Source organism: Citreicella sp. C3M06 (assembly GCF_018860705.1).
Lineage (GTDB): Bacteria > Pseudomonadota > Alphaproteobacteria > Rhodobacterales > Rhodobacteraceae > Salipiger.
Map to the genome: position 1 here is coordinate 1 of NZ_JAHKQA010000048.1, position 56,308 is coordinate 56,308.

Sequence of the window (56,308 nt, forward strand, 5' to 3'; positions counted from 1 at the left end):
CTCCGGCGCCGCCAGCCCCGTTCCCCCCTCCCAAGCGCCGGGCCTGCCCGGCGAGATCCGCAACCGCGCCGATGTCGAAACCGCGCTCGACCGGATCATCGCATTTTACGAGCGCACCGAACCGTCCAGCCCGCTGCCGCATCTGGCCCGGCGGATGCGGCGGATGGTGATGATGGATTTCCTCGAACTGATGGAAGAGGTGGCGCCGTCGGGGCTCAAGGAGTTTCGCAGCGTCGCCGGGGTCGAGGACGGCAAAAAGAAATAGCGAACAGGAAAGGGAGTTGAATGGCCGACAGCAAGCAGAAGGTGATCGAACGCAACCGCGCACCGCGGGTCCAGATCGCCTATGACGTCGAACATTACGGATCGGAAACCACCATCGAATTGCCCTTTGTCATGGGCGTGATGGCCGATCTTTCCGGCGCTTCGGAAACCCCGGAGGCGTCCAAGCCGATCCCCGACCGCAGCTTCGTGGAAACCGACGCGGGCAGGTTCGGCAAGTTCATGGAGGCGCTCGCCCCGAGGGTAAAGGCCCGCGTGCCCAATACCTTGCCCGCCGTCGAGGGGGCGGAAAAGGACGAAGAACTCTTCGTCGATCTCAGCTTCAAGAGCATGTCCGATTTCGCCCCCGACAAGATCGCCGCGCAGGTGCCAGCGCTCTCCGAGCTGCTGAAGATGCGCAGCCAGCTGGTCGAGTTGCTGGGCTACATGGACGGCAAGGTCGACGCGGAAAAGCGCATTGCGCAGCTGCTGGGCAACGAGCCGCTGCTGGCGCAGGCCGCCGAGGCCGCGATGGCCGCCGGCAAGGAGGATTGATCCATGGCAGAAGAACTCAAATCCGACACCGGCGCGGCCGAGGCCGAAGCGCTTGATCTGGGCGAATTCTCGGCGCTGCTGGAAAAGGATTTCCGCGTCAAGGACGAGGCTTCCGACCGGCTCAAGGGTCTTGTCGCCAACCTTGCGCTGGCGGCGCAGGAAAAGGCCGGATCGGCGACGATTTCCGGCAATGCGGTCAAGTCGATCAAGTCTCTGATCGGCGGTATCGACCAAATCCTGACGGAGCAGATGAACGAGATCCTGCACGCCCCCGAGCTGCGCGAGATCGAAGGCACATGGCGCGGATTGCATTATCTGGTCAACAACACCGAGACCGATCAGAAGCTGAAGATCCGGGTGATGAACATCCGCAAGGACGATCTGGCCGATCATCTCGAGGATTACGAAGGCCAGATGTGGGACCAGTCGGCGGTCTTCAAGAAGATCTATTCCGACGAATATTCGATGTTTGGCGGCGAGCCGTTCGGCGCCATCATCGGGGCCTATGAATTCAGCCACAAGCCCAAGGACGTGAGCATGTTGCGCAACCTGTCCGGGATTTGCGCATCGGCCCATGCCCCCTTTATCGCCGCCGCCGCGCCGCAGCTCTACCGGATGGAAAGCTGGCAGGAACTGCCCAACCCGCAGGATCTGCAACAGGTGATGTCCTCGCCCGAATATGCCAGCTGGAATTCTCTGCGCGAGTCCGAGGATGCGCGCTATATCGGCCTGACCATGCCGCGGGTGCTGGGGCGGCTGCCGTACGGCGCCGAGACGGTGCCGGTGAAGGGTTTCGATTTCGAAGAGCAGATCGACGGTAAGCACGATCATTACGTTTGGATGAACGCGGCCTTTGCCATGGGCGTCAACATCAACCGCAGCCACAAGATCAGCGGTTGGGGCACCCAGATCCGCGGCGTTGAATCGGGCGGCACGGTGATGAACCTGCCGGTACACACCTTCCCGACCGATGATGGCTCTGTGGCGATGAAATGCCCCACCGAGATCGCCATCGACGATCGCCGCGAGGCCGAGCTTGCCAAGCTGGGGATGATGCCGATCCTGCATCGCAAGAACACCGATCTTGCGGCTTTTATCGGGGCGCATTCGCTTCAGGATGACGAGACCCGCGCCGGCAAGCTGGTCGACCCGGACGCGCAGGCCAACGAGCGGCTGTCGGCCAATCTTCCCTATCTTTTCCCCGTGTGCCGCTTTGCACATTACCTGAAGGCGATCGCGCGGGACAAGGTCGGCACGTTCAAGGAACGCGCCGACATGCAGGTTTGGCTTGGCGAGTGGATCAACCGCTATGTCCTCGCCAATCCGGCCATGGCTGATGAAAAGGCCAAGGCCAAACGGCCACTTGCCGCCGCAGAGGTGCAGGTGGACAGCGTCGAGGGACGCCCCGGCTATTACAACGCCCGGTTCTACCTTCGGCCGCATTACCAACTGGAAGGCATCAACGCGAGCCTGCGGCTCGTGTCCGAGCTGCCCTCTGTCAAATCATGACTTTTGAAGACAATGGAGAGATAAAATGGCATTTACCGGCTATCTGAAAATCCCCGATATCGACGGCGAAAGCCAGCGCGCCGATCACGAGGATGAAATCGACATCACCGACATCATGTGGTCGATCGAGCAGGCGGCCACCGCGCAGACCGGCCGTGGCCGCGCCCGTGCGCGCGCCGATGTCAGCTCGCTGGTCTGCAGAAAGGTCTATGATGCCTCCTCGCCCTATATCGCGCTGGCCGCGATGCAGGCGAAAAGCTTCAAGGATGTGATCGTGACCGTGCGCCGTGACAGCGGCGAAGCGCATCTTGATTACCTGACCATCACCATGACCAACACCATCATCTCGCACTACGAGATCGACGGTGTCGGGCGCATCACCGACTCTGAACGGGTGGAGCGCGAAGGTCAGGAGTTGCAGGAGCGGATCGGTTTCGCCTTCGAGAACATCAAGGTCAAGTACGTGGTGCAGGAAGAGGATCACTCTGCCGGCGACGAGCACGAGATCGAGTTCGACATCGCGGCAGGCGTGTGAGCGGTCTGACCAGGGGACCGGTTCATGTCTGACGATCGCCTGACACAGGCGGTATCCCGGCAGGATGCCGTTCAGCCGTCCCTCTGGGACAGGCTGGTCGATGACCTGCCGGGTCTTAGCGCCGAAGCGGCCGCGCTTGGCCGCGATCTTGCCCGGGCCATGGGCGCGCCCGAGGCCGCCGAGACGCTTATGGCCGCCGGGCCGCGCGGCATCGAGGCCCGCGACGATATCGCGCCCGAAACCCGCCAGTTGGCCCATCGGCTGCTGGCCCTGCGCGCCCGCAAGCGCCGTCTCGAAGAGGCGGGCATCGTGGTGACCTCGGACATTCTGCGCGAGGCGGTGCGGCGCGACATTGAAATGCTGTTCAACACAGAGCGGATGGAGGCAGATTTCCTGTTGACCCCGCGCGAGGCGCTGGCCCATCAAAGCCCGCGCGACCTGCTCGCCGATTATCCCGAGGTGCGGCGCAGCGTGCTCAATTACGGGGTGCCGTCGTTTTCGGGGCGCAACGGCGCTGACATCGACGCCGACGCGCTGGCGCGCGAGCTGAAGCGGGTGCTCAACACCTTCGAGCCGCGCCTTGCGCCGGGCAGTGTCAAGGTGACGGTGTCGCGCTCGGACAAGGCCGGGCTGGTGATCGCGGTGGATGGCACGCTGTTGCTCTCGCCGGTCCCCGAGCGGCTGCGGCTGTCGACGTCGATCGATCTCGACAACGGCAACGCCCGAACCACGCTGGAGGAGCGCTAATGGACGCGGCCTTCCTTGATTACTACGAAGAAGAGCTTGGCGCGATCCGCGGACTTGCGCAGGATTTCGCGGCGCTGCATCCCAACGTGGCGCGCAATCTGGCGCTGGACGCGGTGCCATGCCCCGATCCCTATGTCGAGCGGCTGCTTGAAGGCGTGGCGTTTCTGGCGGCACGCACCCGGCTCAAGGTCGATGCCGAGGCGTCGCGCTATGTGCGCAACCTGCTCGACATGCTGTATCCCGATCTGGCGGGGCCGTCTCCGGCGATGAGCATGGCGCAGATGGTGCCCGGCCCGCAGACGCTGCGGATGACCTCGGGCTATACCATGAAGCGTGGCACCCGGCTGGTGGCCGGGCTGCGCGAGGGGTTGGCGACGCGCGCGACCTATACCACCGCGCAGCCGGTGGCGCTGTGGCCGATCCGTCTGGCATCGGTGCGCTACCTGCCCGATCGCGGCGCGCTGGCGCAGGCCGGGGTGTCGGCGCAGCTGTCGCGCGAGGCCTCGGCGGGGCTGCACATCACGCTCGAGCGGCTGGAAGGTGGGCCGCTGTCGGAGCTGCCGCTGGACCGGCTGGAAATATACCTTGGCGCGGGCGCGCGGGGGGGGGCGCTGCTGGATGCCTGTTTCGGGGGCTGCGCCGGCATCGCGGCGCGCCCCGCCGATGGGCGCACGCCGTTTCGCCCCCTGCCTCTCCCGCGCCTTGTTGGCATCGACGGCGACGAGGCGCTTTTGCCCCGTGCGCGCCCCTCGTTCGAAGGCTACCGGCTGCTGCGCGAATATTTCCTGATGCCCGAGCGGTTTCATTACCTCGGGCTATCGGGGCTGGGGCCGGTGGTGCAATCTTGCAGCGACAGCACGCTCGACGTGGTGGTGCTGCTCTGCGAGGAACGCCCGGCGCTGGCGCAGACCAGCGCGCAGGACATGACGCTGTTCGTGACGCCGGTGCTCAACCTGTTCGAACATGAATGCAATCTGGTCGAGCTGCGCGCCAACCGCTCGGCGCATATCGTTCAAGCCGACCGCACCCGCCCCAAGGATTACGAGATCTACCGCCTGCTGCGGGTCGAGGATGCCGAAAGCGATGGCCCGCAAGCCCGCCTGCGTCCGCTGTTCGGGGTCGAGGCGGGGATGGACAGCGGTCATGTCTATTCCTTCGAACGCCGCCCGAGGCTGCCCGATACCGAAGACGTGCGGCGCGGCCAGACCCGGTCGAGCTATTCGGGCGACGATCTGTACCTGTCGACCGGCCGCCCGGCGGGGCGCGCATCGGACAGGGCGCTGCGTCGGCTCGACGTGCGGGCGCTGTGCACCAACCGCGATCTGCCGATCCTCGACGACATGCCCAAGCTGACGCTGGAAACCGGCGATCCGGTGTCCGAGGTGCGCCTGCTGCGCAACATGCGCCGCCCGCATCCGTCGCTGCGATCAAGCTTGCCGCAGGGCACCGGGGGCGAGGCGCGGATGGATCACCTGTCGTGGCGCTGGATCTCGCAGTTGGGGCTGAACCACCTGTCGCTGGCGGAAACCGGCGCCGATGCCGAACCGCTGCGCGCGCTGGTCCAGCTTTATGCCGACCGGGGCGATCCGGCGCTGCGCCGCCATGGCCGGGCGCTGGAAAAGGTATCGTCGCGCCGGGTGATCGAGCGGCTCGGTCTGCCGGGGCCGATGTGCTTTGGCCATGGCACCGAGATCACGCTGCACATCGACGATCAGCTGCTGTCGGGCGGCAGCGATCTGTTGCTGTCGGCCTTGTTGGCGCAGTTGTTCGCGCGCCACGCCGGCGTCAATTCCTTTGTCCGCACCCGCACGCGGCTGACCCATCAGCAAAGAGAGGTGACATGGCCGATGACTCCCGGCACCCGCGCGCTGATCTGAGCGCTGAGGCGATTGCCGAAATGGATGTGTTCGAACTGCTGCGGCGGCTTGAAACCGATGCGGCGCGCTTTGGCCGGTCTGGCCCCGATCCGGCGCGGCTGGGTCAGCTTGCCCGGCAAAGCTTTGCAACCTCGGATGTCGCCAGCCTGACGCCAGCCAGCGCCGAGCGCCCGGCGCAGGTGGCGATCAATGTGCTGGGGCTGATCGGGCCCGAAGGTCCGCTGCCGCTGCATATGACGCGCTGGATCATCCAGCGCCTGTCGAACCGCTGGTTCGACGGGGCCGGGCAGGGGGCCCGCGCCGACACCGCCTTTCTTGATTTCGCCAACCTGCTGCAACACCGGCTGATCGCGCTGTACTGGCGGGCCTGGGCCGATGCGCGCCCCGAAATCCACATCGCCCATGGCGATGGCGAGCGCATCACCGCGATGCTGCGCGCGCTGGCCGGCATCGGCCTGCCCGGAGAAACGACCGGCGATGCCCGGCTGGACAGCGCGAAACTGCACCACGCCACCTCGCTCGCACAAGAGGTGCGCGGGCCGCAGCGGCTGACGCGGTTTCTTGAAACCGTGCTGGGGCTGCCGGTGGATGTGGTCGAATGGGCAGGCCATTGGACGGCGCTGCCAGAGCGGCTTCAGACCCGGCTTGGCGGGCAGCATTGCGGGCTTGGCAGCGGTGCGGTGGCGGGGGCGCGGATCTTTGATCGCCAGTCGCGCGCCGAGCTGCGGCTGGGGCCACTGACGCTGGCACAGTTCCACGATTTTCTGAACGACCCCGAGGCATGGGCGCGGCTGCGCCACGCGGTGCTTTCGGCCATGGGGCGCGAGATCGCCTTTGATCTGCGCCTTGTGCTGCGCGCCGAAGACGTGCCTCCGGCGCAACTTGGCGGCTGCCAGCTGGGGCGCACGGCTTGGCTGTCGCCGCTGCCGGGGCGCGACGCAGACGATCTGTGCTTTGCCGCCATAACCGAGGAAAGGCAGGCCGCATGAAGCTGGTGCTGGAACACAGCCCGAGGCCGCAGGCGCGCACCGAGATGGTGTTCGAGGGCAATCGCCTGAGCATCGGGCGCAGCGAGGATTGCGACTGGCAGCTGGACGATCCTGAGATGTTCATCTCGCGCCGCCACCTGATCCTGTCCGAACAGGGCGGGCAGGTGATGGTGACCGATGCCTCCTCGGGCGGGCTCTATATCGACAACGCGGCAAACCCGCTGGGGCCGGGGAACTCCGTGCCTGTGGAGCCGGGGATGAAGCTGCGCCTCGGCGATTTCACCCTGCGCATCGAGGCCATGCCCGACACGCCGCGCCAGACCATCGCCCCGGCGGTGACCCCCGCCGCGCCGCCACGTCCGGGCGGCTTTGACTTCGGCGCGCGTGAGGCGGCGCCGCCCCCCCCCGAACGCCCCGCCACGCTGCCCGATCCCTTCGGGCTGAAAGACAGCGGGGCGGCGCTCAACTGGCAAAAGGAGCCGCCCGCGCCGCCGCGCCCGCTCGATCAGGGTGATCCGTTCGAGCTCGATCTTCAGGGCAGCCCCGGCGAGACCGCGCCGCGCGCCCGCAGTATGGAACGCACCGGGGGCGATGCGTTCTTTGGCAGCGCGCCCGAGCCTGCCGCTCCCGATCGGGCCACCCCCGATGACCCCCCGGCCAAGCCCGATCTGTTCGCCGGTCTCTCGGCCAGTTTCGAGCCAGAGCCCGCCCCCGAGGTCACACCGCCCGCGCCAGACCCGGAGGAACAGCCGATCCTGTCGGCGTCCTTTGGCTTTGGCGCGCCGCCAGAGACTGTGCCAGAGCCTGTGCCAGAGCCGCCCGCAGAGCCCGCACCAGAGCCGACACCAGCGCCGCCACCGGCCGCCAATCCCGTTGCGCCCCGCGCCGCCCCGTCCGAAAACGATCCCATCGAGGCGCTCTATCGCGGCCTCGGCGTGCAGGGCAGTGCCAGCCCCGAACAGCTTGAACAGATCGGCCGCTCGATGCGGGCGCTGACCGAAGGGCTGATGATCCTGCTGCGCCACCGCGCGCAGGAACGCGCGCGGGTGCGGGTGGCGCAAACCGTCATCGCCAGCCAGAACGTCAACCCGCTGAAATTCCTCGCCTCGACCGAAGAGGGGCTTGAATCGCTGATGGCCCCGCGCGGGCGCGGCTATCTTGATCCAGATCCGGCGCTGGCCGAAGCCTTTCGCGATCTGCACGACCACCAGATGCGCACATGGGCGGCGATGCAGACCGCGCTGCGCCGGATGCTGGGCAAGTTCGATCCCGCCGAAATCGCCCGCGAGATGGAGGATGTCGGGCGGCTTGAAAGCCTGCTGGCGGGCGGGCGCAGCGCCAAGCTCTGGCAACTTTACGAGGAACGCTTTCGCGAGATCGCCCGCGCCGCCGAAGAGCAGTTCCTTGGCGAGGTCGGGGTGGATTTCCGCGATGCCTATGAGAACCGAAAGGAGTGACGTGATGACCCATTCAAGACGCTTCATCCTTGCCGCGGGGGCCAGCGCGCTGGCGCTTGGCGCCTGCCAAGAGGCCGCCGCCCCGGTGCTGAGCCTGCGCGCCGATGCCAGCCCCGGCATGAACCCCGGCCCCGATGGCGCCGACCGGCCGGTCACGGTCACGGTGCTTCAGATGAGCGGGGCCTCGAATTTCGACAGCGCCGATGTCTTCGCGTTGCAAAATGCCTCGGCAGCGGTGGGGGCAGAACTGGTCAAGGCCGATCAGATCGTGTTGGCCCCCGGCGTCAGCGTATCGCGCGACATCGCCATCGCGCCCGGCACCACGGTGATCGGCGTGACGGCGGGCTTTCGCGACCCGGCAGGCAAGGTGCTGCGCCGCAAGGTGCCCGCGCCGGGGGCAGACAGCGGGCTGGTGATCTCGGTCGGGCCGGGCGGCATTTCGCTCGTGATGACCTGAACGGAAAGGACAACATGACCGACAGCAACAGGGTGGTCTGGTCCGAAGGGTTGTTCCTTCGGACCCAGCATTTCCAGCAACAGGACCGCTTTGCCGCATGGCAGGCGCGACAGGCGCTTGGCGCGATGCCGCTTCAGGGCTACGGCTTTAGCCAGCTTGGGCTCGATAAGGTGGCGCTGGACGCGGGCCAGATCGCGCTTGAGGGCGCGCGCGGCGTGATGCCCGACGGCACCTTCTTCAGCCTTGATGCCTGCGCGCCGCTGGCGCCCGCCACGGTGGGGCCGAAAACCGGCGCGGGGCTGGTGCTGCTGGCGATCCCGGCGACCGGCAGCGGCGCACAGATCGATCCGGCCCATGCCGACCCGTCAGGCGCGCGTTATGTTGGCGAAACCCTCACCCTTGGCGACGAGATCCGCGGCGGCGCCGAGCCGGTCGAGATCGAGATCGCCCGCCTTGCGCCCAAGCTGCTGCTGCCCGGCGACGAGCCGCGCGGCTATACCGTGCTGCCGGTGGCGCGGCTCGAAGGGCTGGGCGCCGAGGGCGCGGCGCTGCTGGATGCGGGGTTCCTGCCGCCAGCGCTGAACATCGGGGCGGTGCCATGGTATGCGCAGTTGCTCAAGGAGCTGGTGACCGGCATCGGGCGCATCGCCGAGGCGCATGGCGGCATGGTGCTGGCGGGCACCGGCGCGTCGATGGAAAACCTGCTGATCCTCGAGGCGGCCAACAGCGCCCGCGCCCGGCTGACCCATCTGCTGGCGCAGAACGATGTGCACCCGTCGATGCTCTATATGGAACTGGCGGGTATCGCCGGGCGCTTTGCCACCTATGGTGCCTCGGCGCGTCGGCTGGGCGAGATGCCGCCCTATGATCACACCGATCCGCAGATGCCTTTTGGCGAGCTGGCCGACACGCTGCGCTCACTGGTGCTGTCTTTGCGCCATGTCGAACCCAAAAGCCGCGCCATGCGGGTGGCGCGCCATTCCGACAACATCTGGACCGTGCGCATCGACAATGCCGACATCATCCGCAGCTCGCGCATCGTGCTGCGGGTGGGGGGCGATCTGTCCGAGGCGCTGCTGCGCAAGATGTTCGTCGATCAGGCCACGGTGGGCGCGGCCGATGATTTCGAGGCGCTGTGGAAATCGCGCCTCACCGGTATCGCGCTGAAACCGCTGGGCTCGCAACCGCGCGAGATCCCCTATGACGGCGAACGCCTGTGCCTTGAGCTGGACCGCAGCTCGCCGCATTGGGCGGCGTTGGCCGAGGCGCCGGGCTTTGTCGTCGGGGTGGCGGGCAATCTGGAACGAGAGCCGGAAATCGACTGCTACGCGGTGAGCCGGTGAAGGAAACGCGATGACCAAGGACGATCCCTTTGGGCTGGAAAGCGACGCCGCCCGCACCCGCATCCGCCCGCGCCCGCAGCTGCGATCGGCGCAGCCTGCGCCGGATGCGCCGGTGCGGTTGCGCGGGGGGCGGGCGTCGGGGAACCCTCTGGTCAACGCCTATGCCGCCCTGCTGGGCTTTGCGCCCGAGCTGGAAAAGGCCACCGCCCCCGAAAGCCCCGACATGCTGCGCACGCGGCTGCACGAAAACCTGACCCACGCGCGCGACGCCGCAGTGACGGCGGGCGTCACGCTGACCCGCGCCGATCAGGGGGCGTGGTTCGTGGCGGCGCTGCTCGATGACATCGCGCTCAACACGCCATGGGGCGGGGCCAGCGGCTGGCCGCGCAACCCGCTGGTGGTGCAGATGTACGGCGATATCGACGCGGGCGAGCGGTTTTTTGCACTGGCCGACGGGCTGGCGCAATACCCCGAGCGTGACCCTGAACTGCTGGAGCTGGCCTTCCTGTGCCTGTCGCTTGGCTTTCGCGGCAAGCATCGGATCGAGGGCGCGGCGGGCGAGGCAAAGCTGTCGGCGCTGCGTGGCAAGATTGCCCGCATCCTGCGCGACCGCGATGCGCGCGATGCGCCGCTCTCGCCGCATTGGCGCGGGGTTGCGGCGGCGGACGAAGAGCGCCGATTCATCGTGCCGCTTTGGGCCATCGCGCTGATCGGCATCGCGCTGCTCACTGGGATCTACATGGCGCTGGGGCTGCGCCTGTCGGGGCGCAGCGAACAGCTGTTCTCGCTGGCGGGGTTGCTGCCGCCCTCCGAGCGGGCCGAGATCTTTCGCCCGGTGATCGAAACCACCGAAGTGCCGCAGTTCCGCGCCGATCCGGTGTTGCTGGAACTGCTGCCGCTGTTCGCGCAGGCCGCCCCCGCGGCCACCGGCAAGGCGCTGAGCGGGCGCGAGGATGTCAGCCTTGCCATCCTTGTGGTGCAGGGCACCGCGCCCGAATTGTTCCGCAGCGCCAAGGCCGACATCAACGCCGAATACACCGCGCTGGTCGGTTCGATCGCGCAGGTGATCCGCGACAACGCCGAGTTTATCGGCGCGGTCAAGGTGGTGGGCCATACTGACAGCGTGCCGGTGCAGACCTCCAACCCGTTCCGCTCCAATCAGGGCCTGTCCGAGGCCCGCGCCAGCACCATCGCCGATCTGCTGCGCGCGGGGGGCGTCGATGCCGCGCTGATCAGCTCTGAAGGGCGGGCGGCGGCAGAACCCATCGGTGACAATGCCACGCGGGAAGGGCGCGCCCGTAACCGGCGCGTCGAAATCATCCTGCAAAAGAAGGTCTAGGTGATGACCGTTCTGCGCATCCTGTTTCGCACCCTGTTGTCCCGCACGCTGTGGACCTTCATCGGCCTTGCGCTGCTGTGCGTGCTGATCTGGCTGTATGGCCCGCTGGTCAGCATCGGTGCGGCGCAACCGATGGCATCAGACCTGACGCGGGTGATCGTCATCGGGGTCATCGCGATCCTGTGGCTGGTCTCGCTGCTGCTGCGCCAGATCCGCGCCGCGCGCGCCAACCGCGCCTTTGTCACCGATCTGGCCGCGCCGCCGCCCGCCGCCCCCGAGGACGAGAGCATCGCCGCCGTGAACGCCAAGTTTCAGGGCGTGCTCGACCAGATGAAACGCAGCAAGCTGGGGCGCAAGAAGTTCCTGCGCGACATGCCGTGGTATGTGTTCATCGGCCCGCCCGGCACTGGCAAGACCACCGCGCTGCGCCAGTCGGGGCTGCATTTTCCCATCGACCTTGGCGATGATCTGAAGGGCATGGGCGGAACGCGCAACTGCGACTGGTTCTTCACCGAAGACGCGGTGCTGATCGACACCGCCGGGCGTTATGTGCAGCAGGCGTCGGACCCGCAGGTCGATGCCGCCGAATGGACAGGCTTTCTGCGCCTGCTGGTCAAACACCGGGGGCGGCGGGCGCTCAACGGGGTTATCCTGACGTTGTCGGTACAGGAACTGGCGGGCGACGATGCCTCGATCCGCGATCATGGCCGCGAGATCCGCAAGCGGCTGGCCGAGCTGCGCGAGGTGACGGGGCTGAAGCTGCCGGTCTATCTGATGATCACCAAGGCCGATCTGATCCCCGGTTTCGAGACGTTTTTCGCCGATCTGTCGACCCAGCAGCGCGAACAGGTCTGGGGCGCCAGCCTTGGCACCACCGAGCGCATCGACGACACCGCCATCCTGCGCGAGATGCGCCTGTTGCAAGAGGCGCTCGAGGCGCGGCTGGGCGCGCGCATCGCCGATGATCTGCCGCTGGCCGAGCGGGCCGAGATATTCCGCTTTCCCGCCCAGCTTGAGGCGCTGATGCGTCCGCTGACCATCCTCACCGAGGCGGTGTTCGGCGACAGCCGCTACGAGGAAAGCCCGTGGTTGCGTGGGGTCTATTTCAGCTCTGCCACGCAGGAAGGCTCTCCCATCGACCGGCTGGTGGCGGCCACGGCGGCCTCGTTGGGGATGCGCGCGCCATGGGTCGAGCCGCGCAAACATGGCGCCACCCGCAGCTATTTCCTGCGCGGCCTGCTGAGCGATCTGGTGTTCCCCGAGGCCGGGCTGGGCCGCTTCGATCCGCGCGCCGAGGATCGTCGGCGGTGGGCGTGGCGCGGCGCGCTGGCGGGCACGGCGCTGGTGGTGGCGTTGCTTGGCGCGGTGTTCCTGTACAGCTTCCTGCGCTACGACGGCGCGCTGGCCGATCAGGAACGCCAGCTGGCAACGCTGTCGGCGCGGCTGGCCAATGTCGCGGCGCGGCAGGCACCGACCGATCCGCTTGACCTCGATCTGGCGCTGGATGCCGCGACCCAGACCCTGCAAGCTGCGACGGTGCTGCGGCCCGCGCCGCTGACGGCGCTAGGCCCCAGCGCCGCGCCGGAACTGGCCCGCGCCGGACAGATCGCTTATGAGCGCATCCTGCGCAACGTGCTGGAACCGCGCATGGTTGCCACGCTTGAAGCGACCATGTGGCGCCATGCCCGCGATCCCGAATTCCTGCTGGGCGGGCTCAAGGCCTATCAGATGCTGACCGGGCAGGCGCCCTATGATGGCGCGTTCCTGTCGATCTGGTGGCAAAGCGTGCTGCCAAGCTTTGCCCCCATCGATATTTTCCCCACCGAGGAGAGCATCGACCATCAGCTTGCCGCGCTGGCCCGCATGGCGACCGAGGAAACCAAGATCGCGCCCGATCCGCAGCTTGTCGGGGTGGCGCTGGAAAGCATCTGTACCATTCCGCTGGCGGTGCGCGCCTATAACGCGTTGATGAGCGATCCTGATGTCGCCACCCTTCCGGGCTTTGTACCCGCCGAGGTGGCGGGACCCAACGGCAACCGGGTGCTGACGCGATTGTCGGAAACCTCGCTGCGGGTCGGGCTGCCGGGGGCGTTTACCTTTGATGGCTTTCACAACGTCATCCTGTCGCTGGTGCCCGAGGTCGCCGCGCAAGCCCAGCTTGACCGCGCGGTGTTCGCCGGCGGGTGCAACGAAAGCGCGCAGGCCTCGGTCGATACGCTCGAGGACGATGTGCTGAAGCTGTATTACGACGATTTCATCGCGCAATGGGATGGGCTGCTGCGCGACATCCGGCTGACGCCGATCGGCGATCTGGATCAGGCGCGGCTGAACCTCAAGGATCTGTCCTCGGCCGATTCCGCGCTCAAGCGCCTGCTCGAAGCGGTGGTGCGCGAGACCCATCTGGCCCGCCCCGAGGATCCCGGCATCGAAGACAACGCCGCCGCGCAGAAGGCCGGGCAGAAGGCGCTGCTCAAGCTTGGCAAGATCGGCAAGCTGGCCAAGACCGGGCTGAAGATCGCCGCCGCCCAGCCCGGCGGCGCCGAACCCGCGCCGCCCGGCACGCCGGTATCGGATCATTTCGCCCCGATCCGCGCCACCGTCGAAGAGGTCGACGGTCAGCCGCCGCTGCTGAACGATGCTATCACCGCGCTGACAGCGCTGTCGAATGAGCTGCAAACTGTGGCGGCCAGCCCCGATCCACGCGGGGCGCTGCTGGCGCGGGGTGGCTTGCCCTCGCTGACCGGGGCCATCGCCAACGAGGCAGGTGCGCTGCCCGATCCCATCGACGACTGGATCGCGGGCATCGCGGGCGATGCCATCGCGGTGACGCGCGATGCGGTGGTGGCGCAGCTCAATGCGCGCTGGCGGGCGGATGTGCTGCCGTTTTGCACCTCGGCCACGGCGGGGCGCTATCCGTTCGATCAGGCCTCGGCCATCGACGTCAACACGTTGGATTTCGCCCGGCTGTTCGGCAAGGACGGGCTGATCGACAGCTATATCAACGACCATCTTCTGGCCTATGTCGACACCTCGGTGCGGCCATGGCGCTGGCGGGCGGATTTCGGGTTGAACGACGCGCTGCTGGCGCCCTTTGCCAAGGCGCGATCGATCCGCGATGCGTTGTTCCCCGGCGGCGCGGGGCCGATCATGGCCTTCAACCTTGAACCGCGCGATCTGTCGCCCAACGCCTCGCGCGTGACGCTGAATGTCGATGGGCAAGTGCTGAGCTATTTCAACGCCGCCGCCCGCCCGGTGCCGATGACATGGCCGGGGCCGGACCAGACCAACATGATCACCCTCAGCTTTGCGCCCGTCGATGGCACCGGCGAGGTCATCACCTCGCAAACCGGGTCATGGGCGTTCTTGCGGCTGATCCGGGGCGGCGCGCTTCAGGCCACGGCCTTGCCCGAGGTGTTCGGGCTGCGCCTTGGCGCGCGCGGCTTCAGCGCCAGTTTCAACCTGCGCGCCAATTCGGTCGAGAACCCGTTCGATCTTCGCATGTTTTCGGGTTTTTCCTGCCCGCGCGGGTTCTGAATGGCGGGTGTCTTTGGCAAGCTGCCAACGCAGGGGGATTTCGTGGCGCGGGGCCTGCCGCCGGGGGTGCAGGGCGCGCTTGATGACTGGGTGACGCGACATTTGCTGCCCATCGACGCCGAGCGCTGGCCCCAAAGCGGAATCCTTGCGGCGCTGCCAGAGGCGCTGATCCTTGCGGTGCCAAGCTGCGATGCGGTGGGGCGGGCGTTTGCGCTTTGCGCGGTGACGCATTCGCAGGTGGATCAGCCCGGCGCGGATGGCTGGGCGGCGATGACGCTGCCATATCTCGATGCCGGGCTCAGCGGCGCGCTGGATCTGGCCGCGCTGGCGCAGGCGCTGGCGCCGCTGACGCCGCCGCGCAGCGCCGCGCCCTTGCGCGCGCCGCTGGTCTGGGCGCCGGGCAACGCGCCCGCCAGCCCCGAGGCGCTGGCCCGGCTCAGTTCATCTTGACCTTGGCGCCCTTGATGGTGACATCGCTGGAGGCATTGGCATCGATCTTGCCCGAGCCTTTGAGCGTGATGTCCTTGCCCTCGATGGAGATGGTGCCGTCTTTCTTCATCACGATCTTGGCCTTGCCGCATTTCAGCGTCAGGCTGTCTTCGGCGGTGATGGTGAAATCCTTGCCGATCTCCATGCCGCCGGATTTGCCGATGCTCATGGTGAAATTCTCGCCCACCGACACCGAACTGTCCTTGCCCACCGACAGGCTGCGGTTCTCGCCAACCGAAACGCTTTGATCCTTGCCCACCGTCAGCGCCTGATCCTGCCCCACCGAGGTGCTGTCGGAATTGCCGATGTCATGGCTTTGATCGACGCCCACCGCGACCGAGCGCGTCAGGCCGATGGTGTTGGCCTGCGCCATGCCCACGCTGCGGGTTTCATTCATTGCCACCACGTCGATGCGGTTGGCCTTGACCGTGACGGTCTGGTTGGCGCCGACCGTCTGGGTGTGGTTCGCGCCGATGGTTTCGGTCGAATTGACCCCGATGGCGATGGTTTCGTTCACCCCCACGGTGAGGGCGCGGTTGTTGCCCACGGTTTCGGTGTCGTCATGGTCGATGTTGACCGTGCGGTCGACCTTGACATGGGTGGTCTTGCAATTGTCGACCGTCTCATCGCGGTTGTGGCCGACCCATTGGGTGGCGTCATGCACCACGTCTTCGGACCAGTCATTGCCGATGTGGCGGGTCTCGTTGTTCTTGACCAGCTCGTCATGGTCTTTTTCGGCTTGAAAATAGACCAGCTCGCTGCCCTTCATGTCTTCGAACATCAGCTCGTTCCAGCCACCGCCACCTTTGGAGCTGTTGGATTTCCAGCCCGATTTCGTTGCCTCGGCGGGCAGCTCGTAGGGTGGCATCTGTTCGGCATTGTAAACGCGGCCAGTGATGATCGGCTGGTCGGGATCGCCCTCGAGGAAATCGACGATCACCTCCTGCCCGATGCGGGGGATCTGGATGAAGCCCCAGCCGGACCCGGCCCATGCTGCGCTGACCCGCACCCAGCACGAGGCATTTTCATCGCGCTGGCCTTCTCGGTCCCAGTGGAACTGCACCTTCACGCGGCTGTAGGCGTCGGTGTAGATCTCTTCGCCGGCAGGCCCGACCACCTGCGCCGTTTGCGGGCCGCGCATCACCGGGCGCGGCGCGCGCAGCCTCGGGCGCCACTGGCTGTGTTCGGGCACCAGCCGCCAGCTGGCGACAAAGCCGGTCTCGTCGCGATCCATGCGCCCCGAGGCATATTGATCGTCCCACAGCGCATAGTCGGCGCGCAGCAGCACATAAAGCCCGTTTTCGGGCATCCTCGGGTGATCGAACAGGGTGATGGTATGCCCCGCCGCCGGAAGGCTGGCCGAGCTTTCTGCAAGCGCCAGATGGCTGTCGCGCTGGCCTTCCTGCCAGCGCAGGTCGGTAAGCGCATCGCCGCGCCCGGTCTTCAGGTAATGGCCGGGGTAATCATAGCGCTCGAACCCGTCGTTCGGGTGCCCTGCGCGGGCATCGTGGCGCGCCATCAGATCCGCCGAGGGCTTTTCGAAATCATAGTCGGTCTGGGTCATGATGCCGGGCCGCACCGAGGTCACGCCCTGCCATTTGGTGATCACGCCTTCGCCGCGCAGCTGCGCCGCCGCATTCGGTTCAAATCGAATATCCGAAACATCCGAATGCGGTTCCAGCGCGCCCAGATCGTCACACAGGATCAGCTTGTGCGCCAGATCGTCGAATTCGTGGAAATAGAAGATGCCCTCGTGTTCCAGCAGCCGCTGAATGAAATTCAGCGTGGTTTCGCCATATTGCACGCAATAGACCCGCGGCTCGTAGCTGCCGCTCAGGCGCAGCTCGTAATTGGTGATGCCATGCTGGTCGAGCAGCGCGCTGACGATGTCCGGCACCGACATTTCCTGAAAGATCCGGTTGTCGCGGGTCTTGTCCAGCAACGCCAGCGCCGGGCGCAGCACCAGCGTATAGCGGAACTGCTCGTCCTCGTCGTTGCCGTCAAAGCTCAGGCTGTCGCAGATGCCGCTGAAATAGCGGATCTGCCCGTCATCTTCTTCGTTGGTGAGCGCCGTGACGCAGCATTCCCGGCCAAGAATGTCGGGCGCAAGCACAAGATCGTCCTGACACAGCGCGCTGACGCGGAATTCGAAACAGCGGCTGATCTCGTCAAATCCGCTGAGCGCGGCGAATTTCAGGCTGTCTTCGGGGAGGGCAATCGGCGTTTCAAGCGTGGCAATTCGGGCGGGCATCTGTCCTGTCCCTTTCTCCGGACGGGTCCGGGATCAAATATGCACTGTATAATTGATCCCGACTATACAGGGATTCCCGCCCTTGCGGCAGGTAATTTACAGCTTTGGCGGGCAGACTAGGCCGCTTAGCACCGGGCGGACCGAGACAGGGTTCAGCGCCTCGGCAAAGCCCAGCTCCAGAAACACCCGCCCTTGCGCATTGCGCAGATCGAGCAGGGCGCGCGCGCCATCGTCGCGCAGCCGCAGCCGCGTGCCGTCGATGAGCCGCAGCAGGCCCCACGGGCCGGGCTCTGTCAGCCGCGCCGCATCGGCGTTGTCGCGAAAGGAAATTTCGATACCGGCGGCGGGCTCGGGGCCGGGCCAGCGCAGGGTTGCGGGCGCTCCGCTGGCGCGCACCGGGGCGGCAACGGTGCCGATGGCGACAAGGGTCTGGCCGCGCTCTGCCAGCGCCGCGAATGTGATCGCATGATCCAGCGCGCCGCCCGCAAACAGGCCCTGCGACACCAGCATCGCCGTTTCCAGAAACGCCGCACTGTCGTTTTCAAGCCCGGCAAACCGTGCTTCTGGTTTCCAGCGCCACGGGCTTTGCGAGCTGTCGAGCAGCGGCTGCGCGCTGCCTTGCACGAAGCGCGGCACAAGCCCATCCGGCCCCAGCAGCGCGGCCAGCGCGGCAGGGTCGGCATCGGGGCCGTCGGCAAAGGGATAGCGCCCGGCCAGCGCGGCGCGGCAGGCGGCAAACATCTGCGTCTGCCAGCCGCGCGACAGCGGATTGCCCGAGGTATCGGCGGCCTCGGGCTGGGCAGCCCCGGCAAGCACGTCTTCGGCGATCTGCACCACGATGCGCGGCGCGCTTTTCAGCGCGGCGATGCTGCGCGCCTTGTCCTGAAACGTCATCAGCCGCCGGGTGGCGCGTCTGGCGTCGATGTCCACCGCGCCAAGCGCCACGTTCAGCCCCGAGAACAGCCGCGAGAGTTCGGCCATGCGCCCCTGTTCGACATATTGGATCATCGGGCCCAACTGGCGGGCCAGCAGCAGTTGCTGAGCATGGCTGCGGCTGCGATCAAGCCCGCCCGCCTGCAGCCAGACCTGCGAGAGCAGCCGACTGAGCGGATTGTCCGCCAGCGACAGGTGCCCCGAAACGATGATCGCGGTTTCGCGGTCGGCAAAGGGGCGCACCCGCAGATCGGCGAGCCAGCCGGTCCAGCGCTCCAGCGTCTCGCGGTTCAGCCGGTCGGCCAGCAGGTCGGGCGAGCGGTTTTCGGCGGCGAGCTGGACGCCAGTGATGGGGCGGGCCTGCGCGCGGGCGGTCTGCACCGCCAGCCCGACGCCGGTGCGCAGCGCGGCCTCCCAGCCGCCTGCGGTGAACAGCCCCGGCATCGGCGTTGCCAGATCCATCCCCGAGCGGCGCAGCAGCACATCGCCCAGCCCCGGCACCGCTCGCGTCGGCACCCAGCCGGGCAGGGCGCGCATGTCATCGCTGCGCAGCAATTCCAGCCACGCGCGGTCCGGTTCGGGCACCTCGGCGGCGAAGGTGCGTGCCTGATCCATCACCACCGTATCGGTGGGCACGACATTGGCGGGCCCCTGCAACGGCGCAGCATGGCGCGCCAGCCCGCCCAGCCCGTGATCTTCGAGCCAGCCCGCCAGATAGCCCGGCTGCCAATCGGCCTCGCCGGTCAGTACCGCCCATGCCCGCAGCGTATCATACAGCGCCAGCCCGTCGCCGGTGCTTGCCAGCCGCTGTTCCAGCGTCTTGGCCAGGGCGGGGGGAAGCTGGCGGCGGGCGGCCTCGGCATAGCTGGCCTCGGCCAAGGTTTCGCTGTCGCCGGGCAGGCGGATCAGCCGGCGCAGCGGCGCATGGCGCGCGGTCTCGGCCACCCGGTCTGCGGCGGCGCGCAGGGCATCAAGGCGCGAGGTCAGCTCGGCACCCTCCTGCGGGCGGTCAAGCCCGATCAACAGCGCCTCTTGCCGGAAATCCGCTGCAATCTGGCGGTGATAGCGCCATTCCAGCGCCCCGGCATAGCCTGCCAGCCCCAGCCCCAGCAGCAGCGCAAAACCCAGCGCGTACCAGCCCCAGCCGCTGACCCTGCGCCGATGGCCATGGCGCAGCCCGTCAAGGCGTGCCTGCACATCCCCCAGCAGCGCGTCGAGCTCGGCCAGCCCTTCGGCCTGCGCGGTGCGGCGAAAATCGGCCAGCCGGGCGGGCGGCATGTCGCGCCCTTCGAACAGCGTGCGGGCGGCGATCACCGACCATGTCGACAGCTTGAGCCCCGGCATCGCCCGCACCCGCTGATCGAGCAGCATCGCCAGCGCGTAGCGCGCGGGCTTGATCGACACCGGGGGGGCACCAGTCTGCGCCGCGGCGGTTTCGAACTGCGCCAGCATCCGGGCGGCCTCGGCGGCGATGGCGCGCGCGCCGTCCTTGGGGCTGAGGCTGTCAATGAATCCCAGCACCGGCTCGGCAGCGCGAACAAGGCTCATAGCAGGCCCATCGCCTGCCACTTTCGCAGGGTCTCGACGCCGACTTCGAAATGCATGGAATCCTCGCGCCGATAGCCTGCGCCCCAATACCAGCCTTCGTCGTTGAACAGTTCGGCCAGCAGCAACAGGCCGAACTGGGTGCCACCATCGCCAAAGCCGTCCAGCTGGCCCTGAAGCTTGAGGTCGATCGCCGTGCCCCAGCTGTGGTTCGAGATCGACGAGCTGGAGCCCCGGATCAGCCGGGCGCAGATCGCCCCGGCGGTGCCAAGCGCGGCATAGATGTCGGGCTCGTCCTGTTGCAGCCGATCGAGGATGCGTTGCAGGCTGTCGAGCGCCGGTTTCACCATGGTCACCCGGATCGGCCCGATCTGGCGGGTTTCCATCAGCGCCCTGAGCCGGGGCTGGGTGACTGGCTGGCAGGTGGTGGAATAGCTCGACCGGGGCTGGCCCAGCACCTCGAGCATGACGCGGTTGCCCGGCTGGGTGATGCCCCTGTTGAACCGCGCCTTGGCGGTCAGCATTTCCTCGGTCATGGCTTCGGTGCCGGGGATGTCCTCGGCGGCGCCGATGATCTCGGGCAGGGCGGCCTGCGGCAGCGGCTCCAGCGGCGCGGGGGCGGTGGCAAGCGCGATCTCTTCGCCAAGGCGTTCGATCTCGGCTTCAGCGTCGCGCAGTTCGGATCGCAGCGTGTCTATGCCGCTGCGCAGCCGGGCCAGTTCAGCCTCGCTCCGTTCCAGCCGCAGCTCGGTGCGCCCGTCGGCGGTTTGCAGCAGCGCGCCGACCACGGCAAAGCAGACCGCCGCGACCACAAGGCCGATGGCGATGATGATCGGTCCGATCAGGGCGCCTTCGCGCATGGTTCAGCCCTCCACGCCGACCACGATGACCGAGACATTGTCGGGCGCGCCCGCCTCCAGCGCGGCGCGCAGCAGGTCGGTGCAGGCCTCACGCGGATCGCCCGCAGCGCCGATCAGATCGGCGATGCGGCTGTCGGGCAGGCAGGTGGTCAGCCCGTCGCTGCACAACAGCAGCCGGTCGCCCGGCACCAGCGGCGCCGAGACATGGTCGATTTCTAGCGCCGGGTCCGCGCCCACGGCGCGGGTCACCACATGGCGCTGCGGGTGGCGTTCGCGGTTCTCGTCGCTCAGCAAGCCTTCGTCGATCATCTCTTGCACCACGGTGTGATCGCGGCTCAGCAGCCGCAGATGCCCGGCCCGCAGCAGGTAGGCGCGGCAATCCCCGGCCCATGCCAGATGGGCGACGCAGGACTGGATCAGCGCCACCACCGCCGTTGCGCCGATCTGGCCAAGGTTCTGCTGCGCGGCCAGATCAAGGATCGCCGCGTTCGCCGCCAGCAGCGCCGCGCGCAGTGTCGGCGCTGCTGGCGCATGATCGTCAAGCTTTGCCACATGGTCGATGACGATGTCCGAAGCCATCGCGCCATGCCCTTGCCCGCCCATGCCATCGGCCACCGCCCAGAGCAGCCCGGCGGGATCGGTCAGGATGCTGTCTTCGTTCTCGTCGCGCACCCGCCCGACATGGGTCAACCCGGCACCTTGCAGGCGCGGCGCCATGGGGGCAGGGTTGCGGGTCGTTGGGGGGATCATGCGGGGCGCTCCGCCGCCCGGGGCCGGCATCTGCCGAATGATTGCGGCCTCTGGTCGGGTATACCTGACATGGGCGGCCCTCGAAAAAAGCTGATCTGAAACGCTGTCCATGCTACCTTCTTTCGTGCATCCCACCAACTTTTTTCGCTGAAAGGGCTTCTGATGTTTTCCCGAGCCGTTCGTGTTTCCGTTTTCGCGTTGATCGCCATGGGTTTGCCCGCCCTTGCCCCGGCACAATCCGTGGATGAGTTGTCGGTGGAAGAGCTGAAGCGACTCTTTCAGGCGCAAAAGCAGGTGTTCAAAGAGGCCGAGGCCGGCAATCTTGGCGCAACGCGCGGCCTGCGTCTGGTGACGGTCGACGATGTGCAGGCCGAAAGCGCCGCGCCGCAGCTGGCCACCACCGCGCCGCAGCTGAGCGCGCCGTCCCCGGACACGGGCGTGTCGATCGCCGCCACCGCCGCGCCGGGCGCGCGCCCGGTCGATCCCAACAAGCCGCTGCTGGCGGCGGCCACCGACGCCCCCGTGGTGTTCGGAGAACTGGCCCCCGAATTGCAGGTCAACCTGCACATCGCCTTTGGCTTTGACAGCGCCGCCATCGCCGACGATCAGGCCCCCAAGCTCGCCGCCATGTGTCAGGCCCTGTCCGAGGCGGATCTGTCGATGGTGCGCATCGTTGGGCACACCGACAGTTCGGGCACCGACGCTTATAATCAGCGGCTGTCGGTGCTGCGCGCCAAGGAGGTCGCCCGCCATCTGATCGAGGAATGCGGCATTCCCGCCACCAAGCTGCAAACCGTTGGCATGGGCGAGAAATTCCCCTTCAACAAGGCCAACCCTCGCGCCGACGAGAACCGCCGGGTGGAGTTTCAGGCGCTCAGCTGATCAGCAGCAATCGTCACGGATGCTGCCGCGCAGCCCCGCACCGGCGCCGCGCCGGATCCAGCGCGACAGCGCGTCGATGCCCGCCGTCATCAGCCCGGTGGCGATCAGCAGAACCAGCGCCCGGTCAAGCCGCAGCTCGGCAAGGGCGCTGTCGATATAGAACCCCAGCGTGGCGATGCCGAGCAGGCCCATCACCGCGGTCTCGCGCAGGATGATCTCCCAGCGATACAGGCAAAGCGCAAGAAACGGCCCGAACAGGCGCGGCACCAGTTCCCAGCCCCAAAGGGTCAGCCCGCGCGGCGCGTCGCGGCGCAGCTTGGGCACAAGGCTTTCGCCCTCGCGCCCGGTCAGATGGGCAATGATCGCGGCATTGTGCAGCGCCAGTGCCAGCACCGCGGGCAGCATCGACGGGCCGAGGATCTGCAGGAACAGGTAGGCCAGCATGTATTCGGGAAAGCTGCGCAGGATCACCAGTAGCATATGCCCCGCCAGCCGCCCGGCGCGCGAGGTGACGCGCGGCACGATCAGGCCAAAGCCGGTAAAGGCCAGCGCCCCGGTCAGGATCAGCGCGATCTGCGCCACGATCAGCGTGGCGATCAGGCCCGGCAGCGCCTCATGGGCGGCGATATCGCCCAGCCATGCCAGCAGCGCCGCGCCATCCCAGCCGCCCCGCAGCGGGCCGGGCACGATGTCCTGCGTCAGGAACCGCATCAGCGCGCCGGAGCCCATGGGCGGCGATGTGATTAGCGCCAGCGTGACGATGGACGCGGCCAGCCATGGCAACGCCAGCACGGGGCGCATCCACAGCCGGATCGACGCGATCAGCGCCACGTAGCAGATCATGATCGCCGAAGCCGCGCCGTAATCGCCCATGCGGAAAAAGCTGTCGAGCTGAAAGCCCAGCGTCGGCAGCCCGACAAAGCCCAGCACGGCGCTGGCCCGCAGCCCGCATTCCAGCCGATACAGCGTGTAATGTTTCATCGCGCTCAGCGCCAGCGGTGCGCGCGCCCATAGAAACCGGCTGAGCGGGTCGGTCTTGGGCAAGACCTCGGAGGGGCGCTGATCGGCCTCTTCAAGCTGCTCGGCAAAGACCTTGGCGAAAATTCCCATATAGGGCAGGGCGATGGCCAGCACCCCGGTCAGCGGTGAGATCCCCATGACCTGCATCAGCATCAGCGCCCAGAACAGCTCGTGCACCGAGCGCAGCGCGATGCAGACCCAGCGCACGGATCGCAAATGATAGAACGGCGCCAGCGCCAGCCCGGTGCCCGCGCCAAGGGCCACGCCGCAGCAGGCAAAGGCGACGGTCAGCCAGACGGCGCGGCCGATGCGTTCTACCGCGCCGAAATCGGGGCGCAGAAAGCCCGCGCCCATGCGCCCCAGTGCCGCCCACGGATCGTGCCCCGCCAGCGAAAAATCCGCAAAGGGCAGCGCCAGCACGGCCAGCGCAACGAACAAGGTGACAACGCGCGGCCGGCTCAGCGCCGTGGCGCTGCCGGGGATGCGCTTAACGGGTATAGAGCGCGGCGATATCGGCATCGCTGACCTCCTGCGGCGGGGCGTCGAACAGGATGCCGCCGCGCGCGATGCCCACCAGCCTTGTGGCAAAGCCCCGCGCCAGCGCCACGTCATGCAGCGCCAGCATCGAGGTATCAAAGCGCCCCTGCATCTGCGCCAGCAGCGCCTGCGCCTGCGTTTCATCCACGGCAGACACCGGCTCGTCGCCGATCAGCACCGCGCCGCCGCGCCAGAAGGCGCGGGCCAGCGCCACGCGCTGCTTCTGCCCGCCCGACAATTGCCCGACGGGGCGGTCGATCTCGGGCGCAAGGCCCACCGCATCCAGCACCTTTGCCACGCCGTCGCGGTCTGTCCGCGGCGGGCACACCAGCGCGCGCAGGTTACGCCATGCGGAATGATCGCTCAGCCGCCCCATCATGACGTTGCGCAGCACCGACAGCTGCGGCACCAGCGCCTGATCCTGCGGCACCAGCGCCACGCGATTGCCGGGGGCGAGCCGGTCATGCACCGCCCCCAGCAGCGTCGATTTGCCCGCGCCGGAGCGCCCCAGAAGCACCACACGCTCGCCCGCGCAAAGCGTCAGCGACAGCTCGCGCAGAACCGCCATGTGGCCATAGCCAAGCGTCTCGCGATCAAGCGAGAGCAGCGTCATTCGATCAGGCCCAGCTCCTTCGCGGTGTCCTCGATGGGCTGGAAGTCTTCGCTGGCGGCGGCAATGAACGCCTCGCGCGGGAAGCTGGCCAGCAGCTCGGGATCGGACATGCCGATGATCGCCGCCTGCACCTTGTCGGCAAACCCTTCGCCAAAGCGCGCGTCGACGTCGCCGCGGATGGTCCAGTTGTAATCGGGGTAGGGCGGGGTCTGCCAGATCACCTTGGCGGTGTCGGTTTCCGGCGCGCCCTCTTCGAGCGCCTTGTCATAGACGGCGTAGTTCAGCGCACCGATCTGCCATGCGCCCGAGGATACCAGCCGCAGCGTCTGGCTGTGATCGCCCGAAAATCCGACCTTGTCGAAAAACGCCTCGGGGGCTTCGCCGGTCTCTTTGCGGATGTAATATTCCGGCATCAGGCGCCCCGAGGTCGAGGTCTTGGCGCCAAAGGTGAAGGACATGCCTCTGGCCGCCTCGGGGAAGCTGTCGGATGCCTCTAGCCCGGTGTCGGTGTTGGCGATGAAATAGCTCACGAAGATCGGGTCTTCCTTGCCCTGCGCGATGGCGCGGGCATCGGGAACCATCAGCCGGGCCTGCACGCCGGTCAGCCCGCCGAACCATGCCAGCTGGATCTGATCGTTGCGGAACGCGGTGACAGAGGCGGCGTAGCTTTTCACCGGCACGAATTCCACATCGACGCCAAGTTCGGCCTCGAGGTAATCGGCGACCTTGGAAAACCGCTCGACGAGCCGGGTTTCGTCTTCGTCGGGGATGGCCGAGAAATACAGCGTGTCGGCTGCGGCGCTGGTGGCCATCAGCGCAAGCGCGATGGCGAGGGCAGGTTTTCGGGCGGTGGCAATCGTAAGGGGCATGGGGCGCGTCCTTTCTGCTGTTGAGCGGAGAGGCGCGCGTCCACTCCGGCAAGAGGGGCACCGGGGCGGTGCCACGTGAATGAGGCGGTGAAACGGCGTTTCGCGCTGCCTGTCAAGGGTGCGGAGGATGCATTTGGATCGCCTTGGGGGTTGGCGCTCCGTTGCTGACGCTTGACGCCGCCGCCCGATGACGGTTGAAACTGCCCCATGAACACATCGATCACCCGTGGCGCAGGGACCGACGCCGCCTTCACCCTTGTCATGAACCCCCTCGCCGAACGCGGCGCGGCCTGGAGCGATGCGCAGAACGCGATCCTGTCCGAAGACGGGCTGGCCTTGGCGCGCGAAACCATCTCGGGCTGGCCGGGCTATGCGCCGACGCCGCTGGTGGCGCTGCCGGGGCTTGCGGCGCAGACCGGCGTGGCGCAGCTTCATTACAAGGACGAGGGCGGGCGCTTTGGCCTTGGCTCGTTCAAGGCGCTTGGCGGGGCCTATGCGGTGGCGCGGCTGCTGGCGAAACAGCTCTCGGGCGCGCTCGGGCGTGAGGTGACGCTGGACGAGGTGACGAACAAGGCCTTCCCCGAAGAGGCGGCAAAGATCACCGTATGCTGCGCCACTGATGGCAACCACGGGCGCTCTGTCGCATGGGGCGCGCAGAATTTTGGCTGCAACTGCGTGATCTTCATCCATGCCACCGTCTCCGAGGCCCGCAAAACCGCGATCGAGGCCTATGGGGCGCAGGTCCGCCGCTGCGAGGGCAACTATGACGACAGCGTGCGCGAGGCGCAGCGCATGGCGACCGAGAACGGCTGGTTCGTGGTCTCGGACACCTCATACGAGGGCTACATGGAGATCCCGCGCGACGTGATGCAGGGCTACGAGGTGATGGCCGCCGAGGCGTTCGATGCCCTGAACGCGGCCCCGACCCATATCTTTTTGCAGACCGGGGTGGGTGGCATGGCGGCAGCGGTGGCGGGGCTTGCGGTGCGGCGCTGGGGCGCGGCGCGCCCGGTGATCGTGCTGTGCGATCCCGACCAGTCGGCCTGCTGGCTGGAAAGCTACCGCGCCGGCGCGCCGACCGCCGTGACCGGCGATCTCGACACGCTTATGGCGGGACTGGCCTGCGGCGAGGTCTCGGCTTTGGCGTGGGAGGTGTTGCGAGTGCACGGTGATGCGGTGATCGCGCTGACCGACGCGGCTGCCATCAGCGCCATGCGCCTGCTGGCGCGCCCCGAAACCGATACGCCGATCGCCGCGGGCGAAAGCGCCGTCGCCGGTCTCGCCGGGCTGATCGCGGTGTCGGGCGACGAAGACGCGCGGGCCGCGCTTGGGCTTGACGGCACCTCGCGCGTGGTGGTGTTCGGCACCGAGGGCGACACCGACGCGGCGCTTTACGAAGAGCTGGTCGGGGCCACGGCAGAGGCAGTGCGCAGCGGCTCTGCCTGAACAAGTCAGTCGCGGGCGGGGCAATCCTCGCCCAGCGGCGTGCCGTCATAGGCCTTGTCGCCGCAATCGTTGATCTCTTCCCAGATCCAGCCGCGCCCGTCGCTGGCTACGGCGATCACCCGGTCGATGCCGTATTCGACGTTGCGCTGCGCCGCATAGACATGCGCCTCGCCGGTTTCGATCAACAGGCCAATGGCCTCGGCGTCAAAGCAGCCGAACCAGAACGGCGCATTGCGCGGTTGCGCGGCGGTGTAGCGTTCGAACCGCGCATCGAGCGATTGCAGCGTTTCGGGGGTGCGGAAACAGCCGCGAAAGCGGATCGGCGAGGAGCTTGCGTCGATGCCTTCGAAGTCATTGTAGACGATGTGCTGCGGCGCGCCGCCATCGCGCGGCGTCAGGAACACCTCGCCCGCGTCGTCACTGACCGTTTCGTAATAGTAGAACACCTGAAAGTAATACACCGCCGCGCCAAAGATCAGCGCGGTGGCGACAATGGCAATGGCAAGGATCTTGCCGCTCATGCCTCGGTCAGCTCGGGGGTGTATCCCCCGGCCTCGGTCAGCACGAAGGCATCGGCGCATTTCTTCGCCAGCGCCCGCACGCGGCCGATATAGGCCTGCCGCTCGGTGACAGAGATCACCCCGCGCGCGTCGAGCAGGTTGAACAGATGGCTGGCCTTGATGCACTGGTCATAGGCTGGGTGGGCCATGACGATGCGCTTGCCGGTCTTGGGATCTTCGGCGGGCCGATCGAGGATGCGCTGGCATTCGGCTTCGGCGTCCTCGAAATGCTGAAGCAGCGTCGCGGTGTCGGCCACGTCGAAGTTCCAGCGCGAGTATTCCTCTTCGGTCTGGCGGAAGACATCGCCGTATTTCAGCGGGATCGGCGAGGCCGGATCGTTGAAGGGCATGTCCATCACGTGATCAATGCCCAGAACATACATCGCCAGCCGTTCGAGGCCATAGGTCAGCTCGCCCGAAACCGGGGTGCAGTCATGCCCGCCGACCTGTTGGAAATAGGTGAACTGCGACACTTCCATGCCGTCGCACCAGACCTCCCAGCCAAGCCCCCAAGCGCCCAGCGTCGGGCTTTCCCAGTCGTCTTCGACAAAGCGCACATCGTGCAGCGCCATGTCGATGCCGATGGCCTGAAGCGAGCCAAGGTAGAGATCCTGAAGATCGGGCGGCGACGGTTTGATCAGCACCTGAAACTGGTAATAATGCTGCAACCGGTTGGGGTTTTCGCCATAGCGCCCGTCGGTCGGGCGGCGCGAGGGCTGCACATAGGCGGCTGCCCATGGCTTTGATCCCAGCGCGCGCAGGGTGGTGGCGGGGTGAAAGGTGCCCGCGCCGACCTCTAGGTCATAGGGTTGCAACACGGCGCAGCCCTTGGTGGCCCAATAGGTCTGAAGCCGCAGGATGATCTCCTGGAAACTGCGCGGTTTGTCCTGGATGCCGGTCATGCTGTGCCCCTGCTGTCTGTCGCATCCTGCATTATGCGCAGCGGCGCGGAGGGTCAATGCACGAGGGGCTGGCGCTGCGGCCACAGCTTGCCACTCTCGCGCAGAATTGCAGGTGACGGTGCGCCGGGGTCTGTTACAACGCCCTGAAACGCAACACGACATGACGACTTGGGGCTATACGGGTATGTTTCGGACCTTTCTTATGGCAAGCGCGGCGGCCCTGCTGATCGCGAACAGGGCAGATGCGCAGGAGACGGTCTATATCCAGATCGAGGCCCAGCCGAGCCTGCGCGAGGCCGAGGATGCGGTGCGCGGCTATGCCGCCGCGCTTAACGATGTGAACGGATTTACGCTCGGCGGTGGCTGGTATGGCATCGCGCTCGGGCCCTATGCGCCCGACGCGGCCAATGCGATGCTGCGCCAGCTGCGCGGCAGCGGGCGGATCCCGAGCGATGCCTATCTTGCCGCCAGCAGCGAATACCGCGACCGGTTCTTCCCGGTGGGTGGGGTGCTGAACGTGCCGGATCCGGCCCCCGCGCCGCAGGTGGTGCCTGTCCCGCAGTCCCAGCCGCAAATCGACGAATCCCCGCGCGAGGCCCGCGCCAGCGAGGCCCGGCTGACGCATGGCCAGCGCGAGATGCTTCAGGTCGCGTTGAAATGGGCGGGCGTCTATACTGCGGGCATCGACGGCGCGTTTGGTGCCGGTACCCGCCGCGCCATGGCCGACTGGCAGGCGCGTCAGGGCTATGACGTCACCGGCGTGCTGACCACGCTGCAGCGCGCCGATCTGCTGGGCCAGTACAACGCCGTGCTCGACGGGCTGGACATGGCGCTGGTCAACGACAGCCGCGCCGGCATTTCCATCGAGATGCCGACCGGCGCGGTTGCCTTTGATCGCTACGAGGCGCCCTTTGCCATTTACGAGCCCAGCGGCGATCTCGCCGCCCGCGTGCTGTTGATCAGCCAGCCCGGTGATCGCCAGACCCTCAATGGCCTGTACGAGATCATGCAGACGCTGGAAATCGTGCCGCCCGAGGGCGCACGGACGCGCAACCGCGACGGATTTGTGCTGACCGGGGCCAATGAGCGTCTCACCAGCCACACCGAGGTGACGCTGCAAGGGGGGCAGATCAAGGGCTGGACGCTGATCTGGCCCGCCGGTGACGCAGAACGGCAAAGCCGGGTCATGGCGTTGATGAAGGCGTCTTTCGCCACCTCGGACGGGGTGCTCGACCCGGCGGCGGTGAGCGTGGATGGTCAGGCGGTTGATCTTGTGTCCGGGCTTCAGGTTCGCCAGCCGCGCCAAAGCGTGTCGGGCTTTTTCGTCAGCCCCGGCGGGGCTGTTGTGACCGCCGCTGACGCGGTGGCAAGCTGCGGGCGGGTGACGCTGGACGGCGCATATGAGGCCACTGTTGCGGCAAGCGACGCGGCGCTTGGCGTGGCGCTGCTGCAACCGGCGGTGGCGCTGGCGCCGCGCGGCGTGGCCGCATTTGGCGGCGAGGTGCCGCGGCTGAAATCGGAAATCGCCGTGGCGGGGTATTCCTTTGGCGGCGTGCTGAGCGCGCCGACCCTGACATGGGGCACCATCGAGGACATGCGCGGCCTCAATGGCGAAGAGAATGTCGAACGCCTTGCCGTTGCCACGCGGGACGGCGACAGCGGCGGGCCGGTGCTGGACATGAGCGGGGCGGTGCTGGGCATGTTGCTGCCCAAGGCGACGGGCGCTGCGCAGCTGCCTGCCGATGTCGGCTTTGCCGCCGATGCCGAAGCTTTGCGGGCGTTCCTGTCAAGCTCCGGGGTGCAGGGCCTTGCCGCGCGGGGCGGCGGCGCACTGGCCCCCGAAGACCTGACAACGACCGCCACCGCGATGACGGTCAAGGTCAGCTGCTGGGAGTGATCCCGACGCCCCGGCCCGTGCTTTGCGGCGCGCTCCGGGGGCTGAGACGAAGTGCGATGCTGCGCGCGGCGCGGATCAACGGCCCGACTGCTCGAGGCCATATCTGTGCCAGCCCCGGATAAGGGCGCGCATGACGCCTGAGCGGGCATTCACGCGGCACATGTCGCCTTTGCGCTGCCATCCTCTTGCGCTGTGCGCTGGCGCCAGTCTTAATTCCACCATGCCTCCTTGCGACGGAGCCTGCCCTTGCTGACCTACCTTACCCTGATCTTTGCCTGCCAGCTTCTCGGAGAGCTGCTGGTCGGTGCCTTGGCGCTGCCGATCCCCGGACCGGTGGTCGGCATGGTGCTGATGTTCGTCTTCCTGTTGATCCGGGGCCATGTGCCCGAAGACCTGGGGCGCGTCACGGCCGGGCTGCTGGGCACGATGTCGCTGCTGTTCGTACCGGCGGGCACCGGGGTGATGCTGCATTTCCACCTGCTTGGAGAGGCGGCCTTGCCCTTGGGCGCGGGGCTGCTGGTCAGCACGCTGGCGACCATCGCGGTGACCGGGGTGCTGATGGCATGGCTTGGCGCGGAGCGCTCGGATGGGTAGCTTGCAGAACCTGTCGGAGACGTGGATCTATCTCAGCGCGTCGCCACTGTTCCACCTGACGCTGACCCTTGTGGCGTTTCAGGCCGCTGCGTGGCTGTTCGAAAAGGGCGGGCGCAACCCGTTGCTGAACCCGGTGATGGTGGCGGTGGTGATCATCGTCATCGTGCTGTCCGCCACCGGCACCAGCTATGCCAGCTATTTCGAAGGCGCGCAGTTTGTGCATTTCCTGCTTGGCCCCGCCACGGTGGCGCTGGCGGTCCCGCTGTACCGGCAATGGCATGTGGTGAAACGCTCGGGCGTGGCCATCGCCATCAGCCTGCTTTGCGGCTCGCTGACCGCCATCGCCACCTCGGTCGCCATGGCGTGGCTGCTGGGCGCCACGCCCGAGATCATGGCGACCATCGCGCCCAAATCGGTGACGGCGCCGGTGGCCATGGCCATCGCCGAGGAGATCGGCGGGCTGCCATCGGTGACGGCGGTTCTGGTGATCCTGACCGGCATCATCGGGGCGATGTTCGGCACCATGGTGCTCAACGCCTGCCGGGTGCGGCCATGGACGGCGCGCGGCCTTGCCATGGGCACTGCCAGCCACGGCATCGGCACCGCCCGCGCCTTGCAGGTCAACGAGACGGCGGGGGCGTTTTCCGGCCTTGCCATGGGGCTGAACGCGCTGGCGACGGCGATCCTACTGCCGATCCTGTGGGGGCTGGTGTTCCGCTGACCCGATGACAGATCCGTGAACGCCCTGTGCACTGCGCCGGGCTGGTCTAGCCTTGCCTGTGAACCACAACCCTGAGGAGACTTACCCTTGTCGTTAAACCATGATCATGAGGAGCACTGTCCATGGGACTGATCGGGATCATCCTGTCACTGGGATTGTTGATGTATCTTGCATACAGGGGGATCAACGTGCTGATCCTAGCGCCCTTGCTGGCCTGTCTTGCGGTGCTGATGTCGGGCGGTTTGCCGGTGCTGGCGACCTATACGCAGGTGTTCATGCAAAGCCTTGGCGGCTACGTGATCACCTATTTCCCACTGTTCCTGCTTGGCGCGATCTTTGGCAAGGTCATGGCCGATGGCGGCGCGGCGCGCACCATCGCCGAGCGCATCGTGGAATGGGTCGGCCCCGGACAGGCGGTGCTGGCCGTGGTGCTGGCTTGCGGCGTGCTGACCTTTGGCGGGGTATCGCTGTTCGTGGTGGCCTTTGCGATCTATCCGATCGCCAATGCGCTGTTCCGCCGGGCCGATGTGCCCAAGCGGTTGCTGCCTGCGGCTATCGCGCTGGGATCGTTTACCTTTACCATGACGGCCTTCCCCGGCACCCCGGCGATTCAGAACGCCATTCCGATCCCGTTCTTCGGCACCAACGTCTTTGCCGCGCCGCTGCTGGGTACGCTGGCGGGGGTGATCATGCTGGGCGGCGGGACGTTTTGGCTGAACCGGCGCCGCTCTGCCGCGCAGGGCCGGGGCGAGGGCTATGGCGAGCACGAGGAAACCGGCGCCGACAGCACGCTGCCAAGCGATGTGGTGCTGCCGAATTTCGCCGTCGCGATTGCGCCGGTGATCGCGGTGATCACTCTGAACGCGCTGTTCACCTATGTGGTGATCCCGATGATGAGCGCCGACTACCTTGCCGAGCCGAAATACGGCGCGACCTCGCTGTCTTCGGTCGCAGGGATCTGGGCCATCATCGTGTCGCTGACCCTGTCGATCCTGCTGGCCATCGCGCTGAACTGGGCGCGGTTCAAGGATCTGCTCGATACCGTGAACACTGGCACCATGGGCTCGCTTCTGCCGGTGTTCAACACCGCTTCCGAGGTCGGCTACGGCGCGGTGATCGCGTCGCTGCCCGCCTTCGGCCTGATCCGTGATGCGGTGCTGGGACTGTTTCCCGACAACCCGGTCGCCTCGCTGGCGGTGGCGGTCAACGTGCTGGCGGGGATCACCGGATCGGCCTCGGGCGGCATGTCGATCGCGCTGAACGCGCTTGGCGAGCGCTTTGCCGAGATGGGGCAGGCGCAGGGTGTCAGCATGGGGCTGATGCACCGGGTGACGGCGCTGTCCTCCGGGGGCTTTGATGCGCTGCCGCACAATGGCGCGGTGATCACCCTGCTGGCGATCACCGGCATGACCCACAAGAAAAGCTATGCTGATATCTTTGTGGTTGCCGTCTGCATCCCGGTGCTGGCGACGATCCTTGTGATCGTGCTGGGCTCTCTGGGGCTGTAAGCGCGCATGAAAAAGGCCCGCGCCGGGATGGCGCGGGCCGGATGATGCGGCGTGGGCCGGATCAGTTCTTGGCTTTGTCGACCATCTTGCCGGCCGAGATCCACGGCATCATGCCGCGCAGCTTGGCGCCGGTTTCTTCGATGAGGTGCTCGTCATTGGCACGGCGCGACGCCTTGAGCGTCGGCTGGCCAACGGCGTTTTCCAGCATGAAGTCACGCACGAACTTGCCCTGCTGGATGTCGGTGAGAACGTCCTTCATGGCTTTCTTGGTCTGCTCATAGGGCAGGATGCGCGGGCCGGTGACATACTGGCCGAACTCTGCGGTGTTCGAGATCGAGTAATCCATGTTGGCGATGCCGCCCTCATAGATCAGGTCGACGATCAGCTTCACCTCGTGCAGGCATTCGAAATAGGCCATCTCGGGGGCGTAGCCCGCCTCGACCAGCGTTTCGAAGCCGCAGCGGATCAGCTCGACAAGGCCGCCGCAAAGCACGGCCTGCTCGCCGAACAGGTCGGTTTCGCATTCTTCGCGGAAATTGGTCTCGATGATCCCCGAGCGTCCGCCGCCGATGGCCGAGCAATAGGACAGGCCGATTTCCAGCGCCTTGCCGGTGGCGTCCTGATGAACCGCCACAAGGCAGGGCACGCCGCCGCCCTTGACGTATTCACCGCGCACGGTGTGGCCGGGGCCCTTGGGCGCCATCATGATGACGTCGACGCCTTCGGGCGCCTCGATGAGGCCGAAATGGATGTTCAGGCCGTGGGCAAAGGCGATGGCCGAGCCGGGCTTGAGGTTGTCCTTGACGTATTTCTTGTAGGTCTCGGCCTGCAGTTCGTCGGGCATGGTGAACATGATCACGTCGCACCATGCCGCGGCTTCGGCGATGCCCATGACGGCGAGACCTTCGCCTTCGGCCTTCTTGGCCGAGGCAGAGCCTTCGCGCAGGGCGACGGCGACGTTCTTGGCACCGGAATCGCGTAGGTTCAGCGCGTGGGCGTGGCCCTGGCTGCCGTAGCCGAGGATGGCAACCTTCTTGTCCTTGATCAGGTTGATGTCGCAATCGCGGTCATAGTAAACGCGCATGTCTTCGTCCTTCCGTGACGGTCTTTTGTTATGGGCCGCAAGTTAGGCGGGGTTGCGGCTATTTTGCTTTCGTTTTTCTTGCTGTTTTCGCCGAAAGGTGAAAGATCATTCGTCTAATGGCGAATATGCGGAAAATACATGCTTGACGATACGGACAGGCGCATCCTGCGCCAGTATCAGGCCGACCCAGAGGCCCCGATGGCCGAACTGGCCGAGCGCGCCGGGGTGACACCCTCGACGCTGGCACGGCGGCTGGCGGGCCTGCGCGACAGCGGGGTGCTGCGCGGAGTACGCGGGGTGATCGACTGGGGCGTGCTGGGATACAGCATCGAGGTCATGCTGCGGGTGACGCTGGACAAGACCGAGCCGCGCGCCTTTGACGAATTCCTTGCCGAGGCGCGCTGTGTGCCGGAAGTGATCGAGATACAGACCTTTTTGGGGACGGTCGATCTGCGGCTGGCGGTGATCGCGCGCGATCTGGCGCATTACCAGCGCCTGTATCGTGAACGGCTGCTGGTGCTGCCGCATCTCTCGGATGTGGAGGCGCTGATGCATGTGAGCTTGGTGAAATCAGACGAAACGGTGCCGCTGTGAGCCTTGAGCTGGATGAGATCGACCGGGCGCTGGTGCGGGCCTTGGCGGCGGATGCCACCGCCAGCGCTGGCGCGTTGGGGCGGGCGCTGGGGCTGTCGCAACCGGCGTGCTGGCGGCGAATCCAGCGGCTGCGCAGCGCGGGGGTGTTTCGCGGGGCGCGGCTGGATCTGGATCTTGAGAAGCTGGGCTTTGGCGTGACGGTGTTTCTGGGCATCAAGCTGGCGACCAAGGGGCGGGTGAGCCTTGAAGATTTCGAGCGCGCGGTGCGGGCGATCCCCGAGGTACAGGTGGTCGACCATGTGCTGGGGGCGTTCGATTATCGCCTGCGGGTGGTGGCGCGCGATTTGCCGGATTTTGAGCGGGTGCTGCGGCGGCGGATCATGACACTGCCGGGGGTGGGCAATGTCGAGGCCAACGTGATGCTGAGCGAGGAGCGCCGTCCGGGGCCGTTGTGAGCGTGCCGTTGTTGTGACGGGACCGGCGCTCGCGCTGCGCGCATCGCCCCGCCCTCCGTCCCACAAAGCCTTACGGAGGCGTTGGCCTTTCGCCCGCGATGGTCTAGCCATGGCGCGAATATGCAAGGAGCTTACCATGCCTCAGCGCAGTGATGTCGACCCGACCGGGCTTGACGAATTTTCGGTGGTCTTCACGGACCGCTCTCTCAACCACATGTCCGCCGCGTTTCAGGAGGTGATGCGCGACATCTCGGGGCTGTTGCGCGAGGTGTATGGCGCCGATGGCGTGGCGCTGGTGCCCGGTGGTGGCACCTTTGGCATGGAGGCCGTCGCCCGACAGTTCGGGCAGGGCGCCAAGGCGCTTGTGGCGCGCAACGGCTGGTTCTCCTTCCGCTGGTCGCAGATTTTCGACGCGGGCGGCTTTGGCGGCGAGGTCACCGTGATGAAGGCGCGCCAGACTGGCAACGCGCCGACCTCGGGTTTTGCGCCAGCGCCGATCGCCGAGGTCTGCGAGGCGATCCGCCGCGAGGCACCGCAGATCGTCTTTGCGCCGCATGTCGAGACATCCTCCGGGATCATCCTGCCTGAGGATTACATCACGCAGATGGCGCAGGCGGCGCATGAGGTCGGCGCGCTGATGGTGCTGGATTGCATCGCCTCGGGCTGTGTCTGGGTCGACATGCGCGCCACTGGCGTCGATGTGCTGATCTCTGCCCCGCAGAAGGGCTGGTCGGCCACGCCCTGCGCCGGGCTGGTGATGCTGTCGCAGCGGGCTTTGGAGCGTATGGACGCCACCGCCTCGAACAGCTTTGCCATGGATCTGAAGAAATGGCGCGACATCATGGCGGCCTATGAGGCGGGCGGCCACGCCTATCACGCCACCATGCCCACCGACGGCTTGCGGATGTTCCGCGATGCGATGTTGGAAACGCAGCAGATGGGCTTTGACCAAGCCAAGGCGGCGCAATGGGAGCTTGGCGACAAGGTGCGTGCGCTGCTGGCGGGGCGCGGTGTCGCCTCGGTTGCGGCCGAAGGCTATGGCGCGCCGGGCGTCGTGGTCAGCTATACCGACCGGCCTGAGATCAAGTCGGGCAAGGCCTTTGCCGAGCAGGGCACGCAGATTGCCGCCGGGGTGCCGTTGCAGGTGGGCGAGCCCGAGGGGTTCTCGACCTTCCGGCTGGGGCTGTTCGGGCTCGACAAGCTGGCGGATGTGGATGGCACGGTGGCGCGGCTTGGCCGGGCTCTGGACGCAGTGCTCTAGCGCGCGGGCGCCCACCACACCCCGGCCCTGCGCAATTGTGGGGCCGGGGCAGGGCTGTTGGCGTCTCGTTCTGTCGGGGCAGGCGGCCTCTTACAGAAATAAATCATTTGTTTCAAAACTGTTAAATTTTTCACGCCCAATTTCCGGGCACGAGGCGCACACCCGATGGATATGCTTGCGCCCAAGTGGATTGTATAGTGACAAGCCGAGTCCCATGGGATAATTCCAGCCACGTAAGGGGTGCCGGAGTCGTTCAGGGGTCAACCATGAAGGGGCCGGCTTTCAAGAGGGAGCAGAAATGAAGCCCGAGACCTTTCTTCCAGACGATTATAGTCCGGCAGACAGCGAGCCGTTCATGAATGAGCGCCAGCTCGAATATTTCCGGCGCAAATTGCTTGCGTGGAAAAATGATATTCTTGCCGAAAGCCGCGATACCATCGAGGCCTTGCAGGATTCCACCCGCAACATTCCTGATGTCACCGACCGTGCCAGCGAGGAAACCGACCGGGCGCTCGAATTGCGCACCCGGGACCGGCAGCGCAAGCTTGTCGCCAAGATCGACAGCGCCCTGCGGCGCATCGACGAGCGCGAATATGGCTATTGCGAAGTCACCGGCGAGCCGATTTCGCTCAAGCGGCTTGATGCGCGGCCTATCGCGACCATGAGCCTCGAGGCGCAGGAGCGTCATGAGCGGCGTGAGAAAGTGCACCGCGACGACTGACGCCTTCGGGCGGCAGCGTGGCAGCAAGTAGGACGCCGGGGTTGCACGCCCCGGCGTCCTGCGTTTCGGGCAGACGAACCTTGGGGAAGCAGGGCATGGCACTGGCAGGCAGGCAGATCATCGTCGCGGGCGCAGGCATCGGAGGATTGGCGGCGGCGCTGGCACTGCGCCAGCGCGGCGCCGAGGTGACGGTGCTGGAACTGGCAGAGGCGATCCGCGAAGTTGGGGCCGGTCTTCAGATCAGCCCCAACGGGCTGCGGGTGATCGAGGCGCTTGGGCAAAGCGCAGCGCTGAGCGCGCGGGCCAGCAAGGCGCGGGCCGTGGTGCTGCGCGATCATCGCGCCGGGCGCGAGGTGCTTCGGCTGGATCTTGGCAAGCTGCCCGAGGGGCAGGGCTATCTCTTTGCCCACCGCGCCGATCTGGTCGAACTGCTGGCCGACGCGGCGCGCGCAGCTGGCGTTCAGATCCAGCTGGGGCAGGCAATCACGCAGATTACGCCCGGAACGCCGCCAGAGGCGACGTTGGTAAATGGGGACAAGCGCTCGGCGGATCTGATCATCGGCGCGGATGGGTTGCATTCGGTGCTGCGCGGCGCGCTCAACGGCGCGGCGCCAGCGTCATTCACCGGGCAGGTGGCGTGGCGCGCCCTCATCCCCAATGATTTCGGCCATCCGCCCGAGGTCACGGTGCATATGGGGCCGGGGCGGCATCTGGTCAGTTATCCGCTGCGCAATGGCACGCTGGTCAACATCGTTGCTGCCGAGGAACGCAAGGGCTGGACCCCCGAAGGTTGGGCCCATGAGGATGACCCGGCCAATCTGCGCGCCGCCTTCTCGGGGTTTGGCGGCAGCGTTCCGCAGATGCTCAGCCGGGTCGACAAGGTCGGGCTTTGGGGGCTGTTTCGTCACCCGGTGGCGCGGCGCTGGTATGGCGAAGGATGCGCGCTGCTGGGCGACGCGGCCCACCCGACGCTGCCGTTTCTCGCCCAAGGCGCAAACATGGCGCTGGAGGATGGCTGGACGCTTGCACGCTGCCTTGATGAAAGCGCCGATCAGCCGCAGGCCTTGGCGCGCTACCAGCAGCTTCGCCGGGATCGCTGCGCGCGGATCGTCGCCGCAGCCACCGGCAATGCGTGGAAATATCATCTGAGCAACCCGCTGGTCCGCCGCGCGGCGCATCTGGGCCTTGCGGCGGCGGGGCGTATCGCGCCGGATCGCATTCTGCGCCAGTTCGACTGGATTTACGGCCACGATGTGACCGCCTGATCGTTCAGTCCGCGCTGGAGCCGTAAAGCGGCACCGTCGAGATCGCCAGCTTGGCAGAGCCGTCTGCCACCTGCTGCGCGTGCACAAGATAGATCAGCGTCTGGTTTTCTTCGTCAAAGATCCGTTTTACCCGAAGGCTTTTGAACACTATGGAGCGCGAGGTGCGGAACACGTCTTCGCCCTCTTCGCTGCGGTCGATGTCGCCGATGGTGATCGGCCCGGTCTGTCGGCAGGCGATCGACGCATTCGACGGGTCTTCGAACCAGTTGCCTTTGGACAGCCGGTCGATCAGCCCGCGATCGAAATAGGCGACATGGCAGGTCACGCCCTCGACCTTGGGGTCGGCAACGGCATCGATGATGATGTCGTTGCCCGTCCAGTCGACGCCGACCTCGCCGACCTGCTCGGCCTGCGCCATCAACGGAAAAGCACAGAGCAGGGCGGCAAGGCGGATAGTCTTCATCGGATGATTCCCTGAGGTCAGATCAGAACACCACCCGACCATGCTCGCCCGCGTCCGGCGTGTCACCCGTCAAATTCGCCTTGGCAATCTCGTAGAGAAAGCTGATGCCACCATCACCAGACCAGACTTCGGCCTCGCGCGGGGTGAATTTGACCAGCTGCACGGCGGCATCTTCGCGGCCATTCTCGAACCACGCGGCGGCAAAGGCATTCCACAGCTCGTCAAGTTTTTCGCTGTCGTTCACCGCCTCCAGCGCGCCAAAGACGTTGGCATAAAGATGCGCCTTCGAATCGGCGATGTAAAACGTCGCCTCGCCGCCGGATTTGGCGCCCCGGTCAGCGGCGCTGCCGCGCGCGGTGATGAACCAGATCGCCTTGGCCTCGGCATCGCCCTGCGGCGACATCGGCACCGGGCGCTCGCCGTCAGCGGCCAGAAGGCCGGCGCGCACATCTTTGAGCTGGCTCCAGAATTCGTCTTTCAGATCCTTGGTCATGGGGGTGTCCTTTCCTTGTTGTGCACCCAACGCGCCGGGCCCGCCCGATGTTCCTTTCGCTTGACGGATCACCCATCGCGCGCCAAGATATGAACAAGCGTTCAAATAAATCGTCAGGAGGAGGGCGGGATATGTTCGGCGCAGGCATGAGCTTTGATCTTGGAGAGGACGTGAACGCGCTGCGCGACATGGTCCACCGCTGGGCGCAGGAGCGGGTAAAGCCGCTTGCGGCGCAGGTTGACGCAAGCAACGCCTTTCCAAATGAGCTTTGGCCCGAGATGGGAGAGCTTGGGCTGCTCGGCATCACGGTGCCCGAGGAATACGGCGGGGCGGGGATGGGCTATCTGGCCCATGTCATCGCGGTCGAGGAAATCGCGCGGGCTTCGGCCTCGGTCTCGCTGAGCTATGGGGCGCATAGCAACCTGTGCGTCAACCAGATCAAGCTGAACGGCAGCGATGCGCAGCGGCAGAAATACCTGCCGGGGCTGATTTCCGGCGAACATATCGGGGCGCTGGCGATGTCCGAGGCTTCGGCTGGCTCTGACGTGGTGAGCATGAAGCTGCGGGCGGAAAAGAAGAACGACCGCTTCGTGCTGAACGGCAACAAATACTGGATCACCAATGGCCCGGACGCCGACACGCTGGTGGTCTATGCCAAGACCGACCCCGAAGCCGGATCCAAGGGCATCACCGCTTTTCTGATCGAGAAGTCGATGACCGGCTTTTCGACAAGCCCGCATTTCGACAAGCTGGGGATGCGCGGGTCGAACACCGCCGAGCTGATTTTTGACAATGTAGAAGTGCCGTTCGACAATATCCTTGGCGAGGAAGGCCGCGGCGTGCGCGTGCTGATGTCGGGGCTTGATTACGAACGGGTGGTGCTGGCGGGGATCGGCACCGGGATCATGGCGGCCTGTCTGGACGAGGTGATGCCCTATCTTGCCGAGCGTCAGCAATTCGGCAAGCCCATCGGCTCGTTCCAGCTGATGCAGGGCAAGATCGCTGACATGTACACCGCGATGAATTCCGCCCGGGCCTATGTCTACGAGGTCGCCAAGGCGTGCGACCGGGGCGACGTGACGCGGCAGGACGCAGCGGCCTGCTGTCTGTATGCCAGCGAACAGGCGATGGTGCAGGCGCATCAGGCGGTGCAGGCGATGGGCGGCGCGGGGTTTCTGGCGGATGCGCCGGTGGCGCGGCTGTTCCGCGATGCCAAGCTGATGGAGATCGGCGCGGGCACATCGGAAATCCGCCGGATGTTGGTCGGGCGCGAGCTGATGTCGGCTGTGAGCTGAGCCATGTATCTGTCTGAAATTGCGTTGGTTCCATCATGACGAGGCCGATGCGTGAATGCCGGGCGCGGGCCATGCTGTGCCACAATGCCGATTACGAAACCCTGCGCGACAGGTTCGCGTGGCCGGTGCGCACGCAGGTGAATCTTGCCGACGAGGTCTGCGACAGCTGGGCAGCGGTGGTGCCCTCGCGTACGGCGATCATTGATCTGCGCGGGCCAGAGCCGATCCCGGTCAGCTATGGTGCCTTGCAACGGCTGTCGCGGCAGGTCGAGGCGTGGCTGCGGGCGCAGGGCGTTGCGCGCGGCGACCGGGTGGCTGTGTTGCTCTCGCAAAGCCCGCTCTGCGCCGCGGCCCATATCGCGGCATGGCGCATGGGCGCGATATCGGTGCCGCTGTTCAAGCTATTCCGCCGCGATGCTCTTGCATCACGGCTGGCCGACAGCGGCGCGCGCGTTGCGGTCAGCGACGATGAGGGCGCGGCGATGCTGGCGCCATTTGCGCTGCCGGTGTTGACGGCCGGGGCGCTGCCGGAGCCGGGCGCATGGCCCGCTGCCGAAACTTCGCCCGGCGATCCGGCGATCATCATCTACACCTCTGGCACCACCGGTGCGCCAAAGGGCGCGCTGCACGGGCATGGGGCTCTGGCGGGCCATCTGCCCGGCGTCGAGATGAGCCATGATCTGCTTGGTCAGGATGATGACATCCTGTGGACCCCGGCGGATTGGGCGTGGATCGGCGGGCTGTTCGATGTGCTGATGCCGGGCCTTTATCTGGGCATTCCGGTGGTGGCGGCGCGCATGGCGCGGTTCGAGATCGACGGCTGTCTCAGGATTTGCCGCGACGGCCTTGTCCGCAACGTGTTCTTGCCACCGACCGCGCTGCGGATGCTGAAAGCCGCGAACACCGGCATTCCCGGCCTGCGCTCTGTCGCGAGCGGCGGCGAACCGCTGGGGGCCGAGATGCTGGACTGGGGGCGCAATGCCTTTGGTGTGGCGATCAACGAATTCTACGGTCAGACCGAATGCAACATGGTTGCAAGCTCTTGCGGGGCGCTTTTCACGCCGCGTCCAGGCTGCATCGGCAAGCCCGCGCCGGGGTTTCGCATCGGCGTGATCGATGCTGAGGGCGCAGAAACCCCGGGCGAAGGCGACATAGCGATTGCCAGAGGTGCAGGCGCCATGATGTTGGAATACTGGAACAATCCGCAGGAAACCGCGCGCAAGTTTCGCGGTGACTGGCTGGTGACCGGGGATCGTGGGCGATGGGAAGACGGCTATCTGCGCTTTGTCGGGCGCGAGGATGATGTGATCACCTCCGCGGGCTACCGCATCGGCCCCGCCGAGATCGAGGATTGCCTGCTGTCTCATCCCGCCGTTGCGACGGTTGGCGTGGTGGGCAAGCCCGACGCGCTGCGCACCGAGATCGTCAAAGCCTATGTGGTGCTCAAACCCGGCGCGCAGGCCAGCGCCGCAGACTTGCAGCACTACGTCAAGGAACGGCTATCAAGCTATTCATACCCAAGGGAAATCGCCTTTGTCGAGGGGCTGCCGATGACCGTGACCGGCAAGGTGATCCGCAAGGATCTCAGGGCGCGCGCCGCGGCAGAGGGCGCGCCGTGAGCCCGCGCGCCGACAATGCGCCAACAGAGCAGATGTTCACCCGTCTGGAGGAGACCTCATGAAACTGCAATCCCAGGCGCTTCCCACGTCAGAAGCCTTTGTGCAGAACCGCGCCGCCCATCTCGAGGCGCTGGCCGCGATCCGCGATGCCGCAGCGCTGGCGGCGGAAGGCGGCGGCGCCAAGGCGCGCGATCGGCATGTGGCGCGCGGCAAGATGCTGCCGCGTGAACGGGTTGCCAACCTGCTTGATCCCGGCGCGCCGTTTCTGGAAATCGGCGCGATGGCGGCGCATAGCATGTATGATGGCGCGGCCCCGGCGGCGGGCGTGGTTGCGGGCATCGGGCTAGTCGCGGGGCGGCAGGTCATGGTGCTGTGCAACGACGCCACGGTGAAGGGCGGCACCTATTACCCGATGTCGGTCAAGAAACACCTGCGCGCGCAGGAGATCGCCGAGGAAAACCGGCTGCCCTGCATTTATCTGGTCGACAGCGGCGGCGCCAACCTGCCCAATCAGGACGAGGTGTTCCCCGACCGCGACCATTTCGGCCGCATCTTCTACAATCAGGCGCGGATGTCGGCCAAGGGCATTGCGCAGATCGCCGTGGTCATGGGCTCTTGCACCGCCGGGGGCGCCTATGTGCCCGCGATGTCGGATGTCACCATCATCGTGCGCGAGCAGGGCACGATCTTTCTGGCCGGCCCGCCGCTGGTCAAGGCCGCCACTGGCGAGGTGGTCACCGCCGAGGATCTGGGCGGCGGCGATGTGCACACCCGGTTGTCCGGGGTCGCGGATTACCTTGCCGAAGACGATGCCCATGCGCTGGCGCTGGCGCGGCGCGCCGTCGGCTCGCTGAACCTGCCGGGCGCCTTGGGCCTGACCGGCGAAGCGCCGGCCTATGACCCCGAAGAGATCCTTGGCGTGGTGCCCGGCGATCTGCGCACGCCCTATGACATCCGCGAGGTCATCGCCCGGCTGGTGGATGGCTCGTACTTCGACGAGTTCAAGCCGCGCTACGGCGACACACTGGTCACGGGCTTTGCGCAGGTCATGGGCATGCCGGTCGGCATCGTCGCCAACAATGGCGTGCTGTTTTCCGAAGCGGCGCAAAAGGGCGCGCATTTCATTGAACTATGCTCGCAGCGCAATATCCCGCTGGTGTTCCTGCAGAACATCACCGGCTTCATGGTTGGGCGCAAATACGAAAACGAGGGCATCGCGCGCCACGGGGCCAAGATGGTGACGGCGGTGGCCACCACCAACGTGCCCAAGATCACCATGCTGGTCGGCGGCTCTTTCGGGGCGGGCAATTACGGCATGGCGGGCCGGGCCTATCAGCCACGGTTCCTGTGGACATGGCCGAACAGCCGCATTTCGGTGATGGGCGGCGCGCAGGCCGCCGGGGTTCTGGCCACGGTCAAGCGCGATGCGATCGAGCGCGCGGGCGGCAGCTGGTCCCCCGAGGAAGAAGCCACGTTCAAGGCCCCGACGGTCGAGATGTTCGAGCGCCAGTCGCACCCATTATATGCCACGGCGCGGCTTTGGGACGACGGCATCATCGATCCGCGCATATCGCGCGAGGTGCTGGCGCTGTCGCTGCGCGCCGCGCTGAACGCGCCCATCGAAGAGACGCGCTTTGGCGTGTTCCGGATGTAAGCGCGCTGTTGTGGCGGGGAAAACAGGTGGGAGGGTCTGAGATGTTTGACACGGTGTTGATCGCCAACCGGGGCGAGATCGCCTGCCGGGTGATGGAAACCGCGCGCGCCATGGGGCTGCGCTGCGTTGCGGTGCATTCGGATGTGGATGCCGGGGCCAAGCATGTTGCCATGGCCGACGCGGCGGTGTGCATCGGCGGGGCGTCTCCGGGCGAAAGCTATCTGCGCGGCGATGTCATCATCAAGGCGGCGCTGGATACACGGGCGGGGGCGATCCATCCGGGCTATGGTTTCCTGTCCGAAAACCCCGATTTCGTCGATGCCGTCGAAGCGGCGGGGCTGGTGTTTGTCGGGCCGGGCGCGGCGGCGATCCGGGCGATGGGGCTCAAGGACGCGGCCAAGCGGCTGATGCACGAGGCAGGCGTGCCGGTGGTGCCGGGCTATCACGGCGCGGAACAAGGCGCGGATTTCCTAGCGCAGCAGGCGGATCAGATCGGCTATCCGGTGCTGATCAAGGCGGTTGCGGGCGGCGGTGGCAAGGGGATGCGGCTGGTCGACAGCGCGGCGGGCTTTGCCGATGCGCTGGCCTCGGCGCAGGGCGAGGCGCGCGGTGCCTTTGGCAACCCGGCGGTTCTGATCGAGAAATTCGTCACCGCGCCGCGCCATATCGAAGTGCAGGTGTTTGGCGATGGCACCCGCGCCGTGCATCTGTTCGAACGCGACTGTTCGCTGCAACGGCGTCATCAGAAGGTGATCGAGGAAGCGCCCGCGCCGGGCATGAGGCCCGAGATGCGCGACGCGATGGGCGCGGCGGCGGTGCGCGCCGCCGAGGCGATCAGCTACAAGGGCGCGGGCACGGTGGAATTCATCGTCGATGGTTCGCAGGGGCTGCGCCCCGATGGCTTCTGGTTCATGGAGATGAACACCCGCCTTCAGGTCGAACATCCGGTGACCGAGGCGATCACCGGCGTCGATCTGGTGGAATGGCAGCTGCGGGTGGCGGCGGGGGAGCCCTTGCCCTGCGCCCAGGAGGACCTGACCATCACCGGCCACGCCTTTGAGGCGCGGCTTTATGCCGAGGACGTGCCGGCGGGGTTCTTGCCGGCAACAGGGCGGTTGTCGGCGCTGCGCTTCCCGCCGCAGCTGCGGGCCGATAGCGGGGTGCGCGCCGGGGATGTGATCTCGCCGCATTACGATCCGATGATCGCCAAGGTCATCGTGCACGGCCCAACCCGCAACATCGCGCTGCGCAAGCTGGCGCAGGGGCTGGCGCAAACGCAGGTGGCCGGAACGGTGACCAACCTCGCCTTTCTGGGCGCGCTGGCCCGGCACGAAGGCTTTGCGCGCGGCGAGGTCGATACCGGGCTGATCGGGCGCGATCTGGCCGAGCTGACCGCGCAGGCGCCAACCCCTGCAGCGCTGGTGGCGCAGGCGGCGATCTGCGCGGCGGGTCTGTGGGAAGACGCCCCGGCGCTGGCCGGGCTGACACTGTGGCAGCCGTTGGCGCGAACGGTGGTTCTGGAACATGACGGCGAAGAGATCGCGGCGGTTCTGCGGGTGATCTCGGCCCATCGTATCGAGGTGACGCTGGGCGAAGACCTTGTGTTGGCCGAGCGTATCGGCGCGGGCTGGCGCATCGGCGGTGGCCCCGCGCCAGAGCTGCTGCGCGATGGCCAGACGGTGACGCTGTTCCACGGCGGCGGCGCGGTGTTCCGCATCATCGATCCGCTGGCACGGGCGGCGGCGGCGGGCGCGTCGGGCAACCTGATCGAAGCGCCGATGCCGGGGCGGGTGGTCGCGGTTCTGGCCAGCGTGGGGCAGGCGGTGCAGGCGGGCGACCGGCTTGCGGTGCTCGAGGCGATGAAGATGGAACACACGCTGACCGCCGCGCGCGATGGCATCATCGCCGAGCTGCTGGTCGCACCCGGCGCGCAGGTCGAGGCGGGCGCGGCGCTGATCCGGCTGGAGGAAGAGGCGTGATCCGTCTTCACCACGTGCCGCAGTCCCGCTCGATGCGGGTGCTATGGCTGCTGCACGAACTCGGGCTTGACCACGAGGTGATCCCCCATCCGTTCGACCGCTCGCTGCGCGCGCCGGACTATCTGGCGCTGTCCCCGGCGGGGCGGGTGCCGGCGCTGGAAATCGACGGCGCGGTGCTGTTCGAAAGCCTCGCGATGATGGAATTCCTGTGCGAGCTTCATCCGGGGCCGCTGTGGCGCGCGCCCGGCGATGCGCAGCGGGCCGACTGGCTGTCGTGGCTGCATTTCGCGGAAACCATCAGCCAGCATTGCGCGACCTTGACCCAGCAGCACATCATGCTGCGCGAGGATGCCATGCGCTCGCCCATCATCATGCAGCTTGAGGCAAAGCGGCTTGGCAAATGCTACGCGGCGATCGAGGCGCGGCTTGCCGGGCGCGCCCATCTGCTGGGCGATTTCACGGCGGTGGATGTGGCGGTCGGGCAGGCGGTCTATATGGCGGGGCATTTCGCGGCGCTCGACGGCGTCCCGCGCGTTGCGGATTGGTATGCCCGGATCACCGCGCGCCCCGCTTTCAAGGCGGCGCTTCCGGGCGGTCAGCAGCCGCTATATGCAAAGCCGTTCTATCCGGCGTGGGAGCTGGCATGAGCAGCAGCAGGGGGGGCACGATGAGCGATTACGTCGAAATCTTCGAGGTCGGGCCGCGCGATGGCTTGCAGAACGAGGCGCGCCAGATTCCGGCGGCGGAAAAGATCGCGCTGGTGGATATCCTGTCGCGCGCCGGGTTTAAACGCATCGAATGTGCCAGTTTCGTCAGCCCGAAATGGGTGCCGCAGATGGCAAGCTCGGCCGAGGTGCTGGCCGGGATCACGCGGGCGCCGGGGGTGTCTTATGCGGCGCTGACTCCCAACATGAAGGGGTTCGATGCGGCGATGGCGGCGGGGGCGGACGAGGTGGCGATCTTTGGCTCGGCCTCCGAGGGGTTCAGCCGCGCCAATATCAACGCCTCGATCGAGGAAAGCCTCGCGCGGTTCCGCCCGGTGGCGCAGGCGGCGCAGGACCGGGGCGTGCCGGTGCGCGGCTATGTCTCCTGCGTGGTGGAATGCCCCTACGACGGCGCGGTGGCCCCTCTGGCGGCGGCGCGGGTTGCGGGTGCGCTGCGGGCGATGGGCTGCTACGAGGTCTCGCTCGGCGATACCATCGGGCGCGGCACCCCCGAGGCGGTGGACGCGATGCTGGCGGCGGTGCTCGGCGAGGTCGATGCCTCGGCGCTGGCGGGGCATTTCCACGACACCGGCGGGCAGGCGCTGGCCAATGTGCAGGTCGCCCTGTCGCGTGGGCTGCGGGTGTTCGACGCGGCGGTCGGCGGGCTTGGCGGCTGCCCCTATGCGCCGGGCGCGGCGGGCAACGTCGCAACCGAAGTGCTGGCCGCGCGGCTGGTGGCGCTGGGATATGACACCGGGCTTGACGCATCGGTGCTGAACGAGGCGGCGGCATTGGCCCGCGCCATGCGGGGGGCAACATGACTGAGGTTCGCATAGAGCGCGACGCGCGCGGGGTGGCGACGCTGTGGCTGAGCCGCGCCGAAAAGCACAACGCCCTGTCGGCCGCGATGATGGGCGAGATCGAAGCCGCCTGCGCCGCGCTGGCCGGTGACGAAACGGTGCGCGTCGTGGTGCTTGCCGCCGAGGGCAAGAGCTTTTGCGCCGGGGGCGATCTGGCATGGATGCAGGCGCAGTTCGACATGGATGGCGCGACCCGCCGCACGGAATCGCGGCGGATTGCGGCGGCGCTGCAGGCGCTGGCAGGGTTGCCACAGCCGCTGATCGGGCGGGTGCAGGGCAATGCCCTTGGCGGTGGCGTCGGGCTTATCTCGGTTTGCGATGTCGCGGTCGGGGTCGAGACGGCAAAGCTGGGCTTTACCGAGGTCAGGCTGGGGCTGATCCCGGCCAATATCGGGCCCTTCGTGGTGGCGAAGATGGGCGCGCGGGCGGCGCGCGAGGTGTTCATGAACGGGCGGATCTTTAGCGCGCCCGAGGCGGTGCGGCTGGGGCTGCTTACCCGCTGCGTCGGCCCCGAGGCGCTGGATGCGGCGCTTGAGGCCGAGATCGCGCCGTATCTCTCCTGTGCGCCGCAGGCGGTGCGCGAGGCCAAGGCGCTGCTGAACGCGCTGGCCGGACAGGTGACGCCGGAACAGGTCGACATGGCCATCGACGCGCTTGCCGCCCGCTGGGAAACCGATGAAGCCCGCAGCGGCATCTCGGCGTTTTTCGACAAGCGCCCGGCGCCATGGGCCTGAGGTCGCCGGTTGGGCGGACGTGCCGCGTGGCAGGCTAGGGCGCGCAAACGGGGACAGAGGCGGTGACCGTTCAGATCGCTCATTTATATGCAACGCTCTGCGGAGCGATCATTATCTTCCATCTGGCGCTCGCGGTCGGGGCCCCTTGGGCGGCGGCGGCCCCGGCAGCGCGCACCGGGCGGGCACTGTCGCTGATCCACGTGCCGGTCTACGGGCTTCTGGCGCTGGCCATCCTGTCGGCCGCCGGGTTTCCGGGGCTGGGCTGGCCGCGCCACAGCGGCTGGGCGGCGCTGGCGTTGCAATTGGCCCTGACGCTGCTGCACGCGGCATCGCGCAAGCCGATCGAGCGGCAGCTCTGGGCGCCTCTCGGGGCGGTGATGACGGCGCTGGCCCTCGTGGTCCTGAGCCGCTGAGTCTGCACCGCCGAGTCTGCGCCGCGCGCGTCTGCACGCCGGATATCTATCCGCCAGCAAAGAACAAAAATCCCAATATGTGTCGCTATTGGCCAGAGATCCCCGGTATCCTTCTGAAAAATATGGTGTTCACCTTTTCTGAATATTCTCTGAGCTTGTTGACCCCGCGCTAGACCAGCGATAGATCAGGGGTCAGCAAGGCAAGATCGCCATGGTCCCAGCGCCGGACAATCGGTGCCCCTGTGCAAGGAGCCAGCCAGTGGAAGAGTTGCTGCGGGAGTACCTCCCGATCCTCGTGTTCCTCGCCGTCGCAATCGCGCTAGGCGCCATTCTCATCCTCGCCGCCGTGGTGCTTGCGGTGCGCCATCCGGATCCCGAGAAAGTGTCGGCCTACGAATGCGGCTTCAATGCATTCGACGATGCGCGGATGAAATTCGACGTCCGGTTCTATCTGGTGTCGATCCTGTTCATCATCTTCGATCTCGAGATCGCCTTTCTTTTTCCGTGGGCCACCGCGTTCAAGGATGTCAGCGACGCCGGCTTCTGGTCGATGATGGTGTTTCTGGCGGTGCTCACCGCGGGCTTTGCCTATGAATGGAAGAAAGGGGCGCTGGAATGGGAGTGATGACAGGGGCGAACACCGCCGGCGGTGACCGCGAGGTCGCCACGCAGGCGCTCAATCGCGAATTGTCCGACAAGGGCTTCCTGCTGACCTCGGTCGATGATGTGATCAACTGGGCGCGCACCGGCTCGCTGCACTGGATGACCTTCGGCCTTGCCTGCTGCGCCGTCGAGATGATGCACAGCTCGATGCCGCGCTACGATCTGGAACGTTTCGGCACCGCCCCGCGCGCCAGCCCGCGCCAGTCTGACCTGATGATCGTCGCTGGTACCCTGACCAACAAGATGGCCCCGGCGCTGCGCAAGGTCTACGATCAGATGCCCGAGCCGCGCTATGTGATCTCGATGGGGTCCTGCGCCAATGGCGGCGGCTATTACCATTACAGCTATTCGGTGGTGCGCGGCTGCGATCGCATCGTTCCGGTCGACGTTTATGTGCCCGGCTGCCCGCCGACCGCCGAGGCGCTGATGTACGGGCTGATGGCGCTTCAGAAAAAGATCCGCCGCACCGGCACCATCGTGCGCTGAGGAGAGCAGAGGCATGACACAGGCACTCAAGGACCTTGGCGGCCATATCGAGATGAAACGCCCCGATTGCGTGATCGGCTGGGAAGTGGCGTTTGGCGAGCTGACCATCGACGTGGCGCCAGCGAACATCGCGGGCTTTGTCGAGTTTCTCAAGGGCGATGCGTCCTGCCGGTTTTCGTCGCTGGTCGATATCACCGCGGTTGATTACCCCGAGCGGGCCAAGCGCTTCGATGTGGTCTATCACTTCCTGTCGATGTACCAGAACCATCGCGTGCGCCTGCGGGTTTCGGCACGCGACGGCGAGACCGTGCCCTCGATCACCAAGGTGCACCCGTCGGCGGACTGGTTCGAACGCGAGGTGTTCGACATGTTCGGGATCATCTTCTCGGGCCACCCGGACCTGCGCCGCATCCTCACCGATTACGGCTTTCGCGGCCACCCGCTGCGCAAGGATTTTCCGACCACCGGCTATGTCGAGGTGCGCTATGACGAAGAGCTCAAGCGCGTCGTCTACGAGCCGGTGAAGCTGGTGCAGGAATACCGCCAGTTCGATTTCATGTCGCCGTGGGAAGGCGCAAACTACATCCTTCCCGGTGACGAGAAGGCCGAGGCGAAGTGATGCCCGCTTTGTCCGAGCCCCGGGTTTCTCATGCGAGAAATCTGTGTACCGCCCGCGCTGATCGATCTTCGAGCGAAGATCTGTCCCGCCCCCGTGTGAGAGGTCTGAAATGATGGACGGCTCCAAATTCGACGACGGCAGCGTGGACGCGCTGTCCGGCGAGCAGCAGATCCGCAACTTCAACATCAACTTCGGGCCGCAACACCCGGCGGCGCATGGCGTGCTGCGGCTGGTGTTGGAGCTTGACGGCGAAATCGTCGAGCGCTGCGATCCGCATATCGGCCTGCTGCATCGCGGCACCGAAAAGCTGATGGAAAGCCGCACCTACCTGCAGAACCTGCCGTATTTCGACCGGCTCGATTACGTTGGCACGATGAATCAGGAACACGCATGGTGCCTGGCCATCGAACGGCTCACCGGCACCGAGGTTCCGCGCCGCGCCCAGCTGATCCGCGTGCTGTATTGCGAGATCGGGCGCATCCTGAACCACCTGCTGAACGTGACCACGCAGGCCATGGATGTCGGCGCGCTGACGCCGCCGCTCTGGGGCTTCGAGGAACGCGAGAAGCTGATGATCTTCTACGAGCGGGCCAGCGGTGCGCGTCTGCACGCGGCCTATTTCCGGCCCGGCGGGGTGCATCAGGATCTGCCGCCCGCGCTGATCGACGATATCGAGGCATGGTGCGGCACGTTTCCGAAGATGCTCGATGACATCGACGGGCTGCTGACCGAGAACCGCATCTTCAAACAGCGCAATGCCGACATCGGCATCGTGACCGAACAGGACATTCAGGATTACGGCTATTCCGGTGTCATGGTGCGTGGCTCTGGCCTTGCGTGGGACCTGCGCCGCGCCCAACCCTATGAGTGCTACGACGAGTTCGACTTCCAGATCCCCGTTGGCAAGAACGGCGATTGCTATGACCGCTATCTTTGCCGCATGGCCGAGATGCGCGAGAGCGTGAAGATCATGAAGCAGGCCATCGACAAGCTGCGCCTGCCGGAAAATCAGGGCGATGTGCTGGCCCGTGGCAAGGTGACGCCGCCGAAGCGGAGCGAGATGAAGACCTCGATGGAGGCGCTCATCCACCACTTCAAGCTTTACACCGAAGGCTTTCACGTTCCGACGGGCGAGATCTACGCCTGTGTCGAGGCACCGAAGGGCGAATTCGGCGTCTACCTCGTGGCGGATGGCAGCAACAAGCCGTATCGCGCCAAGCTGCGCGCGCCGGGGTTCCTGCATCTGCAATCGATGGATTACCTGTGCAAGGGGCACCAGCTCGCCGACGTGGCGGCTGTGCTCGGCTCGCTCGATATCGTGTTCGGCGAGGTCGACCGCTGATCTGGCAGGGGCGGCGCGCCGCCCCGCTCATCCGCCGCGTGGGGAACCGCCAAGGCGCAAGACAAGACCAAAGGACCGTGGACCCGTGATGTTGAAGAAAACTCTGGCCTTGTTGCCCATCGCCGCTGTTGCGGGATGCGTGCTGGCACTGCCGCCCGAGGGCACGGACAAGGCCGATCTTCTGGCCTTTGACGATGCGGTCGCCTCGATCGGCTGCAATCTGGTGACCGAGGCCGATTATCTTCCGGTCGAGCTTCAGACCGGGCTGAGCCGAGATGAGGTGCGACTGATCGCGCAATACAAGGTCAAGGCGGGTGATGCGGTGCCGCTTGACGGCGGTGGTTTGCGCCTTGTCACCGGACGCTGCGCCCCGGTCGCGCCCGCCCCCGAACCCGCCCTCGCGCCCGTCGCCGCTGGCTGACCGGATGCGCGTCGCCGATAACCCGTTCTTGCCCGTCAGGGCAGCCGCGCCCCGCGCGGACATGATCCACAGTTGAGAGGCCATCCCGCCGATGCTTCGCCGTCTTCATCCCGACCAGCCCGAAAGCTTCGCCTTCACCGATGCCAACCTCGCATGGGCCGAGGGCCAGATCAGCAAGTACCCCGAGGGCCGTCAGGCCTCGGCGGTGATCCCGCTGCTGTGGCGCGCGCAGGAACAGGAAGGCTGGCTGTCGCGCCCGGCGATTGAAACCGTCGCCGAGATGCTGGGGCTGGCCTATATCCGCGTGCTCGAGGTGGCGACGTTTTACTTCATGTTCCAGCTGCAACCGGTGGGCAGCATCGCCCATGTGCAGATCTGTGGCACCACCACCTGCATGATCTGCGGCGCCGAAGACCTGATGGCGGTGTGCAAGGACAAGATCGCCCCCAAGGCGCATATGGTCTCGGCCGATGGCAAGTTCAGCTGGGAAGAGGTGGAATGCCTCGGCTCCTGTGCCAATGCGCCGATGGCGCAGATCGGCAAGGATTACTATGAGGATCTGACCGCCGAGAAGCTGACGCAGATCCTTGATAAACTGGCGGCGGGCGAGGTGCCGGCACCGGGGCCGCAGAACGGGCGCTTTGCATCGGAACCGCTGGGTGGGCCGGTGGTGCTGACCGATCATGTCGAAGGCCGGATGGATCAGAACGCTTCGGTCGAGCTGGCGCTTGCCATCGGCGATACGGTGAAACGCATCGACGGCACCGAGGTGCCGCTGCGCACGCCGTGGCGCGATCGCAGCCACGAAAAGGGCGACGCCGAACCGGATCTGCACACGCCGCAGCTGTCCGAAGGGGCGCCAGCGGATGAGACCGGCATCGACAAGCGCGAAGCGCCGGTGGAAAACGCGACCAAGGTCGAAAACCCGGCGGAGGGCGATAAAGGGTAGAAAGGGCTACCTTGCCGCCCGAGGGGCGGCTGCAACCCGGGGGGAGACAGGAACATGGGCAAAGCTTCGATGAATGCAGCAAACAGCAAGAACACCTATATTGCCGCCGGCATCGCCGGTGCGCTGGTGTTTTTGTTCGGGATCGCCAGCAAGGGATTTTTCGCGGCATTGCTGCTGGGTCTGATCGTGGCGCTGCTGCTGGGGGCGCTGCTGGTCTGGCTGGCTGCGCCGGTGCCGCAGCTGACCGCGCTCAAGCCCTCGCCGATCCCGGCGCCCAAGGTTACGCCGCAGCCGCCGGTTGCCCAAGAGCCCGCGTCTGACCCGGTCATCGCCCCCGAGGCGGCAGCGCCGGCCCCGGTGGCTGGAAAGCCCGCCGAGGCCCCGCTGATCACGGCAAGCAAGCCGCTTGCGGGCGAGCAGGACCTTGCCAGCCGCAAGGGCAGCTGGCGTTATGAGGCGGTGGCAGATGAGCAGCGCCCCGAAGCGCGCGACAGGCCGGCGGGCGGCGCCGACGATCTGCGCCAGATCAAGGGCATCGGCCCGGCGCTCGAAGCGCAGCTGAACGAACTGGGGGTCTGGAGCTTTGAGCAGATCGCCGAATGGAACGCACCGGAAATTGCCTGGATGGATGACAATCTGAAGGGCTTCCGGGGCAGGGTGTCGCGCGATGACTGGGTCGGGCAGGCGAGGACGCTTGCGTCCGGCGCCCGGACCGACGCCTCGTAGGGTTTGGAAAAGGGCGGCGTCTGCGAAGGCGCCGCAAGGCGAACGAATGACCGGCAAGGACCGACATAACCGGCAAGGGCGCGTGATCGCGCTGCTGATCGCCGGAACCGGCCTTGCCTGGATCGCCGCTACTGTGGCGGGCGATCTGCTGGGCTGGACCCAGCGCACACGGGCTTTCTTTGATCTGGCGGCGCTCGCCGGGTTCGGGACGGCGATTTGGATGATCTACGGGCTCTGGCGTGCGCGCCAGAAGGACCGCTCGAACGAGGAGTGATGCGATGCTGAAGGACGAGGACCGCATTTTCACCAACCTGTACGGCATGCATGACCGCTCGCTCGCGGGCGCGAAAATGCGTGGCCATTGGGATGGGACGGCACAGATCATCGGCAAGGGCCGCGACTGGATCATCGACGAGATGAAAGCCAGCGGTCTGCGCGGACGCGGCGGCGCAGGTTTCCCGACCGGGCTCAAATGGTCGTTCATGCCCAAGGAATCCGACGGTCGCCCGGCCTATCTGGTGATCAACGCCGATGAATCCGAGCCCGCGACCTGCAAGGACCGCGAGATCATGCGCCACGATCCGCACACGCTGATCGAGGGCGCGCTGATCGCCAGCTTCGCGATGCAGGCGCATACATCGTATATCTATATCCGCGGCGAATACATCCGCGAGAAAGAGGCGCTGCAGGCGGCGATCGACGAATGCTATGACGCTGGGCTTCTGGGCAAGAACGCCGCCGGGTCGGGCTGGGATTTCGATCTGTATCTGCATCACGGCGCCGGGGCCTATATCTGCGGCGAGGAAACCTCGTTGCTGGAAAGCCTTGAAGGCAAGAAGGGCATGCCCCGGATGAAGCCGCCATTCCCGGCGGGATCGGGGCTTTACGGGTGCCCGACCACGGTGAACAACGTCGAATCCATCGCCGTCTGCCCGACCATCCTGCGGCGCGGCGCATCGTGGTTCTCGGGCTTCGGGCGCAAGAACAACTCGGGCACCAAGCTGATGGCGCTGACCGGCCACGTCAACACGCCCTCGGTGTTCGAGGAAGAGATGTCGATGTCGGTGCGCGAGATCATTGAAAAGCATGGCGGCGGTGTGCGCGGCGGCTGGGACAATCTCAAGGCGATCATCCCCGGCGGGGCGTCCTGCCCGGTGCTGCCGAAGGCCTCGCTCGAAGACGCGATCTTTGATTTCGACTGGATGCGCGAGAACAAGTCGTCCTTTGGCACCGGCTGCATGATCGTCATGGATCAGAACACCGATGTGATCAAAGCCGTGTGGCGGCTGTCCAAGTTCTTCAAGCATGAAAGCTGCGGCCAGTGCACGCCTTGCCGCGAGGGCACCGGCTGGATGATGCGTGTGATGGATCGTCTGGTGACCGGGGAGGCTGAGGTCGAGGAAATCGACATGCTGCTCGACGTGACCAAGCAGGTTGAAGGCCACACGATCTGCGCGCTTGGCGATGCGGCGGCCTGGCCGATTCAGGGTCTGATCCGGCATTTCCGCAACGAGATCGAAGACCGCATCAAATACAAGAAGACCGGCCGCGTCAGCGCCGTGGCTGCTGAGTGAGGGGCGCCGTGCGACAGACACGCATCTTGCGGATCACTCTGGCGGCGCTGCTGCTCTCGGGGCTTGCGGCCTGCTCCAGCAAGACCGGCATCGAATATGGCGGCGTCACCTTCGACGGTAAGGTCAAGGCGAGCAAGGCCGACCGGTCGCAATTCGTGTCCACCGGCGGGCCGGTCAGCGCCTCGATCGACGGGGCAAGCAGCGCGGCGCGCTATCAGGGCACGGTCTATTGCATGTCCTATCTCGGCACGTCGGACATCGACTGGCAGATCGGGCCGGACACGCCGCAGGGCCAGTTGCCGATCGACGACAACAGGGTGGTGTTTCAGGGGCGGTGCGTCGAGTGAGCAAAAGCCTGCATATCGCCGCGCGCTCGCGGGGGCGTGACTGGAAGGCCGGGGACGGTCGGCGCAGGGTGTACGGCACCGAGGGCGTTGCCCTCGCCAGCAACCGGAGAGAGACCATGACCCGACTGTTTGCCACTGCTTCGCTGATCTGTCTGGCCGCGCTGCCCGCCACCGGGCAGGCGCGCCCCACGACGCTGGGCGAGGTCGATGAAATTCATCGCGGCCTTCTGGCTGTTGGCATCGCCGATGAGATCCGCAATGTCTGCGACGACATCGACGCGCGGATGATCACCGCCTTTGCCTATCTGGCATCGCTGAAGGACTCGGCGCGCGCGCAGGGCTTCAGCGATGATGAGATCGACGATTACGTCACCTCGAAGGACGAGAAGCGCAGGTATCGCGCCGAGGGCGAGGCCTGGCTGACATCCAGAGGGGTTACGCTTGGCGAGGCAGAGGGTTACTGCCGCGTCGGGCTTGAAGAAATCGAGAAGGGCACGCAGATCGGCGTGCTTCTCAGGGCGAAATGAGGCGGGCTGTCCGAGCCTGCGCCGCGTCGGGCCAAAGGGCCCCGGGGAAATTCTGTTGGGAAGATGCCAATGACTGACCT

At 66.4% G+C, this 56,308-nt stretch carries 54 protein-coding genes and 2 pseudogenes (1 of these 56 cut by a window edge); 44 read left to right on the forward strand and 12 right to left on the reverse strand.

Going from position 1 to position 56,308, the window contains the following annotated elements; translation table 11 throughout:
- From KO516_RS11665 to KO516_RS11725, 13 genes and pseudogenes are all read left to right on the forward strand, one after another.
- Positions 1-265, forward strand: a pseudogene (locus KO516_RS11665) (hypothetical protein); the annotation flags it as partial.
- Between the two features lie 20 nt (positions 266-285).
- On the forward strand, positions 286-816 hold the full coding sequence (tssB, locus tag KO516_RS11670; RefSeq protein ID WP_216003967.1) for a type VI secretion system contractile sheath small subunit: 531 nt from the start codon (positions 286-288) through the stop codon (positions 814-816).
- Positions 817-819: 3 nt separating this feature from the next.
- Positions 820-2,325 carry a type VI secretion system contractile sheath large subunit gene (gene tssC, locus KO516_RS11675; RefSeq protein ID WP_216003968.1) on the forward strand — a complete coding sequence of 502 codons (1,506 nt, stop codon included), beginning with the start codon at positions 820-822 and terminating at the stop codon, positions 2,323-2,325.
- Positions 2,326-2,350: 25 nt separating this feature from the next.
- Positions 2,351-2,860 carry a type VI secretion system tube protein Hcp gene (locus KO516_RS11680; RefSeq protein ID WP_216003969.1) on the forward strand — a complete coding sequence of 170 codons (510 nt, stop codon included), beginning with the start codon at positions 2,351-2,353 and terminating at the stop codon, positions 2,858-2,860.
- A gap of 24 nt (positions 2,861-2,884) precedes the next feature.
- Complete coding sequence (tssE, locus tag KO516_RS11685; RefSeq protein ID WP_216003970.1) at positions 2,885-3,607, forward strand: type VI secretion system baseplate subunit TssE; 723 nt, start codon at positions 2,885-2,887, stop codon at positions 3,605-3,607.
- Positions 3,607-5,484, forward strand: coding sequence for a type VI secretion system baseplate subunit TssF (gene tssF / locus KO516_RS11690; protein ID WP_216003971.1), 1,878 nt, complete (start codon positions 3,607-3,609; stop codon positions 5,482-5,484). Before tssE ends, tssF begins: the two co-directional genes overlap by 1 nt.
- Positions 5,448-6,473 (forward strand): type VI secretion system baseplate subunit TssG, encoded by a 1,026-nt coding sequence (tssG, locus tag KO516_RS11695; protein WP_216003972.1) that lies wholly within the window; start codon positions 5,448-5,450, stop codon positions 6,471-6,473. The genes tssF and tssG overlap by 37 nt, the downstream gene beginning before the upstream one ends.
- Positions 6,470-7,930 carry a type VI secretion system-associated FHA domain protein TagH gene (tagH, locus tag KO516_RS11700; RefSeq protein ID WP_216003973.1) on the forward strand — a complete coding sequence of 487 codons (1,461 nt, stop codon included), beginning with the start codon at positions 6,470-6,472 and terminating at the stop codon, positions 7,928-7,930. Before tssG ends, tagH begins: the two co-directional genes overlap by 4 nt.
- A 4-nt stretch (positions 7,931-7,934) precedes the next feature.
- On the forward strand, positions 7,935-8,387 hold the full coding sequence (gene tssJ, locus KO516_RS11705; protein WP_252737555.1) for a type VI secretion system lipoprotein TssJ: 453 nt from the start codon (positions 7,935-7,937) through the stop codon (positions 8,385-8,387).
- A gap of 14 nt (positions 8,388-8,401) precedes the next feature.
- Positions 8,402-9,730: a type VI secretion system baseplate subunit TssK gene (gene tssK, locus KO516_RS11710; protein ID WP_216003974.1), complete on the forward strand. Its 1,329-nt coding sequence runs from the start codon at positions 8,402-8,404 to the stop codon at positions 9,728-9,730.
- 10 nt (positions 9,731-9,740) lie between these two features.
- Positions 9,741-11,069: a type IVB secretion system protein IcmH/DotU gene (gene icmH, locus KO516_RS11715; RefSeq protein WP_216003975.1), complete on the forward strand. Its 1,329-nt coding sequence runs from the start codon at positions 9,741-9,743 to the stop codon at positions 11,067-11,069.
- A gap of 3 nt (positions 11,070-11,072) precedes the next feature.
- Complete coding sequence (gene tssM / locus KO516_RS11720; protein ID WP_216003976.1) at positions 11,073-14,603, forward strand: type VI secretion system membrane subunit TssM; 3,531 nt, start codon at positions 11,073-11,075, stop codon at positions 14,601-14,603.
- Positions 14,604-15,053 (forward strand): TagF domain-containing protein, encoded by a 450-nt coding sequence (locus KO516_RS11725; protein WP_216003977.1) that lies wholly within the window; start codon positions 14,604-14,606, stop codon positions 15,051-15,053.
- Here the strand turns inward: KO516_RS11725 and KO516_RS11730 are convergent.
- The 4 genes from KO516_RS11730 to KO516_RS11745 form a co-directional block, all read right to left on the reverse strand.
- Entirely contained in the window at positions 15,040-17,343 is a 2,304-nt protein-coding gene (locus tag KO516_RS11730) for a type VI secretion system Vgr family protein (protein ID WP_216003978.1), read from the reverse strand. The genes KO516_RS11725 and KO516_RS11730 overlap by 14 nt on opposite strands.
- Before the next feature lie 96 nt (positions 17,344-17,439).
- Positions 17,440-19,824 (reverse strand): ImcF-related family protein, encoded by a 2,385-nt coding sequence (locus tag KO516_RS11735; protein WP_216003979.1) that lies wholly within the window; start codon positions 19,822-19,824, stop codon positions 17,440-17,442.
- A complete protein-coding gene (locus KO516_RS11740; RefSeq protein WP_216003980.1) occupies positions 19,821-20,681 on the reverse strand; it encodes a M15 family metallopeptidase in 861 nt (286 codons plus the stop codon). The genes KO516_RS11735 and KO516_RS11740 overlap by 4 nt, the downstream gene beginning before the upstream one ends.
- A 3-nt stretch (positions 20,682-20,684) precedes the next feature.
- Positions 20,685-21,431, reverse strand: coding sequence for a PP2C family serine/threonine-protein phosphatase (locus KO516_RS11745; RefSeq protein ID WP_216003981.1), 747 nt, complete (start codon positions 21,429-21,431; stop codon positions 20,685-20,687).
- A 162-nt stretch (positions 21,432-21,593) separates the two neighbouring features.
- Here KO516_RS11745 and KO516_RS11750 point away from each other — a divergent pair, with 162 nt between their 5' ends.
- The gene (locus KO516_RS11750; protein WP_252737556.1) at positions 21,594-22,313 is read left to right on the forward strand and encodes an OmpA family protein; all 720 of its coding nucleotides are present in this window, start codon (positions 21,594-21,596) and stop codon (positions 22,311-22,313) included.
- Here the strand turns inward: KO516_RS11750 and KO516_RS11755 are convergent, their stop codons facing one another.
- Genes KO516_RS11755 through KO516_RS11765 form a run of 3 tightly spaced genes read right to left on the reverse strand, consistent with a single transcriptional unit; the run spans position 22,314 to position 25,352 of the window.
- On the reverse strand, positions 22,314-23,852 hold the full coding sequence (locus KO516_RS11755; protein ID WP_252737557.1) for an ABC transporter permease: 1,539 nt from the start codon (positions 23,850-23,852) through the stop codon (positions 22,314-22,316).
- Complete coding sequence (locus KO516_RS11760; RefSeq protein WP_216003982.1) at positions 23,821-24,483, reverse strand: ATP-binding cassette domain-containing protein; 663 nt, start codon at positions 24,481-24,483, stop codon at positions 23,821-23,823. Before KO516_RS11760 ends, KO516_RS11755 begins: the two co-directional genes overlap by 32 nt.
- Entirely contained in the window at positions 24,480-25,352 is an 873-nt protein-coding gene (locus tag KO516_RS11765; protein WP_216003983.1) for a putative selenate ABC transporter substrate-binding protein, read from the reverse strand. Before KO516_RS11765 ends, KO516_RS11760 begins: the two co-directional genes overlap by 4 nt.
- A gap of 207 nt (positions 25,353-25,559) precedes the next feature.
- Here KO516_RS11765 and KO516_RS11770 point away from each other — a divergent pair, with 207 nt between their 5' ends.
- On the forward strand, positions 25,560-26,798 hold the full coding sequence (locus KO516_RS11770; protein ID WP_216003984.1) for a diaminopropionate ammonia-lyase: 1,239 nt from the start codon (positions 25,560-25,562) through the stop codon (positions 26,796-26,798).
- A 5-nt stretch (positions 26,799-26,803) separates the two neighbouring features.
- Here the strand turns inward: KO516_RS11770 and KO516_RS11775 are convergent, their stop codons facing one another.
- Together KO516_RS11775 and KO516_RS11780 are read right to left on the reverse strand one after the other, a co-directional pair.
- A complete protein-coding gene (locus KO516_RS11775; RefSeq protein ID WP_216003985.1) occupies positions 26,804-27,319 on the reverse strand; it encodes a DUF6446 family protein in 516 nt (171 codons plus the stop codon).
- Positions 27,316-28,260, reverse strand: a complete 945-nt coding sequence (locus KO516_RS11780; RefSeq protein WP_216003986.1) for a glycine--tRNA ligase subunit alpha — start codon at positions 28,258-28,260, stop codon at positions 27,316-27,318. Before KO516_RS11780 ends, KO516_RS11775 begins: the two co-directional genes overlap by 4 nt.
- Positions 28,261-28,444: 184 nt before the next feature.
- On the opposite strand from KO516_RS11780, the gene KO516_RS11785 reads away from it, so the two are divergent.
- From KO516_RS11785 to KO516_RS11800, 4 genes are all read left to right on the forward strand, one after another.
- Positions 28,445-30,157, forward strand: a complete 1,713-nt coding sequence (locus tag KO516_RS11785; protein WP_216003987.1) for a trypsin-like peptidase domain-containing protein — start codon at positions 28,445-28,447, stop codon at positions 30,155-30,157.
- A gap of 246 nt (positions 30,158-30,403) precedes the next feature.
- Positions 30,404-30,751 carry a CidA/LrgA family protein gene (locus KO516_RS11790; protein WP_216003988.1) on the forward strand — a complete coding sequence of 116 codons (348 nt, stop codon included), beginning with the start codon at positions 30,404-30,406 and terminating at the stop codon, positions 30,749-30,751.
- Positions 30,744-31,472 carry an LrgB family protein gene (locus tag KO516_RS11795; protein ID WP_216003989.1) on the forward strand — a complete coding sequence of 243 codons (729 nt, stop codon included), beginning with the start codon at positions 30,744-30,746 and terminating at the stop codon, positions 31,470-31,472. The genes KO516_RS11790 and KO516_RS11795 overlap by 8 nt, the downstream gene beginning before the upstream one ends.
- Before the next feature lie 122 nt (positions 31,473-31,594).
- Positions 31,595-32,980, forward strand: a complete 1,386-nt coding sequence (locus tag KO516_RS11800; protein ID WP_216003990.1) for a GntP family permease — start codon at positions 31,595-31,597, stop codon at positions 32,978-32,980.
- A 61-nt stretch (positions 32,981-33,041) separates the two neighbouring features.
- Here KO516_RS11800 and ilvC read toward each other — a convergent pair whose 3' ends face one another.
- The gene (gene ilvC / locus KO516_RS11805; RefSeq protein WP_216003991.1) at positions 33,042-34,064 is read right to left on the reverse strand and encodes a ketol-acid reductoisomerase; all 1,023 of its coding nucleotides are present in this window, start codon (positions 34,062-34,064) and stop codon (positions 33,042-33,044) included.
- A gap of 138 nt (positions 34,065-34,202) precedes the next feature.
- On the opposite strand from ilvC, the gene KO516_RS11810 reads away from it, so the two are divergent.
- The 5 genes from KO516_RS11810 (at position 34,203) to KO516_RS11830 (ending at position 38,360) form a co-directional block, all read left to right on the forward strand.
- Positions 34,203-34,658, forward strand: coding sequence for an Lrp/AsnC family transcriptional regulator (locus tag KO516_RS11810; protein WP_216003992.1), 456 nt, complete (start codon positions 34,203-34,205; stop codon positions 34,656-34,658).
- The gene (locus tag KO516_RS11815) at positions 34,655-35,113 is read left to right on the forward strand and encodes an Lrp/AsnC family transcriptional regulator (RefSeq protein WP_216003993.1); all 459 of its coding nucleotides are present in this window, start codon (positions 34,655-34,657) and stop codon (positions 35,111-35,113) included. The genes KO516_RS11810 and KO516_RS11815 overlap by 4 nt, the downstream gene beginning before the upstream one ends.
- Before the next feature lie 136 nt (positions 35,114-35,249).
- Positions 35,250-36,374, forward strand: a complete 1,125-nt coding sequence (locus tag KO516_RS11820) for an aminotransferase class V-fold PLP-dependent enzyme (protein WP_216003994.1) — start codon at positions 35,250-35,252, stop codon at positions 36,372-36,374.
- Positions 36,375-36,672: 298 nt separating this feature from the next.
- On the forward strand, positions 36,673-37,095 hold the full coding sequence (dksA, locus tag KO516_RS11825; protein WP_216003995.1) for an RNA polymerase-binding protein DksA: 423 nt from the start codon (positions 36,673-36,675) through the stop codon (positions 37,093-37,095).
- 95 nt (positions 37,096-37,190) lie between these two features.
- Positions 37,191-38,360, forward strand: coding sequence for an FAD-dependent monooxygenase (locus KO516_RS11830; RefSeq protein ID WP_216003996.1), 1,170 nt, complete (start codon positions 37,191-37,193; stop codon positions 38,358-38,360).
- Positions 38,361-38,364: 4 nt separating this feature from the next.
- Here KO516_RS11830 and KO516_RS11835 read toward each other — a convergent pair whose 3' ends face one another.
- A complete protein-coding gene (locus tag KO516_RS11835; protein ID WP_216003997.1) occupies positions 38,365-38,823 on the reverse strand; it encodes a CreA family protein in 459 nt (152 codons plus the stop codon).
- A gap of 22 nt (positions 38,824-38,845) precedes the next feature.
- Complete coding sequence (locus KO516_RS11840) at positions 38,846-39,316, reverse strand: pyridoxamine 5'-phosphate oxidase family protein (protein ID WP_216003998.1); 471 nt, start codon at positions 39,314-39,316, stop codon at positions 38,846-38,848.
- Positions 39,317-39,447: 131 nt separating this feature from the next.
- On the opposite strand from KO516_RS11840, the gene KO516_RS11845 reads away from it, so the two are divergent.
- The 20 genes and pseudogenes from KO516_RS11845 to nuoG form a co-directional block, all read left to right on the forward strand.
- Positions 39,448-40,611, forward strand: a complete 1,164-nt coding sequence (locus KO516_RS11845; protein WP_216003999.1) for an isovaleryl-CoA dehydrogenase — start codon at positions 39,448-39,450, stop codon at positions 40,609-40,611.
- A gap of 47 nt (positions 40,612-40,658) precedes the next feature.
- A complete protein-coding gene (locus KO516_RS11850) occupies positions 40,659-42,230 on the forward strand; it encodes an AMP-binding protein (protein WP_252737558.1) in 1,572 nt (523 codons plus the stop codon).
- A gap of 58 nt (positions 42,231-42,288) precedes the next feature.
- Positions 42,289-43,884, forward strand: coding sequence for a carboxyl transferase domain-containing protein (locus tag KO516_RS11855; protein WP_216004000.1), 1,596 nt, complete (start codon positions 42,289-42,291; stop codon positions 43,882-43,884).
- A 41-nt stretch (positions 43,885-43,925) separates the two neighbouring features.
- A complete protein-coding gene (locus KO516_RS11860) occupies positions 43,926-45,863 on the forward strand; it encodes a biotin carboxylase N-terminal domain-containing protein (protein ID WP_216004001.1) in 1,938 nt (645 codons plus the stop codon).
- Positions 45,860-46,510 (forward strand): glutathione S-transferase family protein, encoded by a 651-nt coding sequence (locus tag KO516_RS11865; protein ID WP_216004002.1) that lies wholly within the window; start codon positions 45,860-45,862, stop codon positions 46,508-46,510. Before KO516_RS11860 ends, KO516_RS11865 begins: the two co-directional genes overlap by 4 nt.
- A gap of 20 nt (positions 46,511-46,530) precedes the next feature.
- Entirely contained in the window at positions 46,531-47,388 is an 858-nt protein-coding gene (locus KO516_RS11870; protein ID WP_216004087.1) for a hydroxymethylglutaryl-CoA lyase, read from the forward strand.
- Positions 47,385-48,161 (forward strand): crotonase/enoyl-CoA hydratase family protein, encoded by a 777-nt coding sequence (locus KO516_RS11875; RefSeq protein ID WP_216004003.1) that lies wholly within the window; start codon positions 47,385-47,387, stop codon positions 48,159-48,161. Before KO516_RS11870 ends, KO516_RS11875 begins: the two co-directional genes overlap by 4 nt.
- Before the next feature lie 62 nt (positions 48,162-48,223).
- On the forward strand, positions 48,224-48,574 hold the full coding sequence (locus KO516_RS11880) for a hypothetical protein (protein ID WP_216004004.1): 351 nt from the start codon (positions 48,224-48,226) through the stop codon (positions 48,572-48,574).
- Positions 48,575-48,833: 259 nt separating this feature from the next.
- Positions 48,834-49,199 carry an NADH-quinone oxidoreductase subunit A gene (locus KO516_RS11885; RefSeq protein WP_216004005.1) on the forward strand — a complete coding sequence of 122 codons (366 nt, stop codon included), beginning with the start codon at positions 48,834-48,836 and terminating at the stop codon, positions 49,197-49,199.
- Positions 49,190-49,723, forward strand: a complete 534-nt coding sequence (locus KO516_RS11890) for an NADH-quinone oxidoreductase subunit B family protein (RefSeq protein WP_216004006.1) — start codon at positions 49,190-49,192, stop codon at positions 49,721-49,723. Before KO516_RS11885 ends, KO516_RS11890 begins: the two co-directional genes overlap by 10 nt.
- Before the next feature lie 13 nt (positions 49,724-49,736).
- A complete protein-coding gene (locus KO516_RS11895; protein WP_216004007.1) occupies positions 49,737-50,342 on the forward strand; it encodes an NADH-quinone oxidoreductase subunit C in 606 nt (201 codons plus the stop codon).
- Between the two features lie 109 nt (positions 50,343-50,451).
- A complete protein-coding gene (locus tag KO516_RS11900) occupies positions 50,452-51,684 on the forward strand; it encodes an NADH-quinone oxidoreductase subunit D (protein ID WP_216004008.1) in 1,233 nt (410 codons plus the stop codon).
- Between the two features lie 88 nt (positions 51,685-51,772).
- Complete coding sequence (locus KO516_RS11905) at positions 51,773-52,105, forward strand: hypothetical protein (protein WP_216004009.1); 333 nt, start codon at positions 51,773-51,775, stop codon at positions 52,103-52,105.
- A 91-nt stretch (positions 52,106-52,196) separates the two neighbouring features.
- Positions 52,197-53,042, forward strand: a pseudogene (nuoE, locus tag KO516_RS11910) (NADH-quinone oxidoreductase subunit NuoE); the annotation flags it as partial.
- 66 nt (positions 53,043-53,108) lie between these two features.
- Positions 53,109-53,780 (forward strand): endonuclease, encoded by a 672-nt coding sequence (locus KO516_RS11915; RefSeq protein WP_252737560.1) that lies wholly within the window; start codon positions 53,109-53,111, stop codon positions 53,778-53,780.
- A 46-nt stretch (positions 53,781-53,826) separates the two neighbouring features.
- Positions 53,827-54,054, forward strand: a complete 228-nt coding sequence (locus KO516_RS11920; RefSeq protein WP_216004011.1) for a DUF5337 domain-containing protein — start codon at positions 53,827-53,829, stop codon at positions 54,052-54,054.
- A 4-nt stretch (positions 54,055-54,058) separates the two neighbouring features.
- Positions 54,059-55,354 carry an NADH-quinone oxidoreductase subunit NuoF gene (nuoF, locus tag KO516_RS11925; protein WP_216004012.1) on the forward strand — a complete coding sequence of 432 codons (1,296 nt, stop codon included), beginning with the start codon at positions 54,059-54,061 and terminating at the stop codon, positions 55,352-55,354.
- Positions 55,355-55,362: 8 nt separating this feature from the next.
- Positions 55,363-55,701 (forward strand): hypothetical protein, encoded by a 339-nt coding sequence (locus KO516_RS11930; RefSeq protein ID WP_216004013.1) that lies wholly within the window; start codon positions 55,363-55,365, stop codon positions 55,699-55,701.
- A 116-nt stretch (positions 55,702-55,817) separates the two neighbouring features.
- A complete protein-coding gene (locus KO516_RS11935; RefSeq protein WP_216004014.1) occupies positions 55,818-56,228 on the forward strand; it encodes a DUF5333 domain-containing protein in 411 nt (136 codons plus the stop codon).
- Between the two features lie 69 nt (positions 56,229-56,297).
- Positions 56,298-56,308, forward strand: partial view of an NADH-quinone oxidoreductase subunit NuoG gene (nuoG, locus tag KO516_RS11940; protein ID WP_216004015.1) — the beginning only. Its footprint extends 2,044 nt past the window's final position; the window shows 11 of its 2,055 coding nt (coding positions 1-11); the start codon lies at positions 56,298-56,300; the stop codon falls past the right edge of the window.

Bases quoted from the DNA above. Each gene is read 5' to 3' on its own strand.
- KO516_RS11850 (WP_252737558.1), top strand. From the start codon at position 40,659: ATGCGTGAATGCCGGGCGCGGGCCATGCTGTGCCACAATGCCGATTAC.
- dksA (WP_216003995.1), top strand. From the start codon at position 36,673: ATGAAGCCCGAGACCTTTCTTCCAGACGATTATAGTCCGGCAGACAGC.
- tssJ (WP_252737555.1), top strand. From the start codon at position 7,935: ATGACCCATTCAAGACGCTTCATCCTTGCCGCGGGGGCCAGCGCGCTG.
- KO516_RS11745 (WP_216003981.1), bottom strand. From the start codon at position 21,431: ATGATCCCCCCAACGACCCGCAACCCTGCCCCCATGGCGCCGCGCCTG.
- KO516_RS11680 (WP_216003969.1), top strand. From the start codon at position 2,351: ATGGCATTTACCGGCTATCTGAAAATCCCCGATATCGACGGCGAAAGC.
- KO516_RS11935 (WP_216004014.1), top strand. From the start codon at position 55,818: ATGACCCGACTGTTTGCCACTGCTTCGCTGATCTGTCTGGCCGCGCTG.
- KO516_RS11730 (WP_216003978.1), bottom strand. From the start codon at position 17,343: ATGCCCGCCCGAATTGCCACGCTTGAAACGCCGATTGCCCTCCCCGAA.
- tssG (WP_216003972.1), top strand. From the start codon at position 5,448: ATGGCCGATGACTCCCGGCACCCGCGCGCTGATCTGAGCGCTGAGGCG.
- KO516_RS11785 (WP_216003987.1), top strand. From the start codon at position 28,445: ATGTTTCGGACCTTTCTTATGGCAAGCGCGGCGGCCCTGCTGATCGCG.
- KO516_RS11830 (WP_216003996.1), top strand. From the start codon at position 37,191: ATGGCACTGGCAGGCAGGCAGATCATCGTCGCGGGCGCAGGCATCGGA.
- KO516_RS11765 (WP_216003983.1), bottom strand. From the start codon at position 25,352: ATGCCCCTTACGATTGCCACCGCCCGAAAACCTGCCCTCGCCATCGCG.
- tssE (WP_216003970.1), top strand. From the start codon at position 2,885: ATGTCTGACGATCGCCTGACACAGGCGGTATCCCGGCAGGATGCCGTT.
- KO516_RS11795 (WP_216003989.1), top strand. From the start codon at position 30,744: ATGGGTAGCTTGCAGAACCTGTCGGAGACGTGGATCTATCTCAGCGCG.
- KO516_RS11860 (WP_216004001.1), top strand. From the start codon at position 43,926: ATGTTTGACACGGTGTTGATCGCCAACCGGGGCGAGATCGCCTGCCGG.
- KO516_RS11755 (WP_252737557.1), bottom strand. From the start codon at position 23,852: ATGCCGATATCGCCGCGCTCTATACCCGTTAAGCGCATCCCCGGCAGC.
- KO516_RS11840 (WP_216003998.1), bottom strand. From the start codon at position 39,316: ATGACCAAGGATCTGAAAGACGAATTCTGGAGCCAGCTCAAAGATGTG.
- KO516_RS11780 (WP_216003986.1), bottom strand. From the start codon at position 28,260: ATGACCGGCATCCAGGACAAACCGCGCAGTTTCCAGGAGATCATCCTG.
- KO516_RS11740 (WP_216003980.1), bottom strand. From the start codon at position 20,681: ATGCGCGAAGGCGCCCTGATCGGACCGATCATCATCGCCATCGGCCTT.
- KO516_RS11760 (WP_216003982.1), bottom strand. From the start codon at position 24,483: ATGACGCTGCTCTCGCTTGATCGCGAGACGCTTGGCTATGGCCACATG.
- KO516_RS11915 (WP_252737560.1), top strand. From the start codon at position 53,109: ATGGGCAAAGCTTCGATGAATGCAGCAAACAGCAAGAACACCTATATT.
- KO516_RS11835 (WP_216003997.1), bottom strand. From the start codon at position 38,823: ATGAAGACTATCCGCCTTGCCGCCCTGCTCTGTGCTTTTCCGTTGATG.
- tssK (WP_216003974.1), top strand. From the start codon at position 8,402: ATGACCGACAGCAACAGGGTGGTCTGGTCCGAAGGGTTGTTCCTTCGG.
- ilvC (WP_216003991.1), bottom strand. From the start codon at position 34,064: ATGCGCGTTTACTATGACCGCGATTGCGACATCAACCTGATCAAGGAC.
- tssM (WP_216003976.1), top strand. From the start codon at position 11,073: ATGACCGTTCTGCGCATCCTGTTTCGCACCCTGTTGTCCCGCACGCTG.
- tssC (WP_216003968.1), top strand. From the start codon at position 820: ATGGCAGAAGAACTCAAATCCGACACCGGCGCGGCCGAGGCCGAAGCG.
- KO516_RS11770 (WP_216003984.1), top strand. From the start codon at position 25,560: ATGAACACATCGATCACCCGTGGCGCAGGGACCGACGCCGCCTTCACC.
- tssF (WP_216003971.1), top strand. From the start codon at position 3,607: ATGGACGCGGCCTTCCTTGATTACTACGAAGAAGAGCTTGGCGCGATC.
- KO516_RS11845 (WP_216003999.1), top strand. From the start codon at position 39,448: ATGTTCGGCGCAGGCATGAGCTTTGATCTTGGAGAGGACGTGAACGCG.
- KO516_RS11870 (WP_216004087.1), top strand. From the start codon at position 46,531: ATGAGCGATTACGTCGAAATCTTCGAGGTCGGGCCGCGCGATGGCTTG.
- KO516_RS11895 (WP_216004007.1), top strand. From the start codon at position 49,737: ATGACACAGGCACTCAAGGACCTTGGCGGCCATATCGAGATGAAACGC.
- KO516_RS11750 (WP_252737556.1), top strand. From the start codon at position 21,594: ATGTTTTCCCGAGCCGTTCGTGTTTCCGTTTTCGCGTTGATCGCCATG.
- KO516_RS11725 (WP_216003977.1), top strand. From the start codon at position 14,604: ATGGCGGGTGTCTTTGGCAAGCTGCCAACGCAGGGGGATTTCGTGGCG.
- KO516_RS11855 (WP_216004000.1), top strand. From the start codon at position 42,289: ATGAAACTGCAATCCCAGGCGCTTCCCACGTCAGAAGCCTTTGTGCAG.
- KO516_RS11735 (WP_216003979.1), bottom strand. From the start codon at position 19,824: ATGAGCCTTGTTCGCGCTGCCGAGCCGGTGCTGGGATTCATTGACAGC.
- KO516_RS11875 (WP_216004003.1), top strand. From the start codon at position 47,385: ATGACTGAGGTTCGCATAGAGCGCGACGCGCGCGGGGTGGCGACGCTG.
- KO516_RS11820 (WP_216003994.1), top strand. From the start codon at position 35,250: ATGCCTCAGCGCAGTGATGTCGACCCGACCGGGCTTGACGAATTTTCG.
- KO516_RS11810 (WP_216003992.1), top strand. From the start codon at position 34,203: ATGCTTGACGATACGGACAGGCGCATCCTGCGCCAGTATCAGGCCGAC.
- tagH (WP_216003973.1), top strand. From the start codon at position 6,470: ATGAAGCTGGTGCTGGAACACAGCCCGAGGCCGCAGGCGCGCACCGAG.
- tssB (WP_216003967.1), top strand. From the start codon at position 286: ATGGCCGACAGCAAGCAGAAGGTGATCGAACGCAACCGCGCACCGCGG.
- KO516_RS11900 (WP_216004008.1), top strand. From the start codon at position 50,452: ATGATGGACGGCTCCAAATTCGACGACGGCAGCGTGGACGCGCTGTCC.
- KO516_RS11775 (WP_216003985.1), bottom strand. From the start codon at position 27,319: ATGAGCGGCAAGATCCTTGCCATTGCCATTGTCGCCACCGCGCTGATC.
- KO516_RS11905 (WP_216004009.1), top strand. From the start codon at position 51,773: ATGTTGAAGAAAACTCTGGCCTTGTTGCCCATCGCCGCTGTTGCGGGA.
- KO516_RS11800 (WP_216003990.1), top strand. From the start codon at position 31,595: ATGGGACTGATCGGGATCATCCTGTCACTGGGATTGTTGATGTATCTT.
- icmH (WP_216003975.1), top strand. From the start codon at position 9,741: ATGACCAAGGACGATCCCTTTGGGCTGGAAAGCGACGCCGCCCGCACC.
- KO516_RS11920 (WP_216004011.1), top strand. From the start codon at position 53,827: ATGACCGGCAAGGACCGACATAACCGGCAAGGGCGCGTGATCGCGCTG.
- KO516_RS11890 (WP_216004006.1), top strand. From the start codon at position 49,190: ATGGGAGTGATGACAGGGGCGAACACCGCCGGCGGTGACCGCGAGGTC.
- nuoF (WP_216004012.1), top strand. From the start codon at position 54,059: ATGCTGAAGGACGAGGACCGCATTTTCACCAACCTGTACGGCATGCAT.